Source organism: Levilactobacillus namurensis (assembly GCF_032197885.1).
GTDB classification, from domain to species: domain Bacteria; phylum Bacillota; class Bacilli; order Lactobacillales; family Lactobacillaceae; genus Levilactobacillus; species Levilactobacillus namurensis_A.
This window is the reverse complement of the sequence record NZ_CP134159.1, coordinates 922747-978548: the sequence shown is the minus strand read 5'-3', so window position 1 is coordinate 978548 and position 55802 is coordinate 922747. Positions and strand designations below refer to the sequence as shown.

The window sequence follows — 55802 nt, the reverse complement described above, 5'->3', positions numbered from 1 at the left end:
GAGTCGCTTCCTCGATTAATCGGCCGTCATCCAACACTAAAATCCGGTCGGCACTAGCAGCCTCATCAATGTCATGCGTGATTGAAATAACGGTCAGCTGTTGCGTCTGGCGTAACTCGCGCACTAGCTCCAAGACGGTTTGGCGTCCTTGGGGATCCAACATACTGGTCGCTTCATCCAGGATTAAAATCTTAGGCGCAATGGCCACAACGCCAGCCAAGGCAACGCGTTGCTTTTGCCCCCCCGACAACGAAGCCGGCTCACGGTGTGCAAATTGCGTCATGCCGACCTTAGCTAAGGCTGCTTGGACCCGCTTTTGCATGGCCGCGCGCGGAACCTGCCGATTCTCCAATCCAAAAGCAACGTCATCGGCGACCGTGGCACCCACAAATTGATTATCCGGGTTCTGAAAGATCATCCCAATCTGCGCCCGGACATCCCAGACCGTCTCAGGAGACAGCTGAATTCCCCCAACCGTGACCGTGCCTTCCTTGAAGGGTAACAGGCCATCGATGGCTCGGGCCAACGTAGATTTACCACTCCCGTTATGGCCCACGATGGCTAGCCACTCCCCTGGGTGCACATCAAAACTCACCTGTTTTAGGGCGTACCGGTCACCACTATCGGGATACTGGTATGAAAGTTGTTGTACTTCAATAATATTTGCCATTCGCGCAGATTCTCCCTTTAAAAAGTCACCGCTAATTATACCAAAGAATCACTAACATTCGTAGGGCTTCTCCCATTGTCCGTCAGCCATTAAATTTTGGGTACAAAAAAATCACTAACAAACCAGCGGCGCTGAGGCTTTCGCCCCCATTCAAGCTAGACTCGGGGAAATCCCATCATCATAACGCTCTATACCACATGGTCCTAGTGATTTATGTGTTACCTATTACCGCACACTAAGGGGCGCGATCAGCCCGAAAACCTTAACTAATCAGATTAGTCAACGAATTCCAAGATTGCCATTGCAGCACCATCACCGCGACGAGGCATCGTCTTTAAGATCCGCGTGTAACCACCGTTACGGTCCGCGTACTTAGGTGCTAATTCGCTGAACAGCTTTTGCAATGCGCTGGTAACTTTGATGTCATCGCCGTCTTCCTTAACATCAGCAACTACGTTACGAACGAACGCAGCAGCTTGACGCCGGGCGTGCAAGTCGCCTTGCTTACCTAACGTGATCATCTTGTCGGCAGTCTTACGAACTTCTTTAGCGCGTGCTTCAGTCGTTTCGATCCGACCGTTTAAGATTAAACTAGTGGTCAAGTCGCGTAATAAAGCTTTACGTTGAGAACTAGTCCGTTGTAATTTACGGTAACTCATAACCAGAAACCCTCCTTTGAGTGTCTAAAATTAGTCTTCTTTCCGAAGTGACAAACCGAGATCGGCTAACTTTGCCTTAACTTCTTCCAGGGACTTGCGACCCAAGTTACGAACCTTCATCATGTCCGCTTCCGTCTTGTTAGTCAATTCTTGAACCGTGTTGATACCAGCACGCTTCAAACAGTTGTAAGAACGAACTGACAAGTCGAGCTCTTCGATAGTCATCTCAAGCATCTTTTCCTTGTGAGTTTCTTCCTTTTCAACCATGATTTCCGCATTCTTAGCTTCGTCCGTTAGGTCAACAAACATTGCTAAGTGTTCGGTCAAGATTTTCGCAGCTAATGAAATGGCCTCGCTAGGATTGATTGAACTGTTCGTCCAAACATCTAGGGTCAATTTATCATAGTCAGCCCGTTGGCCGACCCGTGCATTCTCTACTTGGTAGTTAACCCGTTCGATTGGGGTGTAGATCGAATCAACAGCTAAAACACCAATTGGCATTTCGGTATTCCGAGCTTTGTTTTCGTCAGCGGAAACATAGCCGCGGCCCTTATCTGCTGTCATTCGCATGTGGAAGGTTGCCCCATCAGCGACCGTCGCAATGTACAGGTCTGGGTTCAACACATCAACATCCGCCCCAGCGACGATATCACCGGCAGTGACCTGTGCAGGTCCCTTAACGTTGATCTCCATCGTTTCTTCCTGATCGTCAGCGCCATTAAGCTTCAACGCAATCTTCTTGACGTTCAAGATAATCTGCGTAACGTCTTCAACGACGCCTTCGATAGTCGAAAACTCATGCAGAACCCCGTCGATTTGAATGCTGGTAACGGCTGCACCAGGTAATGAAGAAAGCAGGATCCGACGTAATGAGTTCCCTAAGGTAGTCCCATAACCCCGTTCCAACGGTTCGACAATAAACTTGCCGTAATTGCTGCTCTCATCAATTTTATGAATGTTAGGCTTTTCAAATTCAATCATTCTTATCGTTTACCCCTTTCAAACCGCGTTGAGCTCCTATAAGTCAATCCCATCATGAAGGATACCTTCATAAATGAAACGCTCAATTAAACCCGACGACGCTTTGGAGGACGAGTACCGTTATGAGGCACTGGCGTCACGTCACGAATAGCTGTAACTTCGATACCAGTAGCTTGGATTGCACGAATAGCAGATTCACGTCCTGAACCAGGACCCTTAACAGCAACTTCAACGGACTTTACACCGTGTTCCATAGATGCCTTAGCAGCAGCTTCGGCAGCCATTTGTGCGGCGAATGGCGTTGACTTCCGACTACCCTTGAAACCTAAGGCACCGGCTGATGACCACGCAATTGCGTTCCCTTGAACGTCAGTGATCATTACTAAAGTATTGTTAAACGTAGCATGAATGTGCGCAACACCGGATTCAATATTCTTCTTGACCCGACGCTTGCGACTAGTTCTTCTAGTAGCCATAAAAGATTTAAACCTCCCTTATTACTTAATTACTTCTTCTTCCCGGCAATCGATACGGCTTTACCCTTACGAGTGCGGGCGTTGTTCTTGGTATGTTGACCGCGAACTGGCAAACCGCGACGGTGACGCATCCCACGGTATGAACCCATTTCTTGTAAGTTCTTGATGTTTAAGCTGACTTCACGACGTAAGTCACCTTCAACCTTGTACTTGTCGACTTCTGCCCGGACCTTGTCTTCTTGGTCTGGCGTTAAGTCGCGAACTCGTACGTCTTCGGAGACACCAGCATCAGCAACAATCTTGTGTGCCGTGTTGATACCAATTCCGAAAATGTAAGTCAAACCATAAGCGATACGCTTATCACGTGGTAAATCCACTCCAGCAATACGTGGCATTACTTGCACCTCCTGTTAAATTAAATTACTTACCCTGGCGTTGTTTGTGCTTAGGGTTGGCAGAGCAAATGATCATTACTCGGCCCTTACGCTTGATAACCTTGCAGTGTTCGCACATTGGCTTAACTGATGGTCTTACTTTCATGATAACCCTCCTACTTCTGTCAAAGACGGTTTACTTAAAACGATAAGTAATCCGGCCTTTAGACAAGTCATACGGTGACATTTCAACAGTTACTCGATCACCAGGCAGAATTCGAATGTAGTGCATCCGAATCTTACCAGAAACGTGAGCAAGAATCTCATGACCGTTTTCTAATTCGACCCGAAACATCGCGTTAGGTAATGTTTCAGTAACTTTACCTTCGACTTCAATGACATCGCTCTTCGCCACGAAAGTACCTCCCTTTTGATTGTGTTCAAAACACGTGGAAAAGTGGCAGGGACACGATTCGTCTCCCCACCTTGCACCTGCGAATTGCGACAGCGCGCCATTTACAGGCTAAACCTGAATAAGCTTACCATAATTCCCTTGCTGACGCAAGAAGAGTGTTAGCTTAAAGGGTTTTGAGGATTTTTTCGATGTCGACGTAGACGTCATCGATGTCCCGGTCACCATCAACGGTGTACAACAAGTTCTTCTTGGTGTAGTAATCAACCAGTGGCGTGTTCATCTTAAGATTAACCGCCAAGCGATTCTTCACCGTTTCCGGCTTGTCGTCTTCCCGTTGGTAGAAGTCATGACCGCCGCAGACATCACAAGTGCCTGCAACTTTGGGATTATTGTAGAGCTTGTGGTAAGTGGCGCCACAAGTCCGGCAGATAAACCGACCGGATAACCGCTCTACCAACACATCCGGTTCAACATGAATGTTGATCACAGCATTGATTGTCCGACCTAATTCTGGACCAAAGCTGTCCAATGCTTCAGCTTGAGCCAGTGAACGGGGATACCCGTCCAACATAAAGCCGTCCTTCACATCATCCTGAGCCAACCGATCTTTAACGATCCCGTTCGTGACTTCGTCGGGAACCAGTTCACCTTTGTCGATGAACTTTTTCGCGGCAACGCCCATTTCAGTTTCGTTCTTCATCGCATCACGGAAGATGTCTCCCGTTGAGATGTGTGGTAAGTGGAACTCTTCAATAATCTTTTGAGCCTGAGTCCCTTTACCGGCACCTGGCAGACCCATAAGAATTAAGTTCATTGCTGTCATGTTCGAACTCCTCATTTCCTAATCGTAAACTTAGCCTTAAATACACAAGCAGGTGTGCTAAAAGAATTCAACACACCCGCTGGAAACTCATTAAGCTGGTTCTGGATCTTGGATAAAGCCAACGTATTCGCGCTTCATCATTAATCCGTCAATTTGACGCATCGTTTCGATGGCCACACCAACCACGATTAAGAGGCTAGTTCCCCCTAACCCGATGGACTCATCCAAGTCCCACAGGTTTTGGGCTAACAACGGAATCAAGGATACGAATCCTAAGAACAGTGACCCGACCGTTGAGAGTCGCATCAATAATCTGGAAACGTATGACTGTGTTTCGTGACCAGGCCAGACACCAGGAATGTAACTGCCCTGCTTTTGCAGGTTCTCAGATAACTTTTCTGGGTTAACTTGGACGAACGCATAGAAGAACGTGAACACAATGATCAGAACGGTGTACAAAATGGCTCCGTCGACCGTTTGCATATTGAAAATATCCGATAAGGTACGGTACCACGTATCTTGCGAATGCGCATTTTGGAACGCCATCAAAATAGTTTGTGGCGTCGCAATAAACGAACTTGCGAAGATAACAGGAATAACCCCGGCAACGTTGACCTTTAATGGTAAGTAGCTGCTATCTGGCGAACCAGATACCCGCCGCGTGTATTGAATCGGCACCCGTCGTTCGGCTTGTTGAACCCACGTTACGAACGTAACGATGACTAAAACAATCACGATCAACGCAATGATGAACAAGACACTTTGCCATAAAGTTCCCTTATCCGCATCGACAAAGTAAGTTTGGTAAAGTTGGTAAACCGACTTCGGGGTCCGGGCAACAATTCCGGCGAAGATAATCATCGAAATACCATTACCTAATCCGCGGTCGGTAATCATATCACCCATCCAAGTGGTCAACATAGTCCCACCGGTCAGGATTAACCCAATCGCTAAGTATGTCTGCACACTCGGGTTTTCAACCAACTTCAGTGAACTTAAGGCACTGAAACCAGCCGTGATCCCGATAGACTGGACGAAAGCCAAAACAATCGCGAGATAACGCGTTGCTTGGTTCAACTTTCGCCGACCAACGTCCCCTTGCTTACTCCATTCCACGAAACGTGGAACGATGTCCATTTGTAACAATTGAATAACGATTTGTGCAGTGATGTAAGGCGACACCCCCATCGCGAAGATGGAATAGTTGGTCAACCCACCACCACTAAAGGTATCTAAAATACTAACCAATCCAGAAGACGCAACGCTTTGAAGAGCCTTCGCGTTGATGCCAGGTACCGTAATGTACGTTCCAAGCCGGAAGACGATCAAAACCATTAGAGTAAAGAGAATCTTATTACGAATGTCTTTAATCTTAAAGGCGTTTTTCAAGCTTGATAGCATTAAATCACCTCAGTCTTACCACCAGCAGCTTCGATAGCTTGGCTAGCGGACTTGGAGAACTTAGCGGCCTTGACCGTCAACTTCTTCTTCAGTTCGCCATTACCCAAGATCTTGATGCCAGCCTTTTCGTTTTTCACGATTCCGGCTTCAACCAATGCAGCTGGGTTAACCTCAGCACCATCATCGAAGACGTTCAAAGCGTCCAAGTTTACGACAGCAAATTCCTTACGGTTAATGTTGGTAAACCCACGCTTTGGAATCCGACGGTACAATGGCATTTGGCCACCTTCAAAGCCCAAACGGGTCTTGCTACGAGCCTTTTGACCCTTTTGGCCACGACCAGAGGTCTTACCGTTACCAGATGAATCACCACGACCAACCCGGTTACGGACCTTACGTGAGCCTTCAGCAGGTTTCAATTCATTCAACTTCATGCTATTGCGCACCTCCTTATTTAATGATATGAGTACTACTTAACTTCTTCAACCTTAATCAAGTGGGCGATTTGGAAAAGCGCACCACGAGTAGCTTCGTTGTCGGGTTGTAAAACAGAGCTGTTAACTCGCTTTAAGCCCATTGCTTCAACGATTTTACGCTGTTTAGGGAGACGGTGAGCAGCACTATGAATTAAAGTAACTTTCAATTGAGCCATCTTAGAACTCCTCCTTATTCAGCTAAGTGTTGAAGTGATACGCCACGGAGGGCAGCAACTTCTTCAGCACGCTTCAAACGTTCGAGACCTTCGAAAGTAGCCCGAACAGCGTTAACAGGCGTGTTGGAACCTAAACGCTTTGAAGTAACATCGGCAACACCGGCTAATTCCATGACGGAACGTACGGCACCACCAGCGGCAACTCCAGAACCTTCAGCAGCAGGCTTCAACAAGATCTTCCCACCACCGTAGTTACCAATAATTTCGTGAGGAATGGTCGTTCCCACGATTGGAACTTCGATCAGGTTCTTCTGAGCGGCTTCAACAGCCTTACGGATAGCTTCTGGAACTTCTTGTGCTTTACCAGTACCGAAGCCAACGTGACCGTTCTTATCGCCGACAATGACAAGAGCAGCAAATCGCAGACGACGACCACCTTTAACAACCTTCGTAATCCGGTTGATAGCAACGACGTTGTCTTCTAGTTCCAACTTGTCGGGATCAATAAACTTTGCCATGTGTGGTTATTCCTCCTTACTATTAAAATTTGAGCCCGTTTTCACGAGCAGCTTCCGCTAGCGCTTGAACACGGCCATGGTACAAGTACCCGCCACGGTCAAACACAACATTTTCAATCTTCTTTTCAACGGCACGCTTAGCAACTAAAGCACCGACAGCCGCAGCTTGGTCAGTCTTGTTGTCGCCATTAACACCATCGTCTAACGTAGAGGCACTAACAAGCGTTACACCCGCTACGTCATCAATTACTTGAGCGTAGATGTTTTTGTTAGAGCGGAATACGTTTAAGCGTGGGCGTTCTGCATTACCAGAAATTTTGTTCCGGACACGTCCATGACGCTTTTGACGCGTCTTGTTTTTATCTGGTTTCGTAATCAAAATAGTCACCTCTTTGAAAAATTTCAGCAATTAAGCTGCTTTAAGTTTACTTACCGGTCTTACCTTCACGAATCCGAACATATTCGTTTTCGTAACGGATACCCTTACCCTTGTAAGGTTCTGGGGAACGAACGGCACGAACTTCGGCAGCAAAGTCGCCGACTTCTTGCTTGCTGATACCAGCAATGTTGATCGTGGTGTTATCTGGGACCTTAACATCCAGGTCTTCAGGAACATCCATGTGCACTGGGTTGGAGTAACCAACGCTCAAAATCAGGTCGTTACCTTTCAATTGAACACGGTACCCAACACCGACGAGCTTCAAGGTCTTCGCAAAACCGTTGACAACCCCTTCAACCATGTTGTTAAGGTTGGCACGTTGCGTACCATGTAAGGCCCGCATCTTGTTGTTATCGTTAGGACGGTCGAAATCAACCGCACCGTCACTAATCTTCATTGAGATTTCGGATGCAAAAGTACGCGTTAAGGAACCCTTAGGACCCTTGACCGTAACTTGGTCCCCGTCGCGCTTAACTTCAACGCCGGCAGGAACAACAACCGTTTTATAACCAATACGACTCACAGTAAGGCACCTCCTGTCTTTTTAAAGTTTTACCAAACGTAGGCGAGAACTTCGCCACCGATTTTCTTGGCCCGCGCTTCTTTATCAGTAATAACCCCTTCAGAGGTGGAGATAATGGCGATACCTAAACCGTTCAATACCTTTGGTACAGCGTCGGCCTTAACGTATGAACGTAAGCCGGGCTTTGAAATACGCTTCAAACCACTGATGACACGTTGGTTATCCTTACCGTACTTTAAGAATACGCGGATAATGCCTTGCTTGTCGTCATCGATGTATTCCACGTTCCGGATAAATCCTTCGCGCTTCAGGATTTCAGCGATGTCACGTTTAATTTTTGATGCAGGTACTTCGAGTGATTCGTGACGAACCATGTTGGCGTTACGAATCCGCGTCAAGAAGTCTGCAATAGGATCAGTCATGGACATTAACGTTTTCCCTCCCTTTGTTTAAAATTCGGTTTACCAGCTAGCCTTCTTCATGCCAGGAATTTGACCCTTGTGGGCTAATTCCCGTAAGCAGATACGGCAAAGGTGGAACTTTTGATAAACAGAGTGTGGACGTCCACAACGTTCGCAACGAGTATATGCTTGAGTAGAAAACTTCGCAGGACGCTTGTTCTTAGCAATTTGTGATTTCTTAGCCAATTGTATGGACCTCCTTTTTAGTGTGCAAATGGCATGCCGAATTGAGCCAGTAATTCATGAGACTCTTCATCGGTGTTTGCCGTCGTAACGATGACGATGTCCAAACCACGGACACGGTTAACGTTATCAAAGTTGATTTCTGGGAAGATCAGTTGTTCCTTAACACCCAGAGTGTAGTTACCGCGACCATCAAAGGAGCGGGAGCTAACACCATGGAAGTCACGAACACGTGGCAATGACACGTTGATCAATTTATCCAGGAATTCGTACATCCGGTCGCCACGCAGGGTAACCTTGGCCCCAATGGACATCCCTTCACGAAGACGGAAGGTCGCGATTGACTTCTTGGCCTTAGTAACCAATGGCTTTTGACCAGAAATCAAACCGAGTTCTTCAACGGCTTCGTCCAGGTTCTTAGCGTTGGAGACCGCGTCACCAACACCCATGTTCAAGACGATCTTGTCGATCTTAGGAGTCTGCATAATTGAACTGTAACTGAACTTATCCATCATAGATGGCGTAATTTCATTAACGTACTTTTCTTTTAAACGAGCTGACATGAAATGTTATTCCTCCTTTCGCGGATTATTTGTCGATGGTTTCGCCGGACTTTTTCGCGAACCGGACTTTGTGACCATCTTCGATACGAACGCCAAGCCGGGTTGGTTCGTTGTTCGAAGGATCGATAAGCATAACGTTGGATGCGTGAATTGGTGCTTCAACATCAAGGATGCCACCTTGAGGGTTCGATTGAGAAGCCTTTTGGTGTTTCTTGATCATGTTGACGCCTTTGACAATCACACGGTTCTTGGCTGCAAAGACCTTGGAAATCGTACCTTCCTTGCCTTTGTCCTTGCCAGCGATCACGCGGACCTTGTCACCAGTTTTAATAAGCATTCCTGTGGGCACCTCCTTGTTAAAAACGATTCTTGATTACAGTACTTCGGGTGCTAATGAGATGATCTTCATGTAGTTGTTGTCCCGTAATTCACGAGCAACTGGTCCAAAGATCCGAGTCCCTTGAGGGCTCTTGTCGTCTTTAATCAGCACAGCGGCATTTTCATCAAAACTGATGTAGGAACCGTCATTCCGACGGACCCGTGACTTCGTACGAACGATAACCGCCTTTACGACATCACCTTTTTTGACAACGCCACCTGGTGTTGCTTGTTTGACAGTAGCAACGATAATATCACCAATTCCGGCGTAGCGACGCTTTGAGCCACCCAGAACTTTGATGGTCAGAATTTCCCGGGCGCCGGAGTTATCGGCAACCTTTAAGCGACTTTCTTGTTGGATCACAGCTAGTGTCCTCCCTTCAGCTCTAGTTCAGAATACGATAAAAACGACACTTAAATAATGACTGCTTTTTCAACAACGTCGACTAAGCGGAACCGCTTGGTAGCAGACAATGGCCGTGTTTCCATGATTTCAACAAGATCGCCGGTGTGGGCTTCGTTGTTTTCATCATGCGCCTTGTACTTCTTGGAGTACTTGACCCGCTTGCCATACCGTGCATCCGTCTTGGTCGTGTTGACTTCGACGGTAATCGTCTTTTCCATCTTGTCAGAAACAACCCGACCGCGATATACCTTACGGTGATTACGTGCATCACTCATGTAGTAGTGACCTCCTTTTTATCGTATTCTACTTGTTCAATTCTTGCTGGCGAAGAGCGGTTTTAATCCGCGCAATGTTCTTGCGAACTTGCTTCAACCGAGCGGTGTTTTCCAACTGACCAGTGGCTAATTGGAACCGCAAGTTGAATAATTCGTCCTTGTAGCTCTTTTCTTTATCGAGCATTTCAGCAGTGGTTAATTCATTGATGTCTTTAGTCTTCATTAGATTCGCCACCTACTTCCTCTCGGGTCAAAACTTTAGTACGAACGGGAAGCTTCATGGCAGCTAAACGCAAGGCTTCACGGGCAGTCGCTTCATCAACGCCACCAACTTCGAATAAGACCTTGCCGCGCTTAACAGGTGCTACCCAACCATCAGGCGTACCTTTACCATTACCCATCCGGACCCCAACACCTTTAGCGGTGTAGGATTTATGAGGGAAAATCTTGATCCAAACTTTCCCACCACGCTTCATGTAACGCGTGATTGCAATACGTGCTGCTTCGATTTGACGGTTCGTGATCCAATGTGAATCTAATGACTGCAAACCGTAATCGCCGAAAGCAACGCTCTTACCACCCTTGGCTTCGCCACGTAGCTTACCACGGTGGACACGACGGAACTTTACTCGCTTAGGTACCAGCATGTTTATTTCCCTCCTTGTCCGTTATTTTTCTTAGCAGGGAGAACTTCACCACGGTAGATCCAGGTCTTAACACCTAAGGAACCGTAAGTCGTGTGAGCTTCTACCCATGCGTAGTCGATGTCGGCCCGCAACGTGTGCAGAGGAACCGTACCGTCAGCATAGCTTTCGACACGGGACATATCAGCACCGTTCAACCGACCAGAAACTTGCGTCTTGATACCCTTGGCACCAGAGCGCATCGTCCGTTGCATCGTTTGACGCATTGCCCGACGGAAAGCAACCCGGCCTTCCAATTGACGTGCAATGTTTTCGCCGACCAACTTAGCATCTAAGTCTGGCTTCTTGATTTCCACAATGTTGATGTGAACTCGCTTGCCAGTTAAGCTGTTAAGTTCTTTCCGTAAGTTTTCAACTTCGGAACCACCCTTACCAATAACCATCCCTGGCTTGGCAGTGTGGATTGAGATGTTAACACGGTTCGCAGCCCGTTCAATCTCAACAGTTGAAACTGAAGCATCTTCAAGACGCTTTTCGATGAATTTACGGATTTGAAGGTCTTCTCGTAAGTAAGCAGCAAAATCTTTTTCAGCATACCACTTTGCTTCCCAGTCACGAATGATACCGACCCGTAATCCGGTTGGATTTACTTTTTGACCCACGCGTTATCCCTCCTCTTTTTCAGATACAACAACCGTAATGTGACTCGTACGCTTGTTGATTGGTGAAGCGGAACCCTTGGCACGAGGACGGAACCGCTTGAGGGTTGGTCCTTCGTTAACGTAAGCTTCGCTAACAACTAAATCTTGACGATCTAAGTCAAAATTGTTTTCTGCATTTGCAATTGCAGAGTTTAATACCTCAGCCACAACCGGTGAAGCACCACGCGGTGTGAACTTTAAGATAGCCAATGCTTCAGCGACGCTCTTACCGCGAATAAGGTCGATAACCAGACGGACCTTGCGTGCAGCAATCCGAACCGTCTTAGCAGTCGCTTGTGCTGATGTAACTTGTTCAGCCATTAGTTATTCCTCCTTATCGTGTCTTTTTGTCGTCGCCACCATGGCCACGGAACGTCCGCGTTGGGACAAATTCGCCAAGCTTATGGCCTACCATGTCTTCTTGGATGTAAACTGGGACATGCTTCCGTCCGTCATAAACAGCAATGGTGTAACCAATGAAGCTAGGGAAAATAGTAGACCGGCGGGACCAGGTCTTAATAACGGCCTTCTTGTCTTGATCCTTCTGTGCATCAATCTTCTTCAGCAAATGCGCATCGGCGAAAGGTCCCTTTTTTAAACTACGACCCATTTATGAAACCTCCTCTACTTGTGGCGCATCGTTTCTCACGATGATCACCAGGTCTCGAATCATCTGAACAAGCGGATGATTACATCTTAGAACCCTTACGACGACGAACGATAAATTTGTCAGTCTGGTTCTTCTTCTTACGCGTCTTCTTACCAACGGTCTTCTTACCCCATGGGGACAGAGGAGATGGTAAACCAACAGGCGCTTTACCTTCACCACCACCATGTGGGTGATCGTTAGGGTTCATAACAGAACCACGAACGTGAGGACGTTGACCAGCCCAACGAGTCCGGCCGGCTTTACCAACGTTAACCAGTTCATGTTCTTCGTTACCTACGGCACCAATCGTTGCCCGGTTAACGTTTAAGATCATCCGAACTTCACCGGAAGATAAACGAACCAAGACGTACTTGTCATCGTTTGCCTTACCTAAAAGTTGTGCGGAAGTCCCAGCGGAGCGAACCAGTTGGCCACCCTTACCTGGCTTCAATTCGATGTTGTGAATCACAGTCCCGAATGGGATGTTCTTCAATGGCAACGTGTTCCCAACCTTGATATCAGCATCGGGACCAGATTGTACTTGGTCGCCAACCTTTAAGCCCTTAGGAGCAATGATGTAAGACTTAACACCATCGGCGTAAACTAATAATGCAATGTTGGCAGTCCGGTTAGGATCGTATTCGATAGCCTTAACCGTTGCTGGAACATCATCCTTAATCCGCTTAAAGTCGATGATCCGGTATTGGCGCTTGTTACCACCGCCACGGTGACGTACGGTCATATGACCGGCGTTGTTCCGCCCTGCGGTGTGGCTTTGTGAATCAAGCAATGATTTTTCAGGAGTCGTCTTAGTGATGACGTCTTTGTAAACCAAGCTCGTCATGTTACGACGACCATTGCTTGTTGGTTTGTACTTCTTAATCGCCACGTTATTTCCCTCCTATATTTATCAGATTGTTATTCTTCGTTGAATAACTTGATTTCTTTTGAGTCGGCAGATAAGCTGACAATGGCCTTACGACGCTTCTTAGTGTAGCCTTCGTAACGTCCTTGACGCTTCTTCTTACCCTTTAAATTCATGATGTTAACTTTAACAACCTTCACGTCGAAGATTTCTTCGATAGCGTGCTTGACTTGCGTCTTGGTTGCCCGTACGTCAACGTCGAACGTGTAACGCTTGTCATCCATCGTTGCCATTGAGGCTTCGGTGATAACAGGACGTAAGATAATGTCACGTGCTTCCATTATGCGAGCACCTCCTCTACTTGAGAAAGGGCTGGTTGGGTAATCACTAACTTATCGGCATCAACGACGTCCAGGACATTCAAGCTCTTGGCTGGAATAACCTTGACGTTCGCCAAGTTCCGGGCTGCTAATGCGGCCGTAACGTTGTCGTCTTCAAGAACGACTAACGTCTTCGTCGTGACATTCAAACCAGCCAACACAGCAGCGAATTCCTTCGTCTTAGGTGCATCGAATGCTAAGCCGTCAACAACGACTAAACCTTCGTCCAAGACCTTTTGGGAAAGCGCGGACTTGATAGCTAAGCGACCGACCTTCTTAGGAAGACGGTAACTGTAGGAACGAGGGGTAGGGCCAAAGACCACACCACCACCGACCCATTGTGGGGAACGGATGGAACCTTGACGGGCCCGACCAGTACCCTTTTGACGCCATGGCTTCTTACCACCACCGCGGACAGCACTCCGGTTTTTAACGGCGTGAGTTCCTTGGCGCATGGAAGCCCGTTGCATCAAGATCGTATCGAACACAACGTTTTCGTTAGGTTCAATACCAAAGATATCGGCATTCAAAGTGACGTCGCCGTTTTGGCTACCGTCTTGTTTGTATAATGCTACGCTTGTCATTTAATTATCCTCCCTTCCGATTTATTTTTCAGATTGCTTAGGACGTGGTGGGCGAACAGCACTCTTAACAACAACGAGTGACTTGTTAGCACCAGGCACGTTACCCTTGATCAGCAGAACGTTGTTGTCAACGTCGGCCTTAACGATTTGCAGGTTTTGAATGGTAACTTGCTTGTTACCCATCCGACCTGGGAGCTTCTTACCAGGGAATACCCGGTTGATGATGGCACCCAGAGAACCTGGACGACGGTGGTAACGAGAACCATGGGCCATAGGGCCACGGCTTTGACCGTCTTTATGAATGTTACCTTGGTATCCATGACCTTTAGTGACACCAGTGACATCCACGATGTCGCCTGCTGCGAAGACATCTACCTTGACTTCATCAGCCACCTTGTAATCTCCCAGCTCAACATCTCTGAATTCACGAATGAAGCGCTTAGGAGTCGTGTTTGCTTTTGCTACATGACCTTGTTCGGGCTTGTTGCTAAGTACTTCACGCTTGTCTTGGTAACCAAGTTGGATGGCTTCGTAACCGTCGTTTTCCATCGTCTTAACTTGCAACACAACGTTTGGCGTTGCTTCGACAACAGTAACGGGGATTAATTCGCCAGCATCAGTGAAGACTTGCGTCATCCCGACCTTTTTCCCTAAGATTCCTTTTGTGGTCATGAGTACACCTCCGATTTAATGTTTTATAGTTGGTACACTAGAATTATAACTTGATTTCGATATCCACACCGCTAGGCAGGTCAAGCTTCATTAATGAGTCGACCGTCTTAGGCGTTGGGTTAACGATATCAATCAGACGCTTGTGCGTCCGCATTTCGAATTGTTCACGCGAGTCCTTGAACTTGTGTGGTGAACGTAAAACCGTGTAGATCGTCCGTTCAGTTGGCAATGGAATTGGGCCTGAAATAGTAGCACCAGTTCTCTTTGCCGTTTCAACGATCTTGTCTGCGGATTGGTCCAGGATACGATGTTCGTATGCCTTTAACCGGATCCGAATCTTTTGTTTTGCCATTGTGTTCCCTCCTTCGTCTATTTTAAAAATAAGACTAACTCCGTGTGAATTCCCGCCACGTCCTCATGGCAAAGCGGCCGGGCGTGTCGCAATCTCCCACATCATCGCTTAAACTTTTGAGCCGTCACCAGAAGTGCAAAAAACACCCCTGAAAATCAGCACTTAACTATCATACTAAATAAAACGCCGTATGACAAGGGTTTTCGCTGAATTTCCTAAAACTTCTTAGCCAGTACCCGGTTAATTCCCGTGCGCCGAATAAAAATTCTTATTACAAACTCGCGTATTAGAATACCGCGGAATGGGCACCCCTGTCAATTATTTTGATACTTTATTTTAGTAAGTAACTAACTGCTCCCCCGCTATTTCCCCTCAACCGACGGCTAAACCAGCTCCACGCGGAAGTCTTCACATATATAATAGTAGAACTCGTCCTAATCTAGAACCCCCAAATGAGGCTTATCCCTTGATACCAGTAGCTTGGCCCCCGCGCCTTACGCCACAAAAAAACGCGCCGCTATCGCTAGCAGCGCGTTTTTTGAAGTTTTCGATCAGACTAGTCTTCGACTGGAGTCCCACCGTTCTTCTTGATAATGTCAGCTTGAACACTCTTAGGCGTTGGTTCGTAGTGGTCGAACGTCATCGTAAACGTCCCACGACCTTGCGAAGCAGACCGTAAAGTCGTAGCGTAACCGAACATTTCGGCAAGTGGCACGAATGAGTGAATCATTTGTGCGTTCCCACGAGCTTCCATACCTTCGACCTTACCACGACGTGCGGTAACTTGGCCCATGATATCACCCATGTATTCTTCAGGAACTTGGATATCAACCTTCATGATTGGTTCCAAGATCACTGGGCCGGCACTCTTAACGGCATTCCGTAAAGCCAAGGAAGCGGCAACCTTGAAGGCTGCTTCACTAGAATCGACTTCGTGGTAACTACCATCGTAGAGCTTAGCCTTAACATCAACTAATGGGTAACCAGCTAAGACACCATTGGCCATCGCTTCTTGTAACCCTTGGTCAACTGAAGGAATGAATTCACGAGGAACAACCCCACCAACGATGGCGTCTTCGAATTCGTAACCCTTACCACGTTCGTTAGGGGTAAATTCAATCCATACGTCACCATATTGACCTTTACCACCAGATTGACGAACGAACTTACCTTGGACCTTAGTTGACTTCGTGAAGGCTTCACGGTAGGCAACTTGAGGCGCACCGATGTTGGCTTCGACCTTGAATTCACGCTTCATCCGGTCAATGATGATGTCCAAGTGAAGTTCACCCATTCCGGCAATCAGAGTTTCACCAGTTTCAGGGTTAGTTTCCGCCTTGAAAGTTGGGTCTTCTTCAGAAAGCTTTTGAAGGGCCGTGTTCATCTTATCTTGGTCAGCCTTAGTCTTAGGTTCAACGGCAACTTGGATAACTGGATCTGGGAAGTCCATGGATTCCAAGTGCAGTGGGTGATCCGTAGCCGTCAAAGAGTCACCAGTCGTGGTGTTCTTCAAACCAATGGCACCGGCGATATCCCCGGAGAAGACTTCTGGGATTTCTTGACGGTGATTGGAGTGCATTTGCAGCAGACGTCCAACCCGTTCACGCTTGTCCTTAGTTGCGTTCAAGACGTAAGAACCGGCTTCCAAAGTACCAGAGTAAACCCGGATGTAAGTCAAACGACCAACGAATGGGTCAGTAGCCACCTTGAAGGCCAAAGCAGCGAACGGTGCGTCATCATCGGCACGTAATTCAACCGCTTCATCGGTATCCGGAACAGTCGCGTTGTATGGCTTAACATCCAATGGAGATGGTAAGTAGTCCACAACGGCGTCCATTAACATTTGAACACCCTTATCCTTGAAGGCAGAACCGGCGAAGACTGGGAACATTTCCAGCTTCAACGTTGCCCGACGGATAGCAGCCTTTAATTCTTCCTTGGAGATTTCTTCACCTTCAAGGTACTTTTCCATGATTTCGTCATCGACGTCAGCAACGGCTTCGATGATTCCTTCATGGCGCTTTTCAGCTTCGTCCTTCATGTCGGCAGGAATCTCAACCGTGTCCCACTTGGAACCCAGGTCGTCCATGTCGTAGACGTAAGCCTTCATTTCGATTAAGTCAACGACACCACTGAAGTCATCTTCGGCACCGATTGGCATTTGTAACGCAACCGCGTTAGCGTCCAAACGTTCGTGTAATGACTTAACAGAGAAATCAAAGTTGGCACCCAACTTATCCATCTTGTTAACGAACACGATACGTGGAACGTCGAAGTCGGAAGCTTGACGCCAAACCGTTTCGGTTTGAGGTTCAACCCCGGCTTGGGCATCCAGAACGGCTACGGCACCATCAAGGACACGCAGGGAACGTTCAACTTCGACAGTGAAGTCAACGTGTCCTGGGGTATCGATGATGTTAATCCGGTGTTCCTTCCATTCCGCAGTAGTTGCGGCGGAAGTAATCGTAATTCCCCGTTCTTGTTCTTGTTCCATCCAGTCCATTTGTGAAGCCCCATCATGGGTTTCACCAATCTTGTGGATCTTACCAGTATAATACAGGATACGCTCAGTAGTCGTCGTCTTACCGGCATCGATGTGGGCCATGATACCAATGTTACGCGTCTTCTCAAGCGGAAATTCACGAGTATTAGCCATGATTAATGTGTAACTCCTCTCAATTTGATCGTCGATTTAACAAAAGGTGACTACCATCATCACGCGGATTAAGTAGCCACCTCTAATTAAAGGATTGCTCCTTTAAACTAGAGACGTGAACGCTGCAACAGTGTTCCGCCCTAGTATTTTAGCACACTGGGCAACCAGCAGCTTAAAAACTGCCTGATTACCAGCGGTAGTGTGCGAAGGCACGGTTGGCATCTGCCATCCGGTGCGTATCTTCACGCTTCTTAACTGCCGCACCAGTGTTGTTAGCAGCATCCATGATTTCACGAGCAAGCCGTTCAACCATAGTGTGTTCCCCACGTAAACGTGAGTATTGCACGATCCAACGTAAACCTAACGTGGTCCGACGGTCTGGCCGAACTTCGATAGGAACTTGGTAGTTAGACCCACCAACACGGCGTGCCTTAACTTCCAAGACTGGCATAACGTTCTTCATTGCTTCTTCAAACGTTTCAACTGGATCGTTACCAGTTTCGTTCTTAATGATGTCAAATGCACCATAAATGATCTTCGTAGAAGTTCCACGTTTCCCATCCATCATCGTGTGGTTAATCAAACGAGTAACCAACTTTGAGTTGTAGATTGGATCAGGAAGGACTTCACGCTTTTGTACGTTTCCTTTTCTAGGCATAGTTCAAATATCCTCCTTGAAGTTACTTATGCTGAATAGCTGACGGAAACCGTGCGGCTATTCGTTCGTTTCTTTTTTAGTCCTTAGGCTTCTTAGTACCGTACTTGGAACGGCCTTGACGACGGTCGGTCACACCGGCAGTATCAAGCGCACCACGGATGATGTGGTAACGAACCCCAGGTAAATCCTTTACCCGGCCCCCACGGATTAAGACAACACTATGCTCTTGCAAGTTGTGGCCAATCCCTGGGATGTAAGCAGTCACTTCAATTAAGTTGGACAAACGTACACGCGCGTATTTCCGTAAGGCTGAGTTAGGCTTCTTTGGCGTCATCGTACCAACACGAGTAGCCACGCCCCGCTTTTGAGGAGCTGGATTCTTAACTTGGACCTTCTTGAAACTGTTATACCCGTAGTTTAAAGCTGGGGCATCTGATTTTGAACTATTAGATTTACGACCTTTACGCACCAATTGGTTGATAGTAGGCATCTAACTAGTCCTCCTTCCTTTTACTTTCTAGAATTTAAGTCCACACATCCAGGTGGTTCATTTTTTCTTAAAGAAAAAAGCCACCGAGATGGGTGTCAATTGAAGTGTCCTCCCCGCCGTCCAGTCAGCATGTCTGGTAAGAATACCCGAGACCTGTCTGCGAAAAGCACCTTGAATAGAATACCATGGTCCCCGCAACGTGTCAACTCACGGCCCGGGTCTTTTCCACAATATTTCCCCCGCCATTTCCGGAATTAACCCTTGAGGTGATCAAATTGCAAGTCTTACTCTTTCTCTACGGAAGTTGCTGGGGGTCTTTCCTGGCAGTGGTGACCAGTCGTCACCGTCACGCCGAATCTATCCTGTGGCCGGCTTCCCATTGTGACACCTGCCACACCCCGCTCCGCTACTGGCAACTCATCCCCATCCTAAGCTACCTGTTGGTTCACGGTCGCTGTACCCAGTGTACCACGACGATTCCCCCCGAAACCTTCTTGATGGAAATCGGCTGTGGACTACTGGCAATGACCGTTACCGACAGTTCCCAAGTCAGCGCCTACCTCTTAGTCACCCTGTGGCTCGCCGCCGCTGGGTGTGACCTAGCGACCCTGACGTTCCCTGGCTGGATCGGTTGGGGCAGTTTGCTCTTAAGTGGCTGGCACTTAACCATCCCCTTACAACTACTGGGACTCCTTGGATTTTGGTTAATTCAGCAGCTCTATCATCACTGGCCGTCCCTTCCCCTAGGAAACGGCGACGCGGAACTCCTCTGGTGTTACAGCCTCAGTCACTCACTTAACGCCAGCGCCGCCTGGTTACTGACTGCCTGTACAGCGGCCCTCGTCACAGCCTCGCGGACACCGCACCAGCCCATCGCGTTCGTTCCCTACTTAACGGGCAGTGCCCTCTTTTGGTGGCTATGGTCCACCCTGATAGCCGCTCCTTGACCCCGCTTGGGGACCTACCGCACACTAGGTAGTTTTACAACATAGTTAATTTTTGATACACTCGAGATAAGCCCTAATTAGCTGTGCAAAGGAGGTCCGACGCGTGAAACAGAGTCAACTCATCAAAGGCGTTCTTGAGGGCTGCGTCTTAGCCATCATTTCTCAAGGCGAAACCTATGGGTACCAATTGATGCAAGCCTTGCACCATCATGGGTTCCCCTCCCTAGTTGGCGGGACCCTTTACCCGTTACTCGCCAAGCTCGAAAAAGGCGGCGACATCGTAAGTGTCAAGAAACCATCACCAGACGGTCCGGCCCGTAAATACTACACGTTAACGCCGCAAGGCAAAGAGACGTTCCAGACTTTTCAACATCAGTGGTCGCAACTCAGCGGTCACGTTAATCAACTCATAGACGAGGTGCATTCCCATGACGAAACCCCAGGCCACCCTGGATGAAATTAACCGTTTAACTGAACAATTGGCCCCTGCCGACCAAGCCTACTTCACTGACTTGCAACTTTACCTGTCGACTGCGGGATTATTTTACGACGAAGCCCAACTCAACGATCAGTTGCTTAGCATGCTCTTAGACTTACGGGAAGCTAACCAGCATGGTCAAAGTGCCCAAGCCTTTTTTGGCAACGACCCGCAAACCATGGGCAATCATCTCATTCAACAGTTCCCGCAACCTAAGCTTCGGGATCAACTGGGGCTATTCAGCCTATTGGTGGGCATCTCCTGGCTATTTCAGATCTTATCTAGTCCCCAAACAGCTGATGGTTTGTCACTGAACCTAGTGGCTTTTATCCTGGTCCCCCTCCTCGAGATTGGTGCAATTATCCTGATTATCTGTATCCTTCACACCAGTATCTATCCCAATAACCATCATCAATGGTGGCCCTACCTGCTAACCGGTCTCATTGTCACGATTACCATCAGCCTAATCGTCATCTTGAATTCGTGGGTTACCGTTGGCTGGACCTTCCTCATCCCCAGTCCCTGGCACACCATTTTGTTAGTCGTCATGGCCATTGGGGCCACCGGCTACTTGCTAAGAGCTCTACTACACCGTTGGCGTCACCACCAAACTTAAGTCACTTGCCCGTTCGGTCACATCACGAGTCTCTGACTACTAAAAAAGCAGGTCCATCCCGTTAAGGATGGACCTGCTTTTTGGCCATCATCAGTATTACCTGACTAAGCTTGGGAGTCTTCTTGCATTTGCTTTTCGAGATCGCTGATTGAGTAAACGCCCTCGGTAGAAGCACTGCCGACTTCCTTGGGTTTGATCTGTCGGTAATCTGGCATCCCAGTTCCGGCAGGAATAATCTTCCCAATGATAACATTTTCCTTCAGACCAACTAATGGGTCGTTCTTGCCGCGGATAGCCGCGTCGGTCAGAACCCGAGTCGTTTCTTGGAAGGAAGCGGCGGATAAGAAACTGTTGGTTTCCAAAGCCGCCTTGGTAATCCCTAAGATTACCGGACGAGCGGTCGCAGCAATTCCACCAGAAATCAACGTCTGGTAGTTAGCGCGCCGGAAGTCTTGGATATCCATCAGGGTACCTGGTAAGACATCGGTGTCACCTGGATCCATGATCCGGACCTTACGAAGCATCTGCCGAACCATGATTTCCACGTGCTTATCACTGATGGCCACACCTTGCATCCGGTAGACCCGTTGCACTTCACCTAAGATATAGGTTTCCGTCGACAACACGTCACGAACCCGGAGCAATTCCTTAGGATCAACAGACCCGTAGTTCAACGCAGCCCCACGGTGAATGAAGTCACCTTCAGTGACCCGCATCCGTGCCGTGATTGGCAACGTGTAACTCCGCGTATCTGCTTCACCCTTGATGGTGATTTCCTTAGTCCGTTCAGCAGGGTTTTCCTCAATGGATTCAACCGTACCCGTAACTTCGGTAATCTCAGCTTTACCTTTAGGGTTCCGAGATTCAAATAATTCTTGAACCCGGGGAAGCCCTTGGGTGATATCTTCGTTCCCGGCAACACCACCGGTATGGAAGTTCCGCATGGTCAGTTGCGTCCCAGGTTCACCGATAGATTGCGCGGCAACCGTTCCGACAGCTTCCCCAACTTCAACTTCGTCACCAGTAGCCATGTTCCGGCCGTAACAATGTTCACAAACCCCATGTTCCGTGTTGCAAGTGAAGGCTGAACGAATCGTCACTTCTTGAACGCCGGCATCGACGATCTTTTGGGCGGTATCTTCAACGATCATTTGGTTCTTCGGCACAATGACTTCGCCAGTCTTAGGATCGTAAACGGACTTTTGCGTGTAACGACCCAAAATCCGGTCGTACAGTGGTTCGATCATTTCGTTACCATCAGTGATGGCCCGAATCTTCAAACCACGGTCAGTACCACAGTCCTTTTCACGAATAATCACATCTTGCGCAACATCGACCAGCCGCCGAGTCAGGTAACCTGAGTTGGCGGTCTTCAGGGCCGTATCGGTCATCCCTTTACGAGCACCGTGGGTCGAAATGAACATTTCCATAACCGTCAGGCCTTCACGGAAGTTCGACGTGATTGGCAGTTCCATGATTTCCCCGTTAGGAGCAGCCATCAAACCACGCATCCCGGCTAATTGCGTAAAGTTAGAAATGTTCCCCCGGGCACCAGAATCACTCATCATAAAGATAGGGTTCTGTTGCTCGAAACTGTGAATCAAGGCGTTTTGAATGTCGTCCTTGGCATCGTTCCAAATCCCGATGACCCGTTCGTAACGTTCATGGTCGGTAATCAACCCACGCCGGAATTGCTTAGTAACCGTCTTGACCTTCTTGTGGGCCTCGTCGATGATCACTGGCTTTTCCTTCAAGTCGGTCACGTCGGAAATTCCGACCGTTAACCCAGACTTGGTGGATTCGTCATACCCTAAGTCCTTGATCCGGTCCAACAACTTAGACGTTGCCGTCACTTTGTATTGTTGGTAGACTGCCGCAATAATGTCACTCAAGAAGCCCTTCTTGAACGGCCCAATCAAGTCAGCATTTTGTAGGTAGTCATGAATGTCTTCCCCTGGTTCCAGGAAGTACTTGTCCGGCACGTAGCCGTTCAAGTTCGTGTTCGTTGGTTCGTTCAAGTATGGGAACGACTTCGGCAGGATGTTGTTAAAGATCAACTTCCCGACCGTGGTCACCATGATCTTGTGCCGTTGTTCGTCGGTAAATGGCTTGTCCGGCATTGAGGCTACTTGGACCCCAACCCGCGTGTGCCAGTGAACTAACCCATTCCGGTAAGCCAGCGTCGCTTCGTTCAAATCAGTGAAGATCATGCCTTCACCTTCACGACCGGCTTCTTCCATCGTCAGGTAGTAGTTCCCGATAACCATATCTTGAGAAGGCGCAACAACTGGTTTCCCAGAAGCAGGTGCCAAGATATGGTGAGCCGCCAGCATCAGCAACCGTGCTTCAGCTTGGGCTTCATCGGATAACGGCACGTGGATGGCCATTTGGTCCCCATCGAAATCGGCGTTGTACGCTTCACATGCCAGTGGGTGCAGCCGCATGGCTTTCCCACTAACCAATACGGGTTCAAATGCTTGAATCCCTAAACGGTGCAGCGTAGGTGCCCGGTTCAACAGAACAGGGTGTTCCTTGATCACATCTTCCAAGACGTTAAACACGTCATCTTCCTCACGGTCGATTTGGCGCTTAGCGTTCTTGATGTTAGAAGCCAATCCTCGAGCAACCAATTCCTTCATAATGAATGGCCGGAATAATTCCAGTGCCATTGGAACTGGCAGACCCATCTGGTTGAACTTCAACGATGGACCAACATCGATAACGGAACGTCCAGAGTAGTCAACCCGCTTACCCAGTAAGTTTTGACGGAACCGTCCTTGCTTACCTTTCAGCATGTGTGACAGGGACTTCAGTGGCCGGTTACCAGGACCAGCCACTGGACGACCCCGCCGCCCATTATCGATCAACGCATCAACGGCTTCTTGGAGCATCCGCTTTTCGTTTTGCACGATGATACCAGGTGCATTTAAATCAAGCAATCGCTTGAGCCGGCTGTTCCGGTTGATGACCCGCCGATACAGGTCGTTTAAGTCGGACGTTGCAAAACGTCCCCCTTCCAACTGGACCATCGGCCGCAAGTCAGGTGGAATAACCGGAATCGCATCCATGACCATCCATTCCGGACGGTTACCCGATGTGACGAAGGCTTCCAAGATGTCCAAACGCCGAACGGCACGCGTCCGCTTTTGACCAGTGGCTTCCTTCAGCTCTTCCTTTAATTCCTTAACTTCCTTATCCAAATCAACCGCCATCAACAATTTCTTGATAGCTTCGGCACCCATTTCAGCCTTGAAGGCCTTGGAGCCGTATTCGGCAACCTTGTCCCGGTAATCCCGTTCGGACAGTAATTGCTTACGTTCCAGCGCGGTATCACCTGGGTCCAAGACAACGTAGGAAGCAAAGTAAATGATTTCTTCCAACGCCCGTGGACTCATGTCGAGGACCAAGCCCATCCGACTTGGAATCCCCTTGAAGTACCAGATGTGGGTAACTGGGGCAGCCAGTTCGATGTGGCCCATCCGCTCACGGCGGACCTTCGAACGGGTAACTTCAACCCCACAACGGTCACAAACGACACCCTTGTAACGGATCCGTTTGTACTTCCCACAAGCACATTCCCAGTCCTTGGTAGGACCGAAGATGCGTTCGTCGAATAAACCGTCTTTTTCCGGCTTCAACGTCCGGTAGTTGATGGTTTCTGGCTTTTTAACTTCACCGTAAGACCAGCTGCGGATCTTGTCTGGTGAGGCGAGTCCGATTTGCATACTTTCGAACTTATTGACATCGACCAAAGAAGCGACCTCCCTTATGAATTAATCTTGCGTATTCGGTTGACTTTCATTGTGACTGGCAGTCGGCGCAGTCTTAGAATCCTTCGCATCAGTTGCCTGTGCTTGGGCCTTCCGTTGTTCTTCTTGCTGTTGCGCATACTTGCTCAACGCATCAACGTTGACCACGTCATCGTCGTCATCATCCATGTCACGTAATTCGATTTCTTCGTTATTACCGTTCAAGACCTTCATGTCCAGTCCTAAGGATTGTAATTCCTTGACCAACACACGGAAGGATTCAGGAACACCAGGCTTTGGAATTGGATCGCCCTTCACGATAGCTTCGTACGTCTTAACCCGTCCAACAACATCATCGGACTTGTACGTTAAGATTTCTTGCAACGTGTAAGCAGCCCCATAAGCTTCCAAGGCCCAAACTTCCATTTCACCAAACCGTTGGCCCCCAAATTGCGCTTTCCCACCAAGTGGTTGTTGCGTAACTAAGGAGTAAGGTCCAATGGAACGGGCGTGCATCTTGTCGTCGACCATGTGGGCCAACTTCAAGTAGTTCATGACACCCACAGCGACCCGCTTATCAAACGGTTCACCGGTCCGGCCATCGTATAAGACCGTCTTGGCATCAGAGGCCATCCCAGCTTCCTTAACGGCGTCCCAGATATCAGAATCTTGGGCCCCATCGAAGACTGGCGTTGCCATGTGAATGCCTAACTTCCGTGCGGCCATCCCCAAGTGGAGTTCGAGCACTTGCCCGATGTTCATCCGGGATGGCACACCCATTGGACTCAACATGATATCAATTGGGGTGCCATCTGGCATGTACGGCATGTCTTCTTCAGGAATCACGACGGAAACCGTCCCTTTGTTCCCATGACGACCGGACATCTTGTCCCCAACTTGGATCTTCCGCTTTTGCGCGATGTAGACCCGAACCATCATGTTGACACCTGGTGATAATTCATCACCGTTTTCACGGGTGAAGATCTTAACGTCTTGGATGATCCCGCCACCACCGTGGGGAACCTTTAAGGACGTATCCCGAACTTCACGCGCTTTTTCACCAAAGATGGCGTGTAACAGCCGTTCTTCGGCTGAAAGTTCCGTAACACCCTTAGGCGTTACCTTTCCAACTAAGATGTCGCCGTCTTGAACTTCGGCACCGACCCGGATAATCCCGTCTTCGTCCAAGTTCTTCAAGGCGTCTTCACCAACGTTAGGAATTTCACGCGTCATTTCTTCCGGTCCAAGCTTAGTGTCTCGGGCTTCGGATTCGTATTCTTCAATATGAATTGACGTGTAGACATCATCGCGAACCAACCGTTCGTTGATGGCGATGGCATCTTCGAAGTTGTACCCTTGCCAAGTCATGAAGGCGACTAATGGGTTTTGCCCTAAGGCTAATTCCCCATTTTCCATGGAAGGACCATCAGCTAAGACCTCATCGTTGTCAACTTTGTCGCCGACTTTAACGATTGGCCGTTGGTTGTAGTTCTTCCCACCGTTAGACCGGCGGAACTTCATTAACTTGTAAGTGTCCAGGGCACCGTCGTCCCGCCGAACGCGAATCTCACGCGCATCGACGTATTCGACAGTCCCGTCATGTTGACTGATCAAAGCGACCCCAGAGTCATGGGCAGCCTTGTATTCAATCCCAGTCCCAATCAATGGTGCGTGTGGGTTCAGCAATGGCACAGCTTGCCGTTGCATGTTGGCCCCCATCAGCGCCCGGTTGGAGTCATCGTTTTCCAAGAAAGGAATACATGCCGTCGCCACCGCAACAACTTGCTTAGGCGAAACGTCCATGTAGTCGATGCGTTCCGCTGACGTTTCGATGTTTTCAGACTTCGCACGGGCCATAATCGTGTCCGTTGCGAAGGAGCCATCGTCGTTCAGCGGCGTGTTGGCTTGAGCCACCACGTAGTTATCTTCTTCGTCAGCCGTCAGGTAATCGATCTTGTCGGTAACCTTGTGCGTGTCCCATGAGACCCGCCGGTATGGCGTTTCGATGAACCCGTACTTGTTGACCCGCGCATAACTGGACAGACTGTTGATCAGCCCGATGTTAGGACCTTCAGGCGTTTCAATTGGGCACATCCGACCGTAGTGGGTGTAGTGCACGTCCCGGACTTCATAACCGGCCCGGTCACGCGTCAACCCACCAGGTCCCAAGGCGGACAAACGACGCTTATGCGTCAATTCACCCAATGGGTTGGTTTGGTCCATGAATTGAGACAGTTGTGAGGACCCAAAGAATTCCTTGATTGAAGCGACCACTGGCCGAATGTTGATCAATTGTTGTGGCGTTACCGTCGCAGCATCTTGAATCGACATCCGTTCCCGAACGACCCGTTCCATCCGGGATAACCCGATTCGGAATTGGTTTTGCAGGAGTTCACCCACGGAACGAATCCGCCGGTTACCCAAGTGGTCAATGTCATCCGTGGTCCCAATGCCAATCTGTAGGTCGAAGAAGTAGTTCATCGAAGCAATGATATCTGCTGGACGAATGTGCTTCAACTTCAAATCGATATTGCCGTTCCCGATAACCGGAACTTCTTGTTCAGGATCATCTGGTGATTGAACCTTAATGATTTGTAATTTCAGTGGTTCCGTAACGACCGCTTCATCAGATGGTTGGAAAGTTACCATCTTAAAGTCGTCGCGGTCCAGGTAAGGTGCCAAGTTCTTCATGACATCCTTGTCGACCGTGGTCCCCTTTTGAACGATCACTTCACCCGTGTCAGGGTCAGCTAACGTTTCCGCTAAGGTCAGACCTAATAAACGCGTCTTTAAGCTCAGCTTCTTGTTGGTCTTATAACGACCAACCGGAGCCATGTCGTAACGCTTAGGGTCAAAGAACCGTGCCGTCAGTAAGCTCCGTGAAGAGTCTGCCGTCTTAGGTTCACCTGGACGCAACCGTTCGTAGATGTCCTTCAAGGATTCTTCGACCCGTGAGTCGTCAGTATTCTTGTGGATATCCTTTTCCAACGTCGCCATCAGGCTTTCGTTGTCTCCTAAGATGTCCAAGATCTCATCATCAGAACCGAACCCTAAGGCCCGAACCAATTCGGTCATTGGAATCTTCCGCGTCCGGTCAATCCGCACGTAGGAAATGTTCTTCGCGTCGGTTTCAAATTCCAACCAAGCACCCCGGTTAGGAATGACCGTTGCACCAAAAATGGTCCGGCCATTCTTATCGGTATCTTCATTGAAGTAAACCCCTGGCGAACGAACTAATTGGGAAACAATTACCCGTTCCGCCCCATTAATAATGAACGTACCTTGGTGCGTCATTAATGGGAAGTCGCCGAAGAAGACATCTTGTGACTTGATTTCGCCTGTTTCGTGGTTCGTTAGACGTAATGTGACGTGTAGCGGTGCTGAATAGTTGGCGTCATGTTCCCGCGCTTCATCCACCGTATATTTAGGTTCTAATAATTGATAATCAACAAACTCTAACGAAAGGTTTCCTTGAAAATCCTCGATTGGCATGATGTCATCGAACATATCACGTAACCCTTCATCGAGGAACCAATTATAGGAATTGGTTTGAATCTCGATCAAGTTCGGTAAGTCTAGAACTTCCTTGATCCGTGAATAGCTACGACGTGTACGGTGTTTCCCGTATTTCACTAAGTGTCCTGCCAAGTTGTTCACCTCTCCTATTTATTCTGTGACTGGCCTAACCAAATATTACATTTTGATTACAAATGATTTTTTACTTGGTTTTTTGGCAAAAAAAATCCAAAAACAAATCATTATTTGCTTTTGGCTTCTTATAATGGATGATGCCGGACAATAGATTGGCTCAACCAATTTCAGTTCACAGTTGCATACAAATGATATAGTACTAAAAATGACTCGACTTGTCAATGACTAACGCTTACTTTTTAACCGCAATTCCGTACAAAATTAACTGCAAGAGCGTCACGACTTGTTGATGTTGCGAAGCTTCTGCCGGGCCAACGTGGTGAAAGTTGTTAAACAACGGACTCAAACTGGTCAAATAAAACGACGCTGCCTCTTGAGCATCCAGTTCTGGTCGCAGGGTCACCAATCCCTGGTCAAAGAACGCTGCTAAGGGCCGCATATAATCGGTCATAAACAGGCCACCAAGTTGGTGCCGGTTATCCGGTTGCAAGAACCGGAAGCTCCCGTGGAGGACCGTGAAGACGTCTCGTGGATGCACCGTCAGCAGGACTTCCGTTACAGCCGCCAGTGCTTCGACCGGATCAGTCTGTTCACCGGCCTTGACCTGAGCAGTCACCTGATCGATTCCCTGCTGGGCTTCGGCACCAACTTCCGCTACTACGGCCAAGAAAATGGCTTCCTTATCACTAAAATGATGGTACAAAGCGGGTTGCGTGATGCCCACCTGACGTGCGATCTCACGCGTTGAGGTCGCTTGATACCCCAACGTCAAGAACTGTTGCCGGGCTGCCGCAAGAATCGCCGTATGGGTCTGGGTCAGCTGCTCTTTTCTCTTCATCCTGTTTGAGTCCTTTCCTATGAAAACTGTTGCTAGTGTACCACAGTTTAGGACCCCTCTCAACGCAAAACCACGCGCCAATCCCGCTAACTCGAGATTGACGCGTGGTGTTCTCTATACCGCTATTAACCGTTTAGTGGTTCGTCACTGGTTTAGGAGTCGCGGTCGGCTTTACGTTGACCGTGATCTTTCCCCGGGTGGCCCCAATGGTCACTTGATCATTGGTCTTAATGTCCCCCGATAGGAGCGACTCACTCAATTGATCTTCGACCTGGGTCTGGAGCGCACGCCGCAATGGCCGGGCTCCATACTCTGGGTCATACCCATCCTTAGCGATGGCATCGATAGCCGCCGGTGTGAACTTCAACTTGATGTCTTGTTCCGCGACCCGCTGCACGATCTTCTGAGCCATCAACTTGACGATTTGATGCAGTTCCGGCTTCTTCAAGGCGTGGAAGATCACCGTTTCGTCGATCCGGTTCAAGAATTCTGGTCGGAAGGATTGCTTTAACGTCTGCCGAATGGTATCCGCCATCGCGTGGTAATTATCGGCCATGTCGGTAGCCCCGAACCCAACGGTCTTCTCATCCCGTAGCTTGGTAGCCCCCAAGTTCGACGTCATAATCAAAATCGTGTTCCGGAAATCAATCCGCCGCCCCTTGGAGTCGGTCAGGTACCCGTCGTCTAAGACCTGCAACAGGAGGTTGAAGACATCTGGGTGGGCCTTTTCGACTTCATCGAACAGGACCACGGAGTATGGCTTCTGCCGTACCTTTTCCGTTAACTGTCCGCCTTCGTCGTAGCCCACGTAGCCTGGCGCCGATCCGATCAAACGACTGGTTGAATACTTTTCCATGTACTCACTCATGTCGACCCGGATCATGTTGTCTTCGGAACCAAACATCGCTGCGGCTAACGCCTTGGCCAGTTCCGTCTTCCCGACCCCGGTCGGACCTAAGAACATAAACGACCCAATCGGCCGGTTCGGATCCTTCAAACCGGAACGGGCACGCCGAATTGCTCGTGCCACCGCCGAAACGGCTTCATCCTGACCAATGACCCGCTGGTGTAAAATCTTTTCCAAGTTGACCAACCGGTCAGCATCGGTCTGCTTGAGTTGCGTCAACGGCACACCGGTCCATTCAGCGACGACCTGCGCCACATCTTCCCCCGTTACATTCAGGGTATAATGCTTAGGCTCATCTGGTTGCGTCGCCGCCTTGGCTTCTCTAGCCGCAATTTTCTCACGTAATGCGATCTCTTGCGTCCGCAACTGGGCGGCCTTCTCAAAGTCTTGTTGTTCGATTGCCGTGTCTTTATCACTCGCCAGTTGGGTCAACTCCGCCGCTTGTTTCGACGCCGTCGTTGGCTTATCCATCTGGTCAATGCGGACCTTAGCCGCCGCTTCGTCCATCAAGTCGATGGCCTTATCAGGCAGGAATCGGTCGCTAATGTAACGTACGGACAACTTCACGGCTTGGTCCAAGGCCTCATCCGTGATGTTCACGTGATGGTGGTCCTGATACCGTGGTCGTAAGCCCTTCAAGATCTGTAAGGCTTCAGCTGACGTTGGTTCGTTAACTTGGACCGTTGCAAACCGCCGTTCCAACGCTGCGTCAGATTCAATATACTTCTGATATTCGTCTAACGTCGTCGCCCCGATTGTTTGCAGCTCACCCCGAGCCAAAGCTGGTTTCAGGATGTTCGAGGCATCAATGGCCCCTTCGGCACCACCAGCCCCAATCAAGGTGTGCAATTCATCGATGAAGAGGATGACGTGACCATCGTTATAGATTTCTTCAATCACCTTTTTCAGGCGATCTTCGAATTCACCACGGTACTTGGTCCCGGCAACTAATGACCCCATATCGAGCATCATCAGCCGCTTCTGCTGCATATCTTCCGGCACGTCTCCCGCAACGATCCGTTGGGCCAAGCCCTCGGCGATCGCCGTTTTCCCGACACCAGGTTCCCCAATCAAAACGGGGTTGTTCTTGGTCCGGCGACTCAGGATCTGGATGACCCGCTTAACTTCCTTATCGCGTCCGACTGTGGGATCCATCCGGCCTTCCTTAGCAGCCTGGGTCAAGTCCCGGGCTAAGGAATCCAAGGTCGGCGTTCCGCCTTGAGCGGCCGCCCGCCGAGAACGGCTATCATTCCGCCGCTTAGGCGTATCGGCAATCCCTAGCTTCCGCAAAACGACTTTGCGGGCACTGGTCAAATCAACGTTTAAGTTCTTTAAAATCCGGGATGACAGAATCGTCTCGTCACTCAACAGGGCTAACAACAAGTGTTCCGTCCCAATCTTAGTAGCACCCAAGCGCTTGGCTTCGTCTCCAGCCATCGCTAGCATGGCCTTGGCCTTGGGCGAATAAGGTAAGTAACTGTCTTGGTCCGTGCTGGCTAAGGTGCCATACCCCGTAAAGCGTTCAATTTCTTCACGAACATCGTCGTCCGTCACTGAAAACTGCTGTAAGACCTTGTTGGCGATCCCGTTCTTTTCAATGGTGAGGGCTAGCAGCAGGTGTTCAGTACCCACCGCCTGATGCTTAAAATACTTGGCCTGTTCCTGTGCGAGAACGAGTACGCTCTTAGCACTGGGTGTAAATAGGTTATCCATTGCAACTCCTCACTTTCTTAACTCTCGTAACGTAGGTGGTCGAGGATTGAGATTAATACCCGCGCACGGATGCGTTCATCCACCTCGCGGCTCCCGGTATTAATAGCACTTTTATCAATCGCCGCCAACATAATGTTGGCCTCTCGCCGATTGATTGAGCCCGCTTCAAACAAGCTCCGGACAATTGCTAACCCGTCATGGCGCGTAATCTGATCACCCACGGCCGTCACTAGTGAATCAATGAAGTCTAGATTATCCAGTAATTTAACCTTCTCGATTCGAATGTAGCCACCGCCGCCCCGTTTACTACGTACCACGTACCCGTCCTGGATCGTAAAACGCGTCTTAATCACGTAGTTGATCTGGGAGGGAACAACGTTAAATTGGTTCGCAATTTCTGAGCGCCGAATCTCAACCTCCTGGGAATCAGCCAGGATCTGCTTGAGGTAAGCTTCAATAATATCCGAAATATTTTGATTCTCCATTATCGTCACCCCTTTGCGCAGTTTTCTTGACTAATATTGACTAATATTATACGAACTTCCAGTAGAAAAGCAATTGATTCGTCTTTCCGGCAGTCGTTCGTCGAGCTCCTTGCTTCTAAAGCCCTACTTATATAGTAGCTTCTTTTGGGCCAAGATGATAGGAAAGCGCCTAATTTGCAGGGGCTAGTCTCGCCTATCAGCCTAACGATCAGTGGGGACGACTTCAAAGCAGCAACTGAAAGCTCTGGTAATCCATGATACCAAAAAAGGTCCCGGCTTCCAAACGATTCGATGGAAAGCCAGGACCCACTTAAGTTTATATTGGTTTAAGGTCTAAAAAATCGGGAAGACAAGATTTGAACTTGCGACCCCCACGTCCCGAACGTGGTGCTCTACCAAGCTGAGCTACTTCCCGATAACAAAACCTGTATTTATCATAATGCAACGACTCACACGAGTCAATCGGGAAGACAGGATTCGAACCTGCGACCCCCTGGTCCCAAACCAGGTGCTCTACCAAGCTGAGCTACTTCCCGATAAGTCCTTAGGTAAACCTAAGCAACAAAAATGCACCCAGTAGGAGTCGAACCTACAACCTTCTGATTCGTAGTCAGACACTCTATCCAATTGCGCTATGGGTGCAAATAATAACTATTCAGTTAAATGCCGAGGACCGGGATCGAACCGGTACGGTCATCACTGACCGCAGGATTTTAAGTCCTGTGCGTCTGCCAATTCCGCCACCCCGGCAAAGGGTGTTAAAGCGGAAGACGGGATTCGAACCCGCGACCCCCACCATGGCAAGGTGATGTTCTACCACTGAACTACTTCCGCATTGGCTATTAAATTAATGGTGCCATGCCGACTAGAGGATTCGAACCTCCGACCTCCTCATTACTAGTGAGATGCTCTGCCAACTGAGCTAAGTCGGCAAAATATTAAGGAACATATTTTGCTGTAATCCTAATGCAGGTGAAGGGACTCGAACCCCCACGTCATAAGACACTAGAACCTAAATCTAGCGCGTCTGCCAGTTCCGCCACACCTGCGTAGTGACGATGGTTCCACAGGAACCGGAGTCCCGATGGAGGATACAGGGCTCGAACCTGTGACCCTCTGCTTGTAAGGCAGACGCTCTCCCAACTGAGCTAATCCTCCATAACGTTCAATCGAATTAATCAATAACTCGTTTGAAACAACTATTATAATTTACCATGTCGCGTGAAGCTTGTCAACAACTTTTTTGAAATCTTTTTGAATAAATATTCGGAAAACTTTCAAACAATCTATTGTAACGGAACTCGCTCACAACAACTATTCTAATTTACCATGCCATCTAGCAGCTGTCAACAACTTTTTGAATATCTTTTTTGAATAAATATCCGTTAGTTGAATAACTACTCCCTCAACAACATTTATTATTCTAGCGTAACCCTGCATAAAAAGCTACCCCTTTTTTGCATTTTTTTGCAAAAAAGGCCAAAAAAACGGCCGGAAACGAATTCCCGACCGTGCATAACGCATTTTTACTTGGTAATCTTGGTGACGCCACCCATGTAAGGAACCAGAACTTCTGGAATCGTGACGGAACCATCGGCGTTTTGGTAGTTCTCCAAAATCGCTGCGACCGTCCGGCCCACAGCCAGTCCTGATCCGTTCAACGCGTGAACGTACTGCAACTTGCCCTTATCGTCCCGGTACTGGATATGTGCCCGACGTGCTTGGAAGTCCGTCGTATTCGAGCAACTTGAGATTTCCCGGTACGTGTCTTGTTCTGGGAACCAGACTTCCAAATCATGGGTCATCGCCGCCGTAAAGCTCATGTCACTAGTCGTCAGGGTAATCACATGGTAGGCCAACCCTAACTTCTGTAAGAGGTCCTCAGCGTGCTTAGTCAAAGACTCCAATTCATTCCAGGAATCTTCTGGCTTACAGAACTTCACCATTTCGACCTTGTTAAACTGGTGTAATCGGATCAACCCCCGGGTATCCCGGCCGGCACTCCCGGCTTCAGAACGGAAAGCGGGCGTCAACGCCGTAAACCAGACTGGCAAGTCCTCTTCAGGAATCACTTCATCCCGGTAGTAGTTGACCAATGGCACTTCGGCCGTAGGAATCAGCGTCATTTCTTCGTTCTTTAATTGGTAAACGTCTTGCTTAAACTTCGGGAATTGGCCCGTTCCGTACATCGAATCGTCATTCACAATGTAAGGTGGCAGAACTTCCTTGAAACCAGCTGCCGTGTTTTGGTCCAAGAAGAAGTTGTAGACTGCTCGCTCTAGCCGAGCCCCTAAGCCCATGTAGTACAGGTAACGACTCCCAGAGACCTTTGCGCCCCGTTCGAAGTCCAAGATACCCAGTTTTTCCCCAATTTCCCAGTGAGGCTTGGGCGTGAAGTCCAGGTTAGGCTTCTCTCCCCACTTGCGGATCTCAACACTACCGTCTTCCGTCAGACCAACTGGAACGTTGTCGTTAGGGATGTTAGGCAAGTGCGCCGCAGCATCGTGGACTTGGGCCTTCAGGTCATCCAATTGGGCATCGATCTTCTTGATGTCCCCACTGACCTGCCGCATTTCCGTAATCTTGTCGTCAGCATCCTGCTTGTTGCGCTTTAATTGGGAGATTTCGTCGGAAACCTTGTTCCGTTGGGCCTTCATGGTTTCACTCTTCACGATCAATTCCCGCCGCTGAGCGTCCATGGCTAACAAATCATCAATATCGGCTGGGTCAACGCCCCGGGTAGCCAACTTTTCCTTAATAAAATCCGGTTCTTGGCGAATCAACTTTAAATCTAGCATGTGTGTTACTCCCTTCTGGTAGTCGGTGAGACCAAAAAAGGCCCTCGTCACATGGGACGAAGACCTTCGCGGTACCACCCAAGTTCACCACTGGTCGCCCAGTGATACCCTTGAACATGATAACGGTTTGCACCGTGCAGCATTACCTGCCCACTATTTTAGTGCTGGAATCTTCGACGTTGTGGTTCACAGCTCCCCCACTTCTCTGACCGTCTACTTAATAGGCACCCGTGTTTAATAAGTTACGCCCATCATACCGCATTTTCTCCGGCGTGACAACACTAGAGCGTTGCAATCTTTTCATCAATTAGTTGTAAAACTTGTTGCCGGGCAGCGGAATCCTCAACGAAGTCGAGCGCATCCCCATTGATCTGCATCTTCGGCGACTTATCGTAGTTGGCGTACCAATCCGTATACCGTTGATCCAACTCCTTGTAGTAATCGTAGAGGCTCGGATCATTGGCAATCTGCTCGTAAGAACGACCCCGCTTCTTGATCCGTTCCAACATGGTCTCAAACGAGATGTTGATGTGGATCAATAGGTCCGGGTTCTTCCGGTAAGTGGCTTCTGGCAATTCCTGCATCATGTTCCGCAGCAGTGAATCGTAAATGTCCACTTCCGTGTTGGTGGCCCGTCCCAGATCAGCGTTCAAGTGGAAGAGTAAGGAATCTTCAAAGATTGAGCGATCCATCACGCTTTCCCGGTCGGCATTCGCCGCCTTGATGCTGTCCAGTCGTTTGTTTAAAAAGTAGATCTGCAGTAAGAAAGCATACTTCTGGGAATCCTTGTAGAATAGTGGCAAAATTTTGTTGTCATCCACCGATTCATAAAATGCTGGTTTGTGTAAGTGTTCTGCCAATAAACTGGTTAGACTCGTCTTTCCAGCCCCGATAGTTCCCGATAATACAAGCATGCGATCTCTCCTTTAATTCTATCCCGATACAGTGCCTTTGTGCACTGCCAAAAAGCAACACCACATATTGTACCAACCGGACGCCTAAAAGACAATATATCGTAGAAATTTTCCGGCCGTCACATCACAAGCATTGGCTAACCAGCAGACTAAAAAGCGGTCGCACCGGCTTCCCGGGCAACCGCTCATGCTTCATTTTGTTTTATCTAGCCTTGGTCTTGCTCAGCCGCAGCGTCGTCCTTCAACGTCCCGTCCTTGTGTACGGGGTAAACGTCGACCTTGTCCAACGGAATCAGCTTAGTGTGCTTCTTCAGCTTGTACCCAATAAACAGGATTAAGACTAACGGTACACTGATGTAAGTGACCAGAACTTGTTCCCAGTTCCCAGTGAAGAAGGATTGTGGATCTTGACCCACGATCACAGCCACACACAGAACCAATGCCAGGATTGGTCCGAATGGGAACCACTTTGCATGGTACTTCAATTCAGACAATTGGTGACCTTGCTTGATGAATGCCCGACGGAACCGGAAGTGAGACAACGCAATCCCGAACCAAGCAATGAATCCAGTCAGCCCACTAGCAGCCACTAACCACAGGTAAATCTGCGGGCCCGCAATACTACTAATGAACGTCAAGGCAGCCACGATTGTCGTTGCAATCAAAGCAAAGTAAGGAATCCCGTTCTTACCCGTGCGTTCCAAGAAGTGTGGTGCGTACCCTTCCTTAGACAGGGAGTACAGCATCCGCGTTGAGGCGTACATCCCAGAGTTGGCCGCGGAGATGACGGACGTCAAGATAACGGCGTTCATCACACTAGCCGCAGCAGCCAACCCGGCACGCCGGAAGACCAACGTAAAGGGACTGATGGCCACGTCACTAGCAGAAGACCCTAACAAATCATGACTGGTGTAAGGTAAGACAGCGGCGATTACAAAGATAGCTAAAATGTAGAATAAAATAATCCGCCAGAAGACTTGGTTGATGGCCTTAGGCACACTGTGTTGGGGATCCTTGGATTCTCCCGCAGTGATTCCGACCAGTTCCGTTCCTTGGAACGAGAATCCAGCGACCACGAAGACACTCAAGATGGCTGGGAAGCCACCCACGAATGGCGCTTGCTTGTAAGTGAAGTTGCTCAGGCCAGGACCCTTGCCGCCCATGATACCCACGATGGTCATTAACCCAACGGCTAAGAAGACGAAAATCGTGACCACCTTAATCAGTGACATCCAGAATTCGGTTTCCCCGAACGCCTGAACGGATAACGCGTTAATGGTCACAATAATCACTAACGCTAGTAAGCTCCAAATCCACCCTGGGACCCCGGGAAGCCAAAACTTCATGACCAACGCCGCCGTCGAAATATCCACGGCGACCGTAATCGCCCAGTTGAACCAGTAGTTCCAGCCCATCGCAAACCCTAACGCTGGATCAACGTACTTGGCTGAATAAGCGGCGAATGATCCAGAGATTGGCATGTTGGTCGCCATTTCTCCTAAACTGGTCATCAGGAAGTAGACCATCAGGCCCATCGCCGTATAGGCGACTAACGCCCCACCAGGTCCGGCCGTCGAAATCGCCGACCCACTGGCAACGAATAACCCAGTACCGATACAACCACCTAACGCAATCATCGAGACGTGTCGCGTCTTGAGACCCCGCTTAACCGAATCCGACGCCTTGCTCGTTGTTGCATTCACCATGCTTTGTTCCATAAAAACTTCCTCCTTCTGTGTATAGAAGGACCTTCTCGAAACGACCAGGGGTACTAAAAAATCTCTTCCACAAATTGCTTTGCGAAAGAGATTTGGAAGTCACAGATCCAAGTCAATATCGTTGAAAGCGCCCCGTAACCCTATCGGCTACGACAGTCCCTGATTTGTTGAATCAGGCCCCAACCCACAGCTTAGATAGCTCACTGTGAGTTTCGGCGATCGCCCCTTTAACATTCTTTCATCGGTGGTATCCACCTCCAAAATGCGACTCTTGTTGACCGCGCCTCTTCTATTCGATACTTGTAGTATACCCATCCCCTAATCGCATTGCAAGCTTAAATCTAAAATTTCCTCATGGTTCTCTCATTCAGTTAACTGACAGCGGTATAAGCAATGCCGGACTAAGCCCCAGGTAGCGGCATTAGGCACCATCATTTGGTCGTCAATCAATTCGAACGCTGACTTAATTAAAACCCGCTGTGAACGCGTATTGGTGGCCAAGGTCGTCGCCCAGACCGTGGTGACCTGGGGGAATTGCCGGGGCAGTGCCGCTAGCCAAGCGGTCAAGGCCTCGGGCATCAACCCCCGGCCCCAAAACTCCGGAGCCAACAGGTACCCGACATCTAAGGCCCGTGGGCTGGGAGCCCCCGTTGCTTCCACGTGCGGATAACCAATCAAGGTCCCAATCAGTCGATTTGTCGCCGGCCAAACGATGCCGTAATGCACGGGTTGTTGCCGATCAGCCGCTAAACTTGCCGCCACGCGTTGCGCAGAGACCGGCAGACTCAGCCCGGCCGGACCGGCCACAGTGGGATTCGTCAGCAGCTCCTGGTAAGCCGTTAGCTGGCTTTCCGTTAACGGACTCAGGCGCAACCGCGGCGTCGTCAATTCTGGATGCATTCTCTCACCGTCCCTTTCGTCCTGCTCTAGATGCGGTACAATGATACCATAGTACTAGTTAACTTTAATCAAAATCAGGAGGTTTTTCCATGCAAATCATTACGCAATCATTAGGTGCTGATACGCAAGCCTACTTACGCGGTTATCTGCGTCAAGATGCACCCCAAGCCACCTATCCGGCGATGATCATCGTTCCCGGCGGTTCTTACACGCACATTCCGGAACAGCAAGCTGAAGATCTCGCCATGGCTTGGTTTGCGCGGGGCTACCAAGCCTTCTTCTTACGGTACAGCTTTGCTGGCGAAAAAAAACCACTGCTTCCCGCACCAGTCGTCGAACTGGCTCGAAGCGTGGCCAGTCTGCGTGAACACGCGGCGGATTGGCAGATCGATGCCGCCCATATCAACGTTGCTGGCTTCTCCGTAGGGGGACATATCGTGGCCCTCTTCAACGATCTCTGGGCAACCGACCACCTCAACCAGCTGGCCGGGACCACGCCCACTCAGATTCATCCCCACGCAATTCTCCTGGGTTACCCCGTGATCACCCCGCAAGCCGGCTTCCCCAACGACGCCGCCACGTTAGCCCAGTGGACGGATGACCCCGCTCAAATCGCTGCGGACCAACGCGTCACCGCACAAAACGCGCCGACCTTTGCCTGGGTCACCGCCAACGACCCACTGGTTCCCGTGCAAAACACGCTAGCCTACGTGCAATCCTCACTGGCTCACGGCGTGGACACCGAACTGCACATCTTCCACAACGGTCCCCACGGTTTGGCCTTAGCCAACCAAGTAACCGCTTGGAAGCCGGGGAGTAATCTGCCTCACGTTGCTCACTGGATCGACCTCGCGACCGAATGGCTGGCCGACCTCAACTAAGACTTCACTAAAGCAAAATCGCCCGTGATTGTCCACCGACAACCACGAGCGATTTTTTTAGCTAAACTTCTGAATGGGTCAATAACGGCCAGCGCTTCATTACCGGCGCGAGTCGGATGTACAGCCCCTGGGCAATCTGCAACCACAGGTAAGCCAATAATAAGGCGCCAATCGTGTCCGTTGGGAAATGCGCACCCACGTAGATCCGTGAAATCATGACCATAATGATCCAGACGATCACAATCAGGCGCACCAACCAGGCCCGCCATGGCGTTGCAATCATGGGAATCAAGATCAGCCAAATCATCGCCATCAACAGGAAGGTCCCAAAAACGTGCCCGCTGGGGAAACTGTACCCGTTATCGATGGCCAAATGACCAGCTGGCCGGGCCCGCTGCACTAGGTCCTTGACCACGTAGGCCACCACGTCACCGCCGGCTAAAGTCGCTAGACACCAGACTGCCGGAATCTTGAACTTGAATCCCCATAACAGGAACGCCAAAATCACCGTCCACACGATGATCATCTTGGGCTCCATCAACGTGGCCACACCACGCCAGAACAACATTCTCCCGTTAGACTGGTCCTTTTGCACCACATCGATCACCGATGAGTCCAAAAAAGCCACGTAAGCATTTTGCGCCTTCACGTAAAAGGCCAGAATCAAAAAAAGAATCGTGGTGAGACCAAATTTCCAGGGCCGGTCCCGATCCCGATTAAAAAGCATCATAATAATAGATTCCTTTCGTCGTCTCTAAGTCTAAAATCCCTCGCAATTGAGTATACCACCCAACCCCATTTTTCTAAACGGAAGTCAGGTTAACAATTGTTTAAAACCGCTTATGTTGCCGCCAAACCCGTTGTCGCAGACGATTAACCAATTCAGATAACAAGAAACCAAACGCAATCGCACCGGAGATCATCACCACTTGTAACAAGAAGACCAGGGCCTGATTATTCTGCCCCAGTGCAAAGTTCTTAATCATCTCGTAGGCTTGGCCTCCGGGCACTAACGGGACTAACGCCGGAATGTTAAAGAGAATCATCGGCATCTTCTTCCAGCGCGCCGCCTGCAAGGACGCCACGCCAATCACCACGGCCCCTAACAGGTTGCCGATCACGTAGCCGCCGCCCCACAGAACGATGAACCGGTAGACCAGATATCCCAGAACCCCGATCAGCCCGCCCATATTCAGGGCCCGGCGGGGGATGTTCAGGAGGACCCCGAAGGCAATTGTGGCCACGTAGGTTCCTATTACTTCAATCACAAATTCAATCACGGTCATGCTGAGACCCCCTTACCAGAATTGTAGAACCATGGCGATACCGAACCCGATGGCGGCGGCACTGACCAGTGCCTCCACGCCACGCGCAGGACCACTCACCAGGTTTCCCGCCAAGATATCCCGGACCGAGTTAGTAATGGGTACACCCGGAACCAGTGGCATCACACTACCGATAATGATGTCGTCGGCATTGTTCCCCAGTCCCAGTTGGGTCCCCAAGACCGCTAGCAGGCCAATCACCACCGCCGCCGCAAATTCAGACAGAAAGCGAATCCGAACGTACTTGCTTAACAGGTAATACACGATCCAGCCCAACGTCCCCACGACGCAGGTAATCCAAAAGTCTGGCAGGTTGTGCCGAAAGACCACTTCCAACGGGCCACTGACCAAAGCCGCTGCAATGACCTGAACCCAGAACGGAAAGTACTTACTGGTGGCATCTAGATGGTCCAAATGATCTGCGAATTCCTGTAACGTGATGTCGTGCGTCGCAAACTTACGCGAGAGGTCGTTGACCACCGAAATCTTTTCCAAATCAAAGGTCCGTCGCTTAACGGGTTCAATCTGCGCGCCCACTTCCCCGTTAATGGCCATCAGGATTCCGGTAATCATCACGAATAGCTGACTGGTCCGCGCTCCGGCGTTCTTCGCAATCCGTGCCATGGTATCTTCCACCCGTTCAATCTCCGAGCCATTCTCGATCATGATGCGTCCGGCTGTCAATGCCGTATGTAAAATCAATTGATCGCGGTCCTTCGACGACTGCATGCGACCGCCTCCTGTTTTCATAAAGTTTTTAATTTATTATACGCCGGGACCGCTACGGGGAAAATAACGAATCCGTTAAAATCTGCCCCATAGAGCCCAAAAAAGCGTCCGAGAAAGCCTCTCGAACGCGGGTTAGCTGATTATTTACTTCACAAAAATATAGTGGGCAGCCTTGTAACTCACAATCAACTGCGCATCGTCCGTGAGGTTCTGCACCGTCACGGGGCCCTCGAATGGGTCGTGCTTCAAAACCTTTAATTGGTCCCCAATGTCGAGCTTCAAGTCGCCTAAGTAGGTCAATAGGTCGTGGTTATCAATAAACCGGTCGACCGTGACCACGTCGCCATCCTTGGCATCGTTCAACACCGTATGACTATCCTCGTGGTAGTGCCCGGAACGGTCCGGGATGACGCCACCATGCGGGCAATGCGTGGGATGACCTAGCATGTCGTCCAGCGCATCAATCAACTTGGGACTAGTCACATGTTCCAACACTTCAGCCTCATCGTGAACGTCGGGCAACGCGTAGCCTAACTTCTCGATCAAGAAGTCTTCCCAGATCCGGTGTTTGCGCACCAAATCTTCTGCTAGTCGAATACCCTTGCTAGTTAACGAGATACCCGCGTACGGGGTGTGTTCCGCGAGTCCTTCGGCGGCCATCTTGTTGACCATTTCGGTCACGGAGCCCGCCGCAATATTCAAACTAATAGCGATTTGCTTATTGGAAACCTTCTTTTGCCGACCGCCTAGTTCGAAAATAATCTTTAAATAGTCCTCCTTCATCGGAGTCATTCGTCGTTCACCTCATCTAAATCGTGTTTCTTACCATCAACGTGTTGGTAACCAAGGACTAGTCGTGCCGCCAATCATTTTGCTTATAAAAGAGGGATTCGTCCTTTCCCCGGTAGCACTCCGCCTGAATCGTGACGTGATTTACGTTGTACTTATGACACAGCAACGCTTCAATCTGCCGGTAGACCGGTTCAATCTGACTCAACGGCAGATCTTGCATGTTCACGTGGACCGAAAAGACCAAGTTGTTCTCATCAATCTGCCAAGCGTGCAGATGGTGAACGCCCTTGATCTCCGGCAGCGCACAAATATCGTGGGCAATGGCGTCATAATCCAGCTTGGGCGCCCCTTTCATCAAGATGGCAAAGGTCTGCTTCACGATAGGCCACGATTCATAAACGATGTAGCCGGCTACCAAAATCGTAATCGTTGGGTCGACCCAGCTAATCTGCCAAACGGTGATCAGAATCGCCCCAATGATGACCCCGATGGAAGCCAATGCATCACTTAAGAGGTGCAAGTAGGTTGCCCGAATATTCAAGTTATGCTTCGCCCCGTGATTCAAGAGGATCGTCGATAGCAAGTTCGCCGCAAAACTGACGATTGCTACCAGCAACATCACGTCACCCTTGACCGGTTCCGGCGCCAATAGTCGGCGAACCGCCTCGACAGCCAAGATCACCGAAATCACAATCAAAACGCCGGCATTCAAAAGCGCCGTCAAAATCTCGACCCGGCGATACCCAAACGTATTCTGCCGCGTCTGGCGCCGCCGACCAATTCGGTGGGCCACGTAACTCAAGACGACCGAAACGGCATCTCCCAAGTTATGAAAAGCGTCGGATAATAAGGAAAGGCTCCCCGATAGTAAGCCACCTAGCAACTCAAATACCGTAATCACGACATTCAGTACCGTCACTAATAGGAAGCGGCCACCTGCCAAACTTTTATTCTCCACTAGTCTCGCCTCCGTTACCAAACCTGCCTCTATTATGACAGAGTTTAGGGCGAAAGAAAAGTCAGTGTTGGGGTTCCCTGAACCCGTTTCCCGCAAATTATAAAAAAATAACGGCGGAGGCGTGAAACCATCCCCACTTTTCCCCTAACGTTTAGGGGCGCAACCACTATGTGTCTGCCAGCGGTGAATTTTCCAAATCGGCTCGCACAATCTCAAAAAGCAGCTTGCTCACGGAAAATTCCGTTTAGCAGGCTGCCTTGGCGTTAAATTGCTTCATTATAATTCCGGTCAATTGGAAGCGCTTCGCCTGAACTAGGCCCAGGTTGGTTGGACCAGATGTTCTGGCTTCACGTGCGCCGTTACCCGTTCATAGGCAAAGTCTTTGACCCCAGACATCTCTGGGCCCATCCCAGACAAGTCAATCTTTCCCGTCGGCGTAAAGCCGTTCTTCTTAATAATGTGTTGCATGGCCATATTTTGTGGATGCGTGTCGATCCGAATACTTTCGATAGTTTCGGCCTGATCAATCTGCGCAAATAACCGCTGGAATAATTCCCCAGCTAACCCGCGACCGTGATGGTGGGCCGATACTGCTACGCGATGAATCGCTAAGTACGGCGCCTGTTTGGTCAACCACTGACCTTCAATCTGTTGGTACGTCGGATCGACGCCAGGAATGATTGCGGCAGTGCCTAAGATCTCCTGGTCTTCCTCCAGCACGACCGTCCACCCCTGGTGAATGTCGTCGACTAAGACCGCCGTGTTGGGATAAGTTCCCTGCCATTGGTCGATTTCCTGAGCCGCCAAGAGTTGCCGGCCGTCCCGAATAATTGCTTCAATTTGTGGCAAATCCGCCATCGTAGCTTGTCGTAACAGCATGTGTAACACCATCCTTCATGTGATTGATTTAAACGATTTAGCAATCTTAACACGTTCGATTGAAAACACAAGCCATTAAAACCATCTTTTTTCAGGCTAACCGCTTAAACTAACCAAAAGTAAGGAATACCAAGGGATAGCGATTCCCATTATTTTCTCATTTTATTAGTTATTCTTCATTTAACGGGCCATCCCGCCATAGAAAAAGCCCCTCCCGAAGAACCTTCTAAACTTCGAGAGGAGCCTATGGCGGCAACCGGCGGCGAGTCGAAAATCAAAGCAAGTTAATTTTCAAAAACACGTCATTTCAGTTACGATCGCTTACGTTAGCCTATGACTAGCGTAGTCCAAGCGCAAGTATACGCGCTATTACATATGGTTATTCGCCTAGTTACAACACGTTAAATAACATGATTGACTGCTAATCCAGCCAGAAGATCGATCAGCATCGAAGGTCTTTACTGCCACCGACTGAACTCCGCCACAACTTTAGCCTACCATTCTCGTCGCCGTTGCACAACGAAAAGGGCCCCTATTTAGCCGGATCCAAGCGAAATCGCCAACTGTTATCCTGGCGATACGCCACCAGGTGATAAGCCGGTTCCGGGTCAAAGGTCCCCAGATCAATCGTCTCCTGGTGGTCATCGGCCGTCAGCCGAATGAACCGCTGTTCAAAGAAAGAGCGTAAGATTTCCGCGTAAACGCCACGTTTGCGGGCCCGGGCAACGGCACTGCTCAACGTATACCCTTGGTCGAGGAACTGCTTGATCTGCTTGACCTGAATCACCGTTTTATAGGAAAACTTACGGTTGCCCCCCTCCGTTAATTCGGAACTTTGGATATACCCCTTACGTTCCCAGTACCGCAGCTGACTGGTCGAGACCCCCGTGACCCGGGCAACGTCCCCGATTCCCAGAATCATTTCATCAATTGGTACTTTTTTTAAAAAATTAGCAACATCGTTTTCTAACACGTCGACCACCTTAGTCCTTTAATTGGCCAACACCCAGTTTATCCGGATGGAAGCGCTTGTGAATCTTGTAAAATTATTTCATCTTATTGTTTACTTTTCTCCAAACAGTATATATTTTCTAAAACAGTTGTCAAGCTAGTTGACAAAAGAGTCTAATCTGCGTATATTTGTTCCAGAAATAATTTTTAGGATAAAGAGGGAATTAATTTGGGAAAAGCAATTGATACCAACGGTAAGTCCTATAACCGGGGCTTACTGGTGGCGCTTCTATTGATTGGAAGTTTTTGTACCGTCTTAAACCAAACGATTCTGTCGACCGCCTTTCCAACCTTAATGAAGGCTTTCGACGTTTCGACATCTACTGTTCAATGGTTGACCACGGGGTTCTTGCTGGTCAACGGGATCATGATCCCCATCAGCGCTTGGCTGATCAACAGTATCAGTTCTAAGTGGCTCTACATCGGGGCCATGACCATCTTCTTAGCCGGGACCATCATCTGCTGGTCCGCCATCAACTTCCCGATGATGTTAATCGGACGGTTGATCCAGGCTGTAGGGGTTGGGATTTCGATGCCGCTGCTGCAAACCATGATGCTGACGATCTTCCCCGCCAACAAACGGGGAACTGCCATGGGACTAGCCGGAATCGTTGTCGGTTTGGCCCCAGCGATTGGTCCGACCCTGTCCGGGTGGGTCATCGATAATGCAACTTGGCGAGACCTATTCGGAATGATCATCCCCATCGTCACCGTCGTGATCATTGCCAGCTTCTGGATCATGCGTAGTGTTCTGGAAACTGAAAAGTCGCCGTTAGACTTCCTATCCGTCTTACTCTCTACGATTGGGTTCGGGAGCATGCTGTACGGCTTCTCCTCCGTCGGGGACGACGGCTGGGGCAGCACCAAGGTTCTCTCGACGCTGATTGTCGGGGTCATCTTCGTTGCCCTGTTCATCTGGCGACAACTCAAGATGGACGACCCATTCCTGAACTTCCGGGTCTACAAGTCTAAGGAGTTCACGGTCGCGGCCATCCTGAGTTCCGTGGTCATGATGGCCATGGTCGGGGTCGAAATGGTCATTCCGCTGTACCTGCAAATGGTCAAAGGAATGTCGGCCTTCCACTCCGGATTGACCCTCTTAGCGGGGGCCCTCATGATGGGGATTATGAGTCCCATTACCGGACGCGCATTTGACCGCTTCGGCGCCAAGCGTTTGGCTTTAATGGGGATGTTCCTCTTAACGGCCGGAACGTTACCGTTTGCCTGGCTGACCAAGGACTCAGCTACCATGTACATCGTGGTCCTCTACGCCATTCGGATGTTCGGGATCGCCATGGTCATGATGCCTGCAACTACCGCCGGGATGAACGCCTTACCCATGAACTTAATCAGTCACGGGACGGCGGTCAACAACACCCAACGGCAAGTCGCCAGTTCCGTGGGGACGGCGCTGCTGGTCAGTGTCTTGACTAACGTGACCAAGAACCAGATGCCAGCTAAGCACCTCTTGACCACGAATCCATTGGCTTACGCCGACAACGCAATCAACGCGACCCTGTCGGGGTACCACGCCGCTTTCTGGATTGCCATCGGCTTCAGTGTCATTGCTTTAATTGTGGCGATGTTCTTAAAGGGCAGCAACCACTCCACTCACGTTGCTGATAGTGAACCGGCAACGGCCAAAGGAGGTGCCGCAGAATGATTGTGATTCTCTTAATCTTAGCGGTCATCGGAGCCTTCGTCTGCTACGTCTACATGTCCAACCGCGTGCTCAGTAACCTGATCACCCTAGGCTTGATCCTGGTCATGGGCGTCAGCGGAGTCTTCATCGTGAAAAACGACCGTGACCACTACGGCCTGCACAACGTCACCACCACCACGACCCAGACCATCTACTCGGCCTCTCCTTCCAAGCAGATGCCCATGATGATCTACCAGTCACTGGGGACTGCTGATAAGCACCGGGTCTACGTCTACAAGACCAGCGCCAACGCGAAAAAGACGCACCACACGACGGCTAAGGTCACCACGACCAACACGGTCAAGCGGACCACGGGTAAGAACCGGATCGTGACCCAAAAGACTTACCGGGAATACCAGTCTAAGGCCTACAAGTTCTGGTTTGGCCTGGCCGATAACGGTCACCAATACGTCAAGGAACACAATACGATCTACCTGAACCAGGATTGGACGGTTCTCAGTACCCAACAGGCTAAGCAACTGCAAAAGAAGGCGCAGTCTAAGGCCTACCAAGCACAACAAAAAAAGGCCGCCAAAGCCTACGTTCAAAAGCAAGTGATGGCTGCCATGACTAAGGATCCGACCATGAGTGCCGCTCAACGGCAAAAGGTCATCCAACAAGCCACGGCCGCATACCAAGCACAAGCCATGCAACGCCTGATTACCCAAATTAAACAAGGTTAACCCAGCGTTTAACGGGTTAACGACGAAAAGGCAGATCCCCCATCAACTTCCGGGGGACCTGCCTTTTTCTGTATTCTTAATGATCGACCGCAACACGTACGGCCTAGAAGCCAAAAAAATAGCGGAGGCCTATCGCCTGCCGCTAATCATCTTCTTGGTTTGAGTCGGCTAGACCTGAGTCATCTTGGCCTGGGCTTGCCGACAACGCGGCATTAAGCCGGATAAGTCACTCAAAGACGTGCCGTTATCCTGAAAGCATTGAATCATATCGATCCAATACAGATCGGAGTCATCGAATTCCGTTGCCGAGTGGTCGGTCCCCAATAATCCGTTCTTGACGTACTCCTCTACGCGCTGCTTGTCAACGTGCGCTGATTGCGCCAATTCAGTTAAGTTCATCTTCATCGTCACTACCCCACTTTCTTCACTGCTTTTTTATCAATGAGAGTATCATACAACCGCTATTTTGAAAAAGCAACCCTTCCACGCCAACTTTTTTTACCAATTTTTTACACTAATTTTGGTAGGAGTCTTTACCCCCATTTAGGGTAAGCGTAGACTAGTTTTTAACCCATTAGTAATGGACTAAATTGATCATTTCTTTACGAAAGGAGTCCTGCCTATGACCCCAGACCTCACGTTTCGGGCTGGTCTGAAAGACGTCCTGCCCACCGTCTTCGGTTACATCGGCGTGGGCCTAGCCTTCGGGATCGTTGCCCACACCAGCCACCTCAGCCTTCTGATGGTGGCCGCGCTATCCTTTATCGTCTACGCCGGTTCGGCCCAGTTCATCATCGCCAGTATGCTCCTGGCCGGGAATCCGCTATCCGCCATTATTTTTTCCACGTTTTTGGTTAATTCCCGAATGATCCTTATGAGCACCAGCCTCGCGCGCTACTTCCGCCACGAATCCTTAGGCAAGAACCTGATGCTGGGGGCGCTAGTCACCGACGAGACCTTCGCGTTAGCCATGAACAAGCAGAACCATACTCAGGGACGGTTAAGCTACGCTTGGCAGAACGCGGCGAACTGGGTCGCCTACTTAGTCTGGGGTGGTTCGACCATCATCGGGGCCATCCTAGGCGGCTTGATTCCCAACCCCGACCAGTTCGGCTTTGACTTCGCCCTGACCGCCATGTTCATCGGCTTGGTCTACCTCCAATTAATCAGCGACCGCCACCTGGGGATGACCCGCCAACTCCTGGTGATGGCCTGTGTGGCCTTAAGTTATTATCTCATGATTCGGGTTCTCGACGCCAACTTATCGCTCTTGGGGGCCACAATTGTGGGCTGTTTGTTCGGAATGGAGATGAAGCGATGTCATTGACCTTAACGGAGCTCTGGGTCGTCTTGGGATGTGGCGCCGTCACGTTACTATCCCGAGTGCTTCCCTTCGCCCTTTTGAAAAAATTTAAGCTTCCCGCTGGTGTGATCGATTTTCTGACTTTTGTCCCCATCGCCATCATGACCGCGCTGTGCTGCCAGAACCTATTCGTCGCCCATCCGGGACACTGGGCGACCCTCAACCTTGCCAACTGCTACGCCGCGATTCCCGCCACGTTAGCCGGCATCTTCACCAAGAGCTTATTGGCCGTGGTGGTCGTGGGCATCATGGCCATGGCAATCTTGCGGTACTTCCAGATTGGTTAGTTACCTGGCCCACTGACCGTATAATCGCCTAACTGATCGTTTAGAGTGGAACAAAAAGTGGAGCTGGCTGCCTTGGGTCGCAGATTTCAGCACCGTAGCGGTATCGTTAAGCACGCGAAAGGCGTCTGGACATTTGTCCAGACGCCTTTCCTACGTTTAGCCAAGGGGCAGACTGTAGCAGTCCCCCCGCCTTACCGGTTGGGCCTGAAGAGGCTGGAGCGTGGTGGGCACGACTTGAAGCCCTGAAAGCCCCAGGTCTTCAAGCTCGGCCTTTGGGTAAGCCAGCTCAAAACGCTGACTAACCCAAACGACACCACTGAGCCTCTTCAGGCCCAACCTCACGGCTAAATTGAGTGTTTCCCAAAACAGTGTTTCCTAATGTTTGAACAACATATGTGACTGCTAAAACCAAATAATCAGGCAAGCCCTATTGGGTTTCGAATCAACAATCCGCTTGGGGACCACGGCCTGTTGGTAAATCGTGTTCCGATATGGTTACACGACTGTAAGCCGAGAGGACGGCCAGACAAGGCGGATGACGATTGCAAATGTCTTGGTTAGAATCTAGTCTTCGCTGTCGACCATTCGCCAGTTGCCTTCATCGGCCCGCGAGATGTCATTCAAGAACTTCAGAACCCGCTTGGCCCGGTTCGGTTGTTGGGCGTTCAATACGTTCAAGCCTTCCCCCGTAATCATGGGCGCACTCAAGCGGAAGTTCTGTTCATCCTGTTCACCGGTCGCAAACGCCACCACGGTCTCTCCCGACTCGATCTGCGTGGTCAAGAAGAACATGGTAAAGTCATCGTCTGCCGTCATGTAAGCCGGCATGGCCCAGATATCCGGCGCAATCTCCTGCATCTCACCGTCTAGGAACTTAAACTCCTTGTGGTTCGCTTGCGTTACCGGTTGCTTCAACACCAACATCATCTTGGCAAATTCATCATCGCCTAATTGTAACTGGTCTTTCATGGTCGTTTTTCCTCCTTATGACGCTCCAGGCGTCTATCAGATGACAACTAAAAAGGCGCCACGGTCAGTCGCCGAGCGCCTTCACGTTTAAAGTTAGTTCATCACACTGATTGGCTTACCAATCTCGAGTTGCATATGGTCATAGACGTGGTCCCCAATCATCTGGGTCCCCGTAACCTGGTAACCCATCCGGTCATATAGGCGGAAGGCGCCCGGGTTCTCCCGGTCGACGTTCAACCCAATGACCGCTTGACGATCACGCCGGGCGTAGTACGGCAGCGCTTGTAACAACTGCCGGCCAATCCCGTGACCCTGATAGTTCGGATCCACTGCCAGGGAGTCCAAGTACCACTCACCTGCACTGGTTTCGGATTCCGCTTCGTACGGTTCGTCAAAAGCCGCACTCTGCGCGGTCAGATCTGCCATCACATCATCTACGATCTCTTCTCGTTCTCCAGGATAGCCAAAGGCCACCCCCACGACTTGGCCATCGGCCTCGGCCACCACCGTGGTTGCCGCACCGGACAGGTATGTCGGGTTGCGGTACGCCGCCGTGATGACCTTCAGTAAGTCGGGGCCCGGAACGTCTTCCAGGTCGGTCAGAGCCATTTCATCATAGATCAAGTTCATCAGTGGCGCTATCTGAGGGGCGTCCACCGGTTGAGCTTCACGAATTATCACAAAAAATCCTCCATTTCTCTAGTTCAATCACTAGATTAACGGAGGATTAAAGAATTGTCAACGGATTTGCCAAGTCGCGCTTAGTGCCCTAATCTACCAGCTGCTCGGTGACCACAGAGTAGGCCAACTAAGAACAGGGTGCTCGCTGTAATCCAAGTACGCATCGTGGGACTCCCTTCGTGTTACCGTGCTGGTGGCGTCTTCTGCGCCGCCTCTCGTAATTCCGCAAGTTCTTGGCGAATCTCACCTAGAATTTCCAATTGGAAGCGTTCAACCTCCATGGTGTGGGGTACCTGGTTCTGCGCCAGATGGTCCACCTTCGCATGGAGTAATCGTAGTTCGTGTTCGGACTTCAGGTTCACGTGATAGTCGTTTTCAGCCATCATCCGGTCCCGGTCCGCCGAGCGGTTCTGGCTCATCATAATGATGGGTGCCTGAATCGCGGCCACACAGCTAAGTACTAAATTTAACAGAATGTAGGGGTAGTTGTCAAAGTTCACCCCAAAGAGGTGCAACCCGTTGACCAGCATCCACCCTAGCAGCACGAACATAAAAATGAAGATAAAGCCCCAAGAACCGCCAAAGCGGGCCACGTCATCGGAGACCTTCTGGCCAAACGTCAGGTTGTCCGACAAGACCTCGTTCACATCGATAATATCGTAATCATCGCTCTGTAAGGCCCGCGTCAATTTTTGGTTGATTTTCTTAGTTTGTTTGAGGTCCGCATTGATCATCGCGTCCACCCGCTCCAAGCGGTACTTCAAGAGGTGGTGCCCACAGATATAATCCGTCGTCTTCGCCCGCGGATGGTCCCGCTTGATCCGGTTCCGCAAGTCCGTCTCCAACTCCGCGAGCTGTAAGCCGGATTCCAAAGAGATGGTTTCCCCATCTACCAAACATGTCACGTCACTCATGGTTTCTGTCATGCCTGTTGCCCTCCTGTCGTCTGCTCTAGCTTCGTGATCAACTGCTGCCAATCGGTCGGAACGGGACTGGTAAAGTGCCGCTCCTGACCGTCAAAGGGATCCGTAAATTGCAGGCTGGCCGCGTGAAGCGCCTGCCGTTGCATCCCCGCGACTTCCGGACCATCGTAGAGGGCATCACCAATCAGCGGATACCCTAACCACGCGAAGTGCGCCCGAATCTGGTGCGTCCGTCCCGTGTGCAGCTGAACCTTCACGACCGTGGCCTGGGGAAACCGCTGTTGCACCCAGTACTCCGTCTTAGCGGGCTTTCCCGCTGGTGAGACCATCTGGTTATACCCGGTAGGATCTGAGGCTAAGGGTTGGTCGATCAGGCCATGGTCGGCGGGCAATTGTCCACTGACCACCGCTAAATAACGCTTCTGCACGGCATGGTGTGCCTGAAGCTGACTGGCCAGACTATTGGCCAACCGGTGCCGGGCGACCCAGACCAAGCCACTGGTGAAGCGGTCCAACCGGGTCACGATGTGGGGCACCTGGTTCTCCGCCCCCTCGGCAATCAAGTAGCCCTTGATGCGATTGACCAGGGTATCCGTCCGGTTCGCCGGTCCCGGAACCACGTTCAGCCCGGCCGGCTTATCGATCACCAACCAGTCTCTGTTCTGAAAAAGGACCCTAATGGGCTCGGAACTCACGGCCACTGCCGGATCAGCTGTTTCAGCGGGAAGGGACACCATGACCTGATCACCCACGTGGAGCGCCACAGCCGGCGTCTCGACTTGCCCGTTGACGCGAATAATACCTTGTCGCTTGAGGTCATTAAAGACCCGGTGGCTGACCCCCTGTTGTGCTAAAAATCGCTTTAAGCTGGTCACCGGTGTCGTGACCGACCAAGTTAAGTCCATGGTAGTTGCTTCCTTTCTTCCGTCATCTGGTCGCCGGGCGATCGCTGCGATGTCGTCCCATCGCCCAGCGCTCCCTATATGAGTTTTATTTTAACATATTGTTTAAACCCAGGGTCACATCCCCCACTTTCCCAGCAAAACTGGTTATAATAGAAGAAATAAAGGGGGAGTTATGATGTTAGCCAAGAACATGATGACGGGGACACTCATCGCGGTTATCGGCATCTGCTTGTTAATTTTTATGTTGGTTCAAGTTCTACCTAAAACCAGGACGGATCATGACGGTCACGTCTTGACCCTGATTTATTCAGTGGTAGCCTTAGGAATCGTCGCGATGGGCGGCTGGATTTTTATGGCGTAAGCCTTATTGAACCTTGAATCCGTGGTATCAATTGGTTGGCTTTCACCATGGTTATAGCTATTTGACCGGCTTACTCATGCAGGCCAATACTGCGACCTTATCCGGTTTGGGATGAGGTCTTTTTTTAACCATTCGCCCGGTCATTAATTCCTTTATGCCCCCAACGCAGAATATGGCCAGCTCTGCTTTCCCTTTTGCGATGGCTGGGGGGAAATCTGGTATTCCCGCCTCGGTCCTCGTATGATGAAGATAATTCATTTTACTTAGAAAGGTGGGTCACCCTATGCCCCAGTTTCTCTTGATTTTACTCCTTTTAATGGCCTACGCCCTGTTACAAACGTTAATTGACGACTTTCGGGTCGACTACCCCCACTTTTTCGCCCACGCTTGGATTACTCCCGGGATTTTCTGGGTCTTCTCCACGTATGGGATCCTAATCATCTACGGTTGGCATCTCTGGTCGGTGGCAGTCTTACTGCTGCTCAACTTAGCCGTCGACGGGACCATCTTTTACCGCCGTCAGTCGTAACCGTTTTCTACATATTATATCCTCATTTTTCGGTCACCTAGCGCACTATGCAAAACAGGCAGGAAGCTCCCCACACGAGAGTTTCCTGCCTGTTTGATTAGCGTTTTATCGGTGACCCAGACGGCCACCGCTGGCGACTAAGGCTACTTGATGAACGCCTTGTTCATGTTCATCATCGTCGCAAAATCTTCCATTTGTTCTTCCGTCAAGGAGAAGGACAGCATGGTGTGGTGACCACCACCGGCCTGCATCCAAGCTAAGGCGCCTTGCTTCAAACCAACCTTTGGCGTCCAGAGTTGCTTAGCAACTGGCAGCTTAGGCGTTTCAGCTTCTGGCTTGTGGGCATCAACGGCGTAACTGATCATCTTAAAGTTGTCCCGGAAGTCTGAAACCGTCACGTCAATGGCGTCACCTTCAGAACCCGTGAAGACCAACCGTGCTGGGTCCGCCTTACCACCAATGTCCAATGGATGAACTTCAACCCGTGGCTTGTCACTGGCGATCGATGGGTCAACTTCCAACATGTGTGACCCTAAGATGGCTTCGTGGCCCTTCCGGAGGTCCAGCGTGTAGTCTTCCATGAAGGCCGTTTGCTTGTTGTGGGACATGATCTTCATGACCCGACCCAAGGCAGCCGTCTTCCAGTCACCTTCAGCACCGAAGCCGTAGCCGTCACGAATCAAGAGTTGGGCAGCTAAGCCAGGTAATTGTTCCATGCCGTAGAGGTCTTCGAAGTTGGTGGTGAAGGCCGTGTAACCGCCCTTTTCCAAGAACCGCTTGATCCCTAAGTATTGGGCTAATTGAACGCGAACGGAGTGCTTGTAAGTTTCCGCATCGTTGTCGCCTTGAACCATTTCGTAACGGGATTCCAAGTCGGCGTATTCCTTGTCCACGTCGGCATCGGAGACCGCGTTGATTTCCTTGACCAGGTCACCAATTCCGTAGTAGTCGACCGTCCAGCCCATTTGAATCTGTGCTTGGACCTTGTCGCCTTCCGTAACGGCCACGTTCCGCATGGTGTCACCAAAGCGGGCAACCTTGACCTTGAAGCTTTCGTTGTAAGCAACGGCAACGTCTTCCCAACGTGCAATCTGTTCTTGCACGTCTTCGTCACCCCAGTAGCCGTAAACGATCTTGTTGTTCTTCTTCAACCGGGCGTTGATGTAGGCGTATTCGCGGTCACCATGGGCACTTTGGTTCAAGTTCATGTAATCAAAGTCAATGGTGTCGTAAGGGATGTTGTTTAAGTATTGCGTTGCTAAGTGCAACAATGGCTTCTGCAACAGTTCAGTCCCCCGAATCCAGTTCTTAGCTGGGGAGAACGTGTGCATCCAGGTAATCACACCGGCAACCTTGTCGTTGTAGTTAACTTCCTTCATGAACTTGGTAATGCCATCGGCCGTGGTCATGACGTCTTTGAAGACCACCTTGTAAGGCAACTTGCCGCTAGCGTTTAACTTGTCGGCAATGTCTTGGGCATCCTTAGCAACGGACTTTAATTGTTCTTCACCATACAGGTGTTGCGAACCGGTAACAAACCAAAACTCGTAATCTGGAACTGATAACATAACAGAAACACTCCTTTTAAAAAGTTGTTAGATTGATTGAATTGAAACTACTCGCGCGCAGCGTGATCCTTGGACTTCGCATTGTTTTGACCGTAGTAGGCGTTGGCCCCATGCTTCCGGTAGTAGTGCTTATCCAAGAGGTACTGTGGCAACTCGGAGTTTGCCCGAGTCAACTGGAGGGTGTGGTAATCTTCACCCGCAACGACTTCCAACACCTTAGCGTTGTAGACCGCCTTGGCTGGCGTCGGGCCCCAAGCGAAGGGACCGTGCTGGCTGACCAGCGCTGCTGGCGTGGCTTCGTAATCCAAGCCCCGTTCCTTGAAAGTCTTCACGATGGTCTTCCCCGTGTTCCCTTCGTAGTCGGATTCGATTTCTTCCTTAGTCAACGCATCCGCAGCAGGAACGTCCGTGAAGAACGTGTCCGCGTGCGTGGTGTTCATGGCTGGGATATCCATCTTAGCCGCCGCAAAGGATACGGCCCAAGGTGAGTGGGTGTGGACGATACCACCGATATTCGGGAAGGCATTGTACAGCACCGTGTGAGTTGGCGTATCGCTGGAAGGATTCATGTCCCCTTCAACGACTTCACCCTTCAAGTTCACCACGACCATGTCGCTAGGCTTCAAGTCGTCGTAGTCGACCCCGGAAGGCTTGATGACGAACAAGCCCCGGTCACGGTCGATACCGGAAACGT

At 50.0% G+C, this 55802-nt stretch carries 66 protein-coding genes, 8 tRNA genes and 1 riboswitch (2 of these 75 only partly in view); of the genes, 10 read left to right on the top strand and 64 right to left on the bottom strand.

Going from position 1 to position 55802, the window contains the following annotated elements:
• The 33 genes from RIN67_RS04570 to rpsL form a co-directional block, all read right to left on the bottom strand.
• Window positions 1-670: the 5' portion of an energy-coupling factor ABC transporter ATP-binding protein gene (locus tag RIN67_RS04570; RefSeq protein ID WP_264999144.1), read on the bottom strand. Its footprint begins 200 nt before the window's first position; 670 of the gene's 870 nt are visible here — the first part of the coding sequence; it begins with the start codon at window positions 668-670; its stop codon lies off the left edge, out of view.
• A gap of 275 nt (window positions 671-945) precedes the next feature.
• Window positions 946-1329, bottom strand: a complete 384-nt coding sequence (gene rplQ / locus RIN67_RS04565) for a 50S ribosomal protein L17 (protein WP_024746891.1) — start codon at window positions 1327-1329, stop codon at window positions 946-948.
• A 30-nt stretch (window positions 1330-1359) separates the two neighbouring features.
• Window positions 1360-2310 (bottom strand): DNA-directed RNA polymerase subunit alpha, encoded by a 951-nt coding sequence (locus RIN67_RS04560; RefSeq protein WP_056943906.1) that lies wholly within the window; start codon window positions 2308-2310, stop codon window positions 1360-1362.
• Between the two features lie 86 nt (window positions 2311-2396).
• The gene (rpsK, locus tag RIN67_RS04555; protein ID WP_024746889.1) at window positions 2397-2786 is read right to left on the bottom strand and encodes a 30S ribosomal protein S11; all 390 of its coding nucleotides are present in this window, start codon (window positions 2784-2786) and stop codon (window positions 2397-2399) included.
• 29 nt (window positions 2787-2815) lie between these two features.
• On the bottom strand, window positions 2816-3181 hold the full coding sequence (gene rpsM, locus RIN67_RS04550) for a 30S ribosomal protein S13 (protein ID WP_024746888.1): 366 nt from the start codon (window positions 3179-3181) through the stop codon (window positions 2816-2818).
• 25 nt (window positions 3182-3206) lie between these two features.
• Complete coding sequence (rpmJ, locus tag RIN67_RS04545; protein ID WP_008855781.1) at window positions 3207-3326, bottom strand: 50S ribosomal protein L36; 120 nt, start codon at window positions 3324-3326, stop codon at window positions 3207-3209.
• Between the two features lie 30 nt (window positions 3327-3356).
• The gene (infA, locus tag RIN67_RS04540; protein WP_011668477.1) at window positions 3357-3575 is read right to left on the bottom strand and encodes a translation initiation factor IF-1; all 219 of its coding nucleotides are present in this window, start codon (window positions 3573-3575) and stop codon (window positions 3357-3359) included.
• 163 nt (window positions 3576-3738) lie between these two features.
• Window positions 3739-4389 carry an adenylate kinase gene (locus tag RIN67_RS04535; RefSeq protein WP_286162515.1) on the bottom strand — a complete coding sequence of 217 codons (651 nt, stop codon included), beginning with the start codon at window positions 4387-4389 and terminating at the stop codon, window positions 3739-3741.
• Window positions 4390-4488: 99 nt separating this feature from the next.
• Complete coding sequence (gene secY, locus RIN67_RS04530) at window positions 4489-5799, bottom strand: preprotein translocase subunit SecY (RefSeq protein WP_024746886.1); 1311 nt, start codon at window positions 5797-5799, stop codon at window positions 4489-4491.
• Window positions 5799-6233: a 50S ribosomal protein L15 gene (gene rplO / locus RIN67_RS04525; protein WP_024746885.1), complete on the bottom strand. Its 435-nt coding sequence runs from the start codon at window positions 6231-6233 to the stop codon at window positions 5799-5801. Before rplO ends, secY begins: the two co-directional genes overlap by 1 nt.
• Window positions 6234-6268: 35 nt before the next feature.
• The gene (gene rpmD / locus RIN67_RS04520) at window positions 6269-6451 is read right to left on the bottom strand and encodes a 50S ribosomal protein L30 (RefSeq protein WP_024746884.1); all 183 of its coding nucleotides are present in this window, start codon (window positions 6449-6451) and stop codon (window positions 6269-6271) included.
• A 14-nt stretch (window positions 6452-6465) separates the two neighbouring features.
• Window positions 6466-6969 (bottom strand): 30S ribosomal protein S5, encoded by a 504-nt coding sequence (gene rpsE, locus RIN67_RS04515; RefSeq protein ID WP_056943907.1) that lies wholly within the window; start codon window positions 6967-6969, stop codon window positions 6466-6468.
• Between the two features lie 22 nt (window positions 6970-6991).
• Window positions 6992-7357 carry a 50S ribosomal protein L18 gene (gene rplR, locus RIN67_RS04510; RefSeq protein WP_034545025.1) on the bottom strand — a complete coding sequence of 122 codons (366 nt, stop codon included), beginning with the start codon at window positions 7355-7357 and terminating at the stop codon, window positions 6992-6994.
• A gap of 37 nt (window positions 7358-7394) precedes the next feature.
• Window positions 7395-7931, bottom strand: a complete 537-nt coding sequence (rplF, locus tag RIN67_RS04505; RefSeq protein ID WP_024746881.1) for a 50S ribosomal protein L6 — start codon at window positions 7929-7931, stop codon at window positions 7395-7397.
• Between the two features lie 29 nt (window positions 7932-7960).
• A complete protein-coding gene (rpsH, locus tag RIN67_RS04500; protein WP_024746880.1) occupies window positions 7961-8359 on the bottom strand; it encodes a 30S ribosomal protein S8 in 399 nt (132 codons plus the stop codon).
• Window positions 8360-8392: 33 nt separating this feature from the next.
• Window positions 8393-8578 carry a type Z 30S ribosomal protein S14 gene (locus tag RIN67_RS04495; RefSeq protein WP_011668486.1) on the bottom strand — a complete coding sequence of 62 codons (186 nt, stop codon included), beginning with the start codon at window positions 8576-8578 and terminating at the stop codon, window positions 8393-8395.
• A 17-nt stretch (window positions 8579-8595) separates the two neighbouring features.
• Window positions 8596-9138: a 50S ribosomal protein L5 gene (gene rplE, locus RIN67_RS04490; protein WP_024746879.1), complete on the bottom strand. Its 543-nt coding sequence runs from the start codon at window positions 9136-9138 to the stop codon at window positions 8596-8598.
• Window positions 9139-9163: 25 nt separating this feature from the next.
• On the bottom strand, window positions 9164-9475 hold the full coding sequence (gene rplX / locus RIN67_RS04485; RefSeq protein WP_024746878.1) for a 50S ribosomal protein L24: 312 nt from the start codon (window positions 9473-9475) through the stop codon (window positions 9164-9166).
• A 36-nt stretch (window positions 9476-9511) separates the two neighbouring features.
• Entirely contained in the window at window positions 9512-9880 is a 369-nt protein-coding gene (gene rplN, locus RIN67_RS04480) for a 50S ribosomal protein L14 (RefSeq protein ID WP_024746877.1), read from the bottom strand.
• A gap of 50 nt (window positions 9881-9930) precedes the next feature.
• On the bottom strand, window positions 9931-10197 hold the full coding sequence (gene rpsQ, locus RIN67_RS04475) for a 30S ribosomal protein S17 (RefSeq protein ID WP_024746876.1): 267 nt from the start codon (window positions 10195-10197) through the stop codon (window positions 9931-9933).
• A 28-nt stretch (window positions 10198-10225) separates the two neighbouring features.
• A complete protein-coding gene (rpmC, locus tag RIN67_RS04470; protein WP_024746875.1) occupies window positions 10226-10420 on the bottom strand; it encodes a 50S ribosomal protein L29 in 195 nt (64 codons plus the stop codon).
• On the bottom strand, window positions 10410-10844 hold the full coding sequence (gene rplP / locus RIN67_RS04465) for a 50S ribosomal protein L16 (protein WP_024746874.1): 435 nt from the start codon (window positions 10842-10844) through the stop codon (window positions 10410-10412). The genes rpmC and rplP overlap by 11 nt, the downstream gene beginning before the upstream one ends.
• 2 nt (window positions 10845-10846) lie before the next feature.
• The gene (rpsC, locus tag RIN67_RS04460; RefSeq protein ID WP_024746873.1) at window positions 10847-11503 is read right to left on the bottom strand and encodes a 30S ribosomal protein S3; all 657 of its coding nucleotides are present in this window, start codon (window positions 11501-11503) and stop codon (window positions 10847-10849) included.
• A 3-nt stretch (window positions 11504-11506) separates the two neighbouring features.
• Entirely contained in the window at window positions 11507-11863 is a 357-nt protein-coding gene (gene rplV / locus RIN67_RS04455) for a 50S ribosomal protein L22 (protein ID WP_264999143.1), read from the bottom strand.
• 13 nt (window positions 11864-11876) lie between these two features.
• The gene (gene rpsS / locus RIN67_RS04450) at window positions 11877-12152 is read right to left on the bottom strand and encodes a 30S ribosomal protein S19 (RefSeq protein ID WP_024746871.1); all 276 of its coding nucleotides are present in this window, start codon (window positions 12150-12152) and stop codon (window positions 11877-11879) included.
• Window positions 12153-12231: 79 nt separating this feature from the next.
• A complete protein-coding gene (gene rplB / locus RIN67_RS04445) occupies window positions 12232-13080 on the bottom strand; it encodes a 50S ribosomal protein L2 (RefSeq protein ID WP_024746870.1) in 849 nt (282 codons plus the stop codon).
• A gap of 29 nt (window positions 13081-13109) precedes the next feature.
• Complete coding sequence (gene rplW / locus RIN67_RS04440) at window positions 13110-13397, bottom strand: 50S ribosomal protein L23 (RefSeq protein ID WP_024746869.1); 288 nt, start codon at window positions 13395-13397, stop codon at window positions 13110-13112.
• On the bottom strand, window positions 13397-14020 hold the full coding sequence (rplD, locus tag RIN67_RS04435; protein WP_024746868.1) for a 50S ribosomal protein L4: 624 nt from the start codon (window positions 14018-14020) through the stop codon (window positions 13397-13399). Before rplD ends, rplW begins: the two co-directional genes overlap by 1 nt.
• Window positions 14021-14041: 21 nt before the next feature.
• Complete coding sequence (rplC, locus tag RIN67_RS04430) at window positions 14042-14692, bottom strand: 50S ribosomal protein L3 (protein ID WP_024746867.1); 651 nt, start codon at window positions 14690-14692, stop codon at window positions 14042-14044.
• A 43-nt stretch (window positions 14693-14735) separates the two neighbouring features.
• Window positions 14736-15044 (bottom strand): 30S ribosomal protein S10, encoded by a 309-nt coding sequence (gene rpsJ, locus RIN67_RS04425; RefSeq protein ID WP_003638059.1) that lies wholly within the window; start codon window positions 15042-15044, stop codon window positions 14736-14738.
• A gap of 556 nt (window positions 15045-15600) precedes the next feature.
• Entirely contained in the window at window positions 15601-17700 is a 2100-nt protein-coding gene (fusA, locus tag RIN67_RS04420) for an elongation factor G (RefSeq protein WP_107738452.1), read from the bottom strand.
• Window positions 17701-17887: 187 nt separating this feature from the next.
• Window positions 17888-18358 (bottom strand): 30S ribosomal protein S7, encoded by a 471-nt coding sequence (gene rpsG, locus RIN67_RS04415; protein WP_024746865.1) that lies wholly within the window; start codon window positions 18356-18358, stop codon window positions 17888-17890.
• Between the two features lie 76 nt (window positions 18359-18434).
• The gene (gene rpsL, locus RIN67_RS04410) at window positions 18435-18848 is read right to left on the bottom strand and encodes a 30S ribosomal protein S12 (protein ID WP_024746864.1); all 414 of its coding nucleotides are present in this window, start codon (window positions 18846-18848) and stop codon (window positions 18435-18437) included.
• 275 nt (window positions 18849-19123) lie between these two features.
• Here rpsL and RIN67_RS04405 point away from each other — a divergent pair, with 275 nt between their 5' ends.
• The 3 genes from RIN67_RS04405 to RIN67_RS04395 all read left to right on the top strand — a co-directional run bounded on the left by RIN67_RS04405 (window position 19124) and on the right by RIN67_RS04395 (window position 20889).
• Entirely contained in the window at window positions 19124-19795 is a 672-nt protein-coding gene (locus RIN67_RS04405) for a prepilin peptidase (RefSeq protein ID WP_264999142.1), read from the top strand.
• A 103-nt stretch (window positions 19796-19898) separates the two neighbouring features.
• Window positions 19899-20252, top strand: coding sequence for a PadR family transcriptional regulator (locus RIN67_RS04400; protein WP_264999141.1), 354 nt, complete (start codon window positions 19899-19901; stop codon window positions 20250-20252).
• Window positions 20224-20889 (top strand): DUF1129 domain-containing protein, encoded by a 666-nt coding sequence (locus tag RIN67_RS04395; RefSeq protein WP_264999140.1) that lies wholly within the window; start codon window positions 20224-20226, stop codon window positions 20887-20889. The genes RIN67_RS04400 and RIN67_RS04395 overlap by 29 nt, the downstream gene beginning before the upstream one ends.
• 104 nt (window positions 20890-20993) lie before the next feature.
• Here RIN67_RS04395 and rpoC read toward each other — a convergent pair whose 3' ends face one another.
• The 17 genes from rpoC to RIN67_RS04310 all read right to left on the bottom strand — a co-directional run bounded on the left by rpoC (window position 20994) and on the right by RIN67_RS04310 (window position 38562).
• Window positions 20994-24641, bottom strand: coding sequence for a DNA-directed RNA polymerase subunit beta' (rpoC, locus tag RIN67_RS04390; RefSeq protein ID WP_264999139.1), 3648 nt, complete (start codon window positions 24639-24641; stop codon window positions 20994-20996).
• A gap of 21 nt (window positions 24642-24662) precedes the next feature.
• Complete coding sequence (gene rpoB, locus RIN67_RS04385) at window positions 24663-28286, bottom strand: DNA-directed RNA polymerase subunit beta (protein ID WP_264999138.1); 3624 nt, start codon at window positions 28284-28286, stop codon at window positions 24663-24665.
• 235 nt (window positions 28287-28521) lie between these two features.
• Window positions 28522-29127 carry a TetR/AcrR family transcriptional regulator gene (locus RIN67_RS04380; RefSeq protein WP_264999137.1) on the bottom strand — a complete coding sequence of 202 codons (606 nt, stop codon included), beginning with the start codon at window positions 29125-29127 and terminating at the stop codon, window positions 28522-28524.
• A 133-nt stretch (window positions 29128-29260) separates the two neighbouring features.
• Window positions 29261-31747, bottom strand: a complete 2487-nt coding sequence (locus tag RIN67_RS04375) for an ATP-dependent Clp protease ATP-binding subunit (protein ID WP_264999136.1) — start codon at window positions 31745-31747, stop codon at window positions 29261-29263.
• A 17-nt stretch (window positions 31748-31764) separates the two neighbouring features.
• Window positions 31765-32232 (bottom strand): CtsR family transcriptional regulator, encoded by a 468-nt coding sequence (locus RIN67_RS04370; RefSeq protein ID WP_024746856.1) that lies wholly within the window; start codon window positions 32230-32232, stop codon window positions 31765-31767.
• 341 nt (window positions 32233-32573) lie between these two features.
• Window positions 32574-32647, bottom strand: a tRNA-Pro gene (locus RIN67_RS04365).
• A gap of 47 nt (window positions 32648-32694) precedes the next feature.
• Window positions 32695-32768: transfer RNA gene (locus RIN67_RS04360), tRNA-Pro, on the bottom strand.
• Window positions 32769-32800: 32 nt separating this feature from the next.
• Window positions 32801-32874, bottom strand: a tRNA-Arg gene (locus RIN67_RS04355).
• Between the two features lie 22 nt (window positions 32875-32896).
• Window positions 32897-32982: transfer RNA gene (locus RIN67_RS04350), tRNA-Leu, on the bottom strand.
• A gap of 12 nt (window positions 32983-32994) precedes the next feature.
• A tRNA-Gly gene (locus RIN67_RS04345) sits at window positions 32995-33066 on the bottom strand.
• 25 nt (window positions 33067-33091) lie between these two features.
• Window positions 33092-33164, bottom strand: a tRNA-Thr gene (locus RIN67_RS04340).
• A gap of 35 nt (window positions 33165-33199) precedes the next feature.
• Window positions 33200-33281 (bottom strand) — tRNA-Leu (locus RIN67_RS04335).
• A gap of 36 nt (window positions 33282-33317) precedes the next feature.
• Window positions 33318-33390 (bottom strand) — tRNA-Val (locus tag RIN67_RS04330).
• Window positions 33391-33758: 368 nt separating this feature from the next.
• On the bottom strand, window positions 33759-35030 hold the full coding sequence (gene serS, locus RIN67_RS04325) for a serine--tRNA ligase (protein ID WP_264999135.1): 1272 nt from the start codon (window positions 35028-35030) through the stop codon (window positions 33759-33761).
• A gap of 281 nt (window positions 35031-35311) precedes the next feature.
• On the bottom strand, window positions 35312-35944 hold the full coding sequence (locus RIN67_RS04320) for a deoxynucleoside kinase (RefSeq protein WP_313826002.1): 633 nt from the start codon (window positions 35942-35944) through the stop codon (window positions 35312-35314).
• 206 nt (window positions 35945-36150) lie between these two features.
• Entirely contained in the window at window positions 36151-37662 is a 1512-nt protein-coding gene (locus tag RIN67_RS04315; RefSeq protein WP_390894355.1) for an amino acid permease, read from the bottom strand.
• Between the two features lie 117 nt (window positions 37663-37779).
• A riboswitch (Lysine riboswitch) is annotated at window positions 37780-37959 on the bottom strand.
• 66 nt (window positions 37960-38025) lie between these two features.
• Window positions 38026-38562, bottom strand: a complete 537-nt coding sequence (locus RIN67_RS04310) for a GNAT family N-acetyltransferase (RefSeq protein WP_264999134.1) — start codon at window positions 38560-38562, stop codon at window positions 38026-38028.
• 89 nt (window positions 38563-38651) lie between these two features.
• Between RIN67_RS04310 and RIN67_RS04305 the strand changes: the two genes are divergently transcribed.
• Complete coding sequence (locus RIN67_RS04305) at window positions 38652-39443, top strand: lp_1002 family arylesterase (RefSeq protein ID WP_313826003.1); 792 nt, start codon at window positions 38652-38654, stop codon at window positions 39441-39443.
• A 61-nt stretch (window positions 39444-39504) separates the two neighbouring features.
• Here RIN67_RS04305 and RIN67_RS04300 read toward each other — a convergent pair whose 3' ends face one another.
• The 7 genes from RIN67_RS04300 to RIN67_RS04270 all read right to left on the bottom strand — a co-directional run bounded on the left by RIN67_RS04300 (window position 39505) and on the right by RIN67_RS04270 (window position 45099).
• On the bottom strand, window positions 39505-40173 hold the full coding sequence (locus RIN67_RS04300; RefSeq protein WP_264999132.1) for a phosphatase PAP2 family protein: 669 nt from the start codon (window positions 40171-40173) through the stop codon (window positions 39505-39507).
• A gap of 100 nt (window positions 40174-40273) precedes the next feature.
• Window positions 40274-40729 carry a threonine/serine exporter family protein gene (locus RIN67_RS04295; protein ID WP_034545019.1) on the bottom strand — a complete coding sequence of 152 codons (456 nt, stop codon included), beginning with the start codon at window positions 40727-40729 and terminating at the stop codon, window positions 40274-40276.
• Between the two features lie 12 nt (window positions 40730-40741).
• Entirely contained in the window at window positions 40742-41497 is a 756-nt protein-coding gene (locus tag RIN67_RS04290; protein ID WP_024746848.1) for a threonine/serine exporter family protein, read from the bottom strand.
• 144 nt (window positions 41498-41641) lie between these two features.
• Window positions 41642-42289 (bottom strand): metal-dependent transcriptional regulator, encoded by a 648-nt coding sequence (locus RIN67_RS04285; RefSeq protein WP_024746847.1) that lies wholly within the window; start codon window positions 42287-42289, stop codon window positions 41642-41644.
• 58 nt (window positions 42290-42347) lie between these two features.
• On the bottom strand, window positions 42348-43247 hold the full coding sequence (locus tag RIN67_RS04280; RefSeq protein WP_313826004.1) for a cation diffusion facilitator family transporter: 900 nt from the start codon (window positions 43245-43247) through the stop codon (window positions 42348-42350).
• Window positions 43248-43559: 312 nt separating this feature from the next.
• Window positions 43560-44126: a GNAT family N-acetyltransferase gene (locus RIN67_RS04275; RefSeq protein ID WP_264999131.1), complete on the bottom strand. Its 567-nt coding sequence runs from the start codon at window positions 44124-44126 to the stop codon at window positions 43560-43562.
• A 532-nt stretch (window positions 44127-44658) separates the two neighbouring features.
• Window positions 44659-45099 carry a MerR family transcriptional regulator gene (locus tag RIN67_RS04270; RefSeq protein ID WP_264999130.1) on the bottom strand — a complete coding sequence of 147 codons (441 nt, stop codon included), beginning with the start codon at window positions 45097-45099 and terminating at the stop codon, window positions 44659-44661.
• Between the two features lie 207 nt (window positions 45100-45306).
• Here RIN67_RS04270 and RIN67_RS04265 point away from each other — a divergent pair, with 207 nt between their 5' ends.
• Both RIN67_RS04265 and RIN67_RS04260 read left to right on the top strand, forming a co-directional pair.
• Window positions 45307-46800, top strand: a complete 1494-nt coding sequence (locus tag RIN67_RS04265; protein WP_264999129.1) for an MDR family MFS transporter — start codon at window positions 45307-45309, stop codon at window positions 46798-46800.
• Window positions 46797-47522: a DUF4811 domain-containing protein gene (locus tag RIN67_RS04260; RefSeq protein WP_024746843.1), complete on the top strand. Its 726-nt coding sequence runs from the start codon at window positions 46797-46799 to the stop codon at window positions 47520-47522. Before RIN67_RS04265 ends, RIN67_RS04260 begins: the two co-directional genes overlap by 4 nt.
• Before the next feature lie 168 nt (window positions 47523-47690).
• On the opposite strand, the gene RIN67_RS04255 is transcribed toward RIN67_RS04260, so the two are convergent.
• Complete coding sequence (locus RIN67_RS04255; protein ID WP_024746842.1) at window positions 47691-47927, bottom strand: MerR family transcriptional regulator; 237 nt, start codon at window positions 47925-47927, stop codon at window positions 47691-47693.
• A gap of 217 nt (window positions 47928-48144) precedes the next feature.
• Here RIN67_RS04255 and RIN67_RS04250 point away from each other — a divergent pair, with 217 nt between their 5' ends.
• Window positions 48145-48849: an AzlC family ABC transporter permease gene (locus RIN67_RS04250; RefSeq protein ID WP_264999128.1), complete on the top strand. Its 705-nt coding sequence runs from the start codon at window positions 48145-48147 to the stop codon at window positions 48847-48849.
• A complete protein-coding gene (locus RIN67_RS04245; RefSeq protein WP_264999127.1) occupies window positions 48840-49172 on the top strand; it encodes an AzlD domain-containing protein in 333 nt (110 codons plus the stop codon). Before RIN67_RS04250 ends, RIN67_RS04245 begins: the two co-directional genes overlap by 10 nt.
• Before the next feature lie 564 nt (window positions 49173-49736).
• On the opposite strand, the gene RIN67_RS04240 is transcribed toward RIN67_RS04245, so the two are convergent.
• The 4 genes from RIN67_RS04240 to RIN67_RS04225 form a co-directional block, all read right to left on the bottom strand.
• The gene (locus tag RIN67_RS04240; protein WP_024746839.1) at window positions 49737-50141 is read right to left on the bottom strand and encodes a hypothetical protein; all 405 of its coding nucleotides are present in this window, start codon (window positions 50139-50141) and stop codon (window positions 49737-49739) included.
• 93 nt (window positions 50142-50234) lie between these two features.
• On the bottom strand, window positions 50235-50771 hold the full coding sequence (locus RIN67_RS04235) for a GNAT family N-acetyltransferase (protein ID WP_051413252.1): 537 nt from the start codon (window positions 50769-50771) through the stop codon (window positions 50235-50237).
• Between the two features lie 233 nt (window positions 50772-51004).
• Window positions 51005-51748, bottom strand: coding sequence for a DUF1003 domain-containing protein (locus RIN67_RS04230; RefSeq protein WP_390894359.1), 744 nt, complete (start codon window positions 51746-51748; stop codon window positions 51005-51007).
• Window positions 51745-52650 (bottom strand): RluA family pseudouridine synthase, encoded by a 906-nt coding sequence (locus tag RIN67_RS04225; protein WP_264999126.1) that lies wholly within the window; start codon window positions 52648-52650, stop codon window positions 51745-51747. The genes RIN67_RS04230 and RIN67_RS04225 overlap by 4 nt, the downstream gene beginning before the upstream one ends.
• A 175-nt stretch (window positions 52651-52825) precedes the next feature.
• On the opposite strand from RIN67_RS04225, the gene RIN67_RS04220 reads away from it, so the two are divergent.
• Together RIN67_RS04220 and RIN67_RS04215 are read left to right on the top strand one after the other, a co-directional pair.
• On the top strand, window positions 52826-53011 hold the full coding sequence (locus RIN67_RS04220; RefSeq protein WP_264999125.1) for a hypothetical protein: 186 nt from the start codon (window positions 52826-52828) through the stop codon (window positions 53009-53011).
• Window positions 53012-53294: 283 nt separating this feature from the next.
• The gene (locus tag RIN67_RS04215) at window positions 53295-53540 is read left to right on the top strand and encodes a hypothetical protein (protein WP_264999124.1); all 246 of its coding nucleotides are present in this window, start codon (window positions 53295-53297) and stop codon (window positions 53538-53540) included.
• 143 nt (window positions 53541-53683) lie between these two features.
• On the opposite strand, the gene araA is transcribed toward RIN67_RS04215, so the two are convergent.
• Complete coding sequence (gene araA, locus RIN67_RS04210; protein ID WP_024746833.1) at window positions 53684-55108, bottom strand: L-arabinose isomerase; 1425 nt, start codon at window positions 55106-55108, stop codon at window positions 53684-53686.
• A 47-nt stretch (window positions 55109-55155) separates the two neighbouring features.
• Window positions 55156-55802, bottom strand: partial view of an L-ribulose-5-phosphate 4-epimerase gene (locus tag RIN67_RS04205; protein WP_024746832.1) — the 3' portion only. 82 nt of this gene lie beyond the right edge of the window; 647 of the gene's 729 nt are visible here — the last part of the coding sequence; its start codon lies off the right edge, out of view; it ends in the stop codon at window positions 55156-55158.

Coding starts and splice junctions, on each gene's coding strand:
- rplQ (WP_024746891.1), bottom strand. CDS start 1,329: ATGAGTTACCGTAAATTACAACGGACTAGTTCTCAACGTAAAGCTTTA.
- RIN67_RS04560 (WP_056943906.1), bottom strand. CDS start 2,310: ATGATTGAATTTGAAAAGCCTAACATTCATAAAATTGATGAGAGCAGC.
- rpsK (WP_024746889.1), bottom strand. CDS start 2,786: ATGGCTACTAGAAGAACTAGTCGCAAGCGTCGGGTCAAGAAGAATATT.
- rpsM (WP_024746888.1), bottom strand. CDS start 3,181: ATGCCACGTATTGCTGGAGTGGATTTACCACGTGATAAGCGTATCGCT.
- rpmJ (WP_008855781.1), bottom strand. CDS start 3,326: ATGAAAGTAAGACCATCAGTTAAGCCAATGTGCGAACACTGCAAGGTT.
- RIN67_RS04535 (WP_286162515.1), bottom strand. CDS start 4,389: ATGAACTTAATTCTTATGGGTCTGCCAGGTGCCGGTAAAGGGACTCAG.
- secY (WP_024746886.1), bottom strand. CDS start 5,799: ATGCTATCAAGCTTGAAAAACGCCTTTAAGATTAAAGACATTCGTAAT.
- rplO (WP_024746885.1), bottom strand. CDS start 6,233: ATGAAGTTGAATGAATTGAAACCTGCTGAAGGCTCACGTAAGGTCCGT.
- rpmD (WP_024746884.1), bottom strand. CDS start 6,451: ATGGCTCAATTGAAAGTTACTTTAATTCATAGTGCTGCTCACCGTCTC.
- rpsE (WP_056943907.1), bottom strand. CDS start 6,969: ATGGCAAAGTTTATTGATCCCGACAAGTTGGAACTAGAAGACAACGTC.
- rpsH (WP_024746880.1), bottom strand. CDS start 8,359: ATGTCCATGACTGATCCTATTGCAGACTTCTTGACGCGGATTCGTAAC.
- rplE (WP_024746879.1), bottom strand. CDS start 9,138: ATGTCAGCTCGTTTAAAAGAAAAGTACGTTAATGAAATTACGCCATCT.
- rplX (WP_024746878.1), bottom strand. CDS start 9,475: ATGCTTATTAAAACTGGTGACAAGGTCCGCGTGATCGCTGGCAAGGAC.
- rpsQ (WP_024746876.1), bottom strand. CDS start 10,197: ATGAGTGATGCACGTAATCACCGTAAGGTATATCGCGGTCGGGTTGTT.
- rpmC (WP_024746875.1), bottom strand. CDS start 10,420: ATGAAGACTAAAGACATCAATGAATTAACCACTGCTGAAATGCTCGAT.
- rplP (WP_024746874.1), bottom strand. CDS start 10,844: ATGCTGGTACCTAAGCGAGTAAAGTTCCGTCGTGTCCACCGTGGTAAG.
- rplV (WP_264999143.1), bottom strand. CDS start 11,863: ATGGCTGAACAAGTTACATCAGCACAAGCGACTGCTAAGACGGTTCGG.
- rpsS (WP_024746871.1), bottom strand. CDS start 12,152: ATGGGTCGTAGTTTAAAAAAGGGACCTTTCGCCGATGCGCATTTGCTG.
- rplW (WP_024746869.1), bottom strand. CDS start 13,397: ATGGAAGCACGTGACATTATCTTACGTCCTGTTATCACCGAAGCCTCA.
- rplD (WP_024746868.1), bottom strand. CDS start 14,020: ATGACAAGCGTAGCATTATACAAACAAGACGGTAGCCAAAACGGCGAC.
- rplC (WP_024746867.1), bottom strand. CDS start 14,692: ATGACCACAAAAGGAATCTTAGGGAAAAAGGTCGGGATGACGCAAGTC.
- rpsJ (WP_003638059.1), bottom strand. CDS start 15,044: ATGGCAAAACAAAAGATTCGGATCCGGTTAAAGGCATACGAACATCGT.
- fusA (WP_107738452.1), bottom strand. CDS start 17,700: ATGGCTAATACTCGTGAATTTCCGCTTGAGAAGACGCGTAACATTGGT.
- rpsG (WP_024746865.1), bottom strand. CDS start 18,358: ATGCCTAGAAAAGGAAACGTACAAAAGCGTGAAGTCCTTCCTGATCCA.
- rpsL (WP_024746864.1), bottom strand. CDS start 18,848: ATGCCTACTATCAACCAATTGGTGCGTAAAGGTCGTAAATCTAATAGT.
- RIN67_RS04395 (WP_264999140.1), top strand. CDS start 20,224: ATGACGAAACCCCAGGCCACCCTGGATGAAATTAACCGTTTAACTGAA.
- RIN67_RS04380 (WP_264999137.1), bottom strand. CDS start 29,127: ATGAAGAGAAAAGAGCAGCTGACCCAGACCCATACGGCGATTCTTGCG.
- RIN67_RS04375 (WP_264999136.1), bottom strand. CDS start 31,747: ATGGATAACCTATTTACACCCAGTGCTAAGAGCGTACTCGTTCTCGCA.
- RIN67_RS04370 (WP_024746856.1), bottom strand. CDS start 32,232: ATGGAGAATCAAAATATTTCGGATATTATTGAAGCTTACCTCAAGCAG.
- serS (WP_264999135.1), bottom strand. CDS start 35,030: ATGCTAGATTTAAAGTTGATTCGCCAAGAACCGGATTTTATTAAGGAA.
- RIN67_RS04320 (WP_313826002.1), bottom strand. CDS start 35,944: ATGCTTGTATTATCGGGAACTATCGGGGCTGGAAAGACGAGTCTAACC.
- RIN67_RS04315 (WP_390894355.1), bottom strand. CDS start 37,662: ATGGAACAAAGCATGGTGAATGCAACAACGAGCAAGGCGTCGGATTCG.
- RIN67_RS04310 (WP_264999134.1), bottom strand. CDS start 38,562: ATGCATCCAGAATTGACGACGCCGCGGTTGCGCCTGAGTCCGTTAACG.
- RIN67_RS04305 (WP_313826003.1), top strand. CDS start 38,652: ATGCAAATCATTACGCAATCATTAGGTGCTGATACGCAAGCCTACTTA.
- RIN67_RS04300 (WP_264999132.1), bottom strand. CDS start 40,173: ATGATGCTTTTTAATCGGGATCGGGACCGGCCCTGGAAATTTGGTCTC.
- RIN67_RS04295 (WP_034545019.1), bottom strand. CDS start 40,729: ATGACCGTGATTGAATTTGTGATTGAAGTAATAGGAACCTACGTGGCC.
- RIN67_RS04290 (WP_024746848.1), bottom strand. CDS start 41,497: ATGCAGTCGTCGAAGGACCGCGATCAATTGATTTTACATACGGCATTG.
- RIN67_RS04285 (WP_024746847.1), bottom strand. CDS start 42,289: ATGACTCCGATGAAGGAGGACTATTTAAAGATTATTTTCGAACTAGGC.
- RIN67_RS04275 (WP_264999131.1), bottom strand. CDS start 44,126: ATGCTGTTACGACAAGCTACGATGGCGGATTTGCCACAAATTGAAGCA.
- RIN67_RS04260 (WP_024746843.1), top strand. CDS start 46,797: ATGATTGTGATTCTCTTAATCTTAGCGGTCATCGGAGCCTTCGTCTGC.
- RIN67_RS04255 (WP_024746842.1), bottom strand. CDS start 47,927: ATGAAGATGAACTTAACTGAATTGGCGCAATCAGCGCACGTTGACAAG.
- RIN67_RS04250 (WP_264999128.1), top strand. CDS start 48,145: ATGACCCCAGACCTCACGTTTCGGGCTGGTCTGAAAGACGTCCTGCCC.
- RIN67_RS04245 (WP_264999127.1), top strand. CDS start 48,840: ATGTCATTGACCTTAACGGAGCTCTGGGTCGTCTTGGGATGTGGCGCC.
- RIN67_RS04240 (WP_024746839.1), bottom strand. CDS start 50,141: ATGAAAGACCAGTTACAATTAGGCGATGATGAATTTGCCAAGATGATG.
- RIN67_RS04235 (WP_051413252.1), bottom strand. CDS start 50,771: ATGAACTTGATCTATGATGAAATGGCTCTGACCGACCTGGAAGACGTT.
- RIN67_RS04230 (WP_390894359.1), bottom strand. CDS start 51,748: ATGACAGAAACCATGAGTGACGTGACATGTTTGGTAGATGGGGAAACC.
- RIN67_RS04225 (WP_264999126.1), bottom strand. CDS start 52,650: ATGGACTTAACTTGGTCGGTCACGACACCGGTGACCAGCTTAAAGCGA.
- RIN67_RS04220 (WP_264999125.1), top strand. CDS start 52,826: ATGTTAGCCAAGAACATGATGACGGGGACACTCATCGCGGTTATCGGC.
- RIN67_RS04215 (WP_264999124.1), top strand. CDS start 53,295: ATGCCCCAGTTTCTCTTGATTTTACTCCTTTTAATGGCCTACGCCCTG.
- araA (WP_024746833.1), bottom strand. CDS start 55,108: ATGTTATCAGTTCCAGATTACGAGTTTTGGTTTGTTACCGGTTCGCAA.